Origin of the sequence: Streptomyces sp. NPDC048416, from assembly GCF_043200435.1 — a bacterium.
GTDB lineage: Bacteria > Actinomycetota > Actinomycetes > Streptomycetales > Streptomycetaceae > Streptomyces.
In genome coordinates, this window is the sequence record NZ_JBICXU010000011.1 from 64,774 (window position 1) to 120,762 (window position 55,989).

A 55,989-nucleotide genomic window follows, 5' to 3' on the forward strand; every position below is an offset into this window, starting at 1 on the left:
GGGCCCGGGGGGGGGGGGGGGGGGGGGGGGGGGGGGGGTTGGGTTTTTTGGGGGGGTGGGGGGGGGGGGGGGGGGGGGGGGGCCCCCCCCGCCCCCCGCTCACGCCGCCCCACGCACCCGCCCCTTAGGCTGTCGGCGGAAGCGCGTACCCCTCCCACCAGCCGCTTCACCGCCGCAGCGGCCCACCGCACGTCAGCCCGCCCGAGGAGCACCGCCACCATGGTCGAACACCCCGCGTACCCGGTAGGCCTCCGCCTCACCGGCCGCCGCGTCGTCGTCGTCGGCGGCGGCCAGGTGGCCCAGCGCCGCCTGCCGGCCCTCATCGCCGCCGGGGCCGACGTCACCCTGATCTCCCCCAGCGCCACCCCCTCCGTCGAGGCGATGGCGGACGCGGGCGAGATCCGCTGGGAGCGGCGCCGCTACCAGGACGGCGATCTGGCCGACGCCTGGTACGCCCTCGTCGCCACCGCCGACACCGGGTCCAACGACCTGATCTCCGCCGAGGCCGAGCGTTCCCGTGTCTGGTGCGTACGCTCCGACGACGCGACCGCCGCCACCGCCTGGACCCCGGCCACCGGCCGCTCCGAGGGCGTCACGGTCGCGGTCCTCACCACCGACACCCCCGACCCGCGCCGCTCGGCCGCGATCCGCGACGCGGTCGTCGAGGGCCTGCGCGACGGCACCCTCGTCGCCCCGCAGCAGCGCACCCGCACCCCCGGAGTCGCCCTGGTCGGCGGCGGTCCCGGCGACCCGGACCTGATCACGGTGCGCGGCCGCAGGCTGCTCGCCGAGGCCGACGTGGTGATCGCCGACCGGCTCGGCCCGCGCGACCTGCTCGACGAACTCCCGCCGCACGTCGAGGTGATCGACGCGGCGAAGATCCCCTACGGCCGTTTCATGGCCCAGGAGGCCATCAACAACGCGCTCATCGAGCACGCCAAGGCCGGCAAGGCGGTCGTACGCCTCAAGGGCGGCGACCCCTACGTCTTCGGACGCGGCATGGAGGAACTTCAGGCGCTCGCCGAAGCCGGCATCACCTGCACCGTGGTGCCCGGAATCTCCAGCTCCATCTCGGTGCCGAGCGCCGCCGGCATCCCGGTCACGCACCGGGGCGTGGCTCATGAGTTCACCGTGGTCAGCGGCCATGTGGCGCCGGACGACCCGCGCTCGCTCGTCGACTGGAAGTCGCTCGCCCAGCTGCGCGGCACTCTGGTGATCCTCATGGGCGTCGACAAGATCGGCGCGATCGCGCAGGCGCTCGTGACGCACGGCAAGAACCCGTCGACCCCGGTCGCGCTCGTCCAGGAGGGCACCACGGCCGCACAGCGCCGTGTGGACGCCACTCTCGGCACGGTCGGCGAAGTCGCGCGGGCCGAGGAGGTCAAGCCCCCCGCGGTCATTGTGGTCGGCGACGTGGTGGCGGTGAACTCCCGCCCGTGATCACCCCGAACGCCGGCCTTTGACCATCCGTAACGGAACGCTCGACCACCGGTCACGGATCCCCGTCCCAGCCGTTGGCACCTCACCCAGGACAAGGCAGTATCACCCTGTGGCCGATCTCATCACCGTCGAGGACCCCGACGACCCCCGTCTGCGTGACTACACGGGCCTGACCGACGTGGAGCTGCGGCGCCGCCGCGAGCCCGCCGAAGGGCTCTTCATCGCCGAGGGCGAGAAGGTCATCAGACGGGCCAAGGACGCCGGCTACGAGATGCGCTCGATGCTGCTCTCGGCCAAGTGGGTCGACGTCATGCGCGACGTCATCGACGAACTCCCGGCGCCCGTGTACGCGGTCAGCCCCGACCTGGCCGAACGCGTCACCGGCTACCACGTGCACCGGGGCGCGCTCGCCTCGATGCAGCGCAAGCCGCTCCCGGCCGCCGAAGAACTCCTCACCACCGCGCGCCGGGTGGTGGTCATGGAGGCGGTCAACGACCACACCAACATCGGCGCGATCTTCCGCAGCGCGGCCGCCCTCGGCATGGACGCGGTGCTGCTCTCGCCGGACTGCGCGGACCCCCTGTACCGGCGCTCCGTGAAGGTGTCGATGGGCGCGGTCTTCTCGGTCCCGTACGCCCGTCTGGAGTCATGGCCCAAGGGCCTGGAAACGGTACGCGAGGCCGGCTACAAACTCCTCGCCCTGACCCCCGCCGACAAGGCGTCCAGCATCGACGAGGCGGCCCCGCACAAGCTCGACAAGGTGGCCCTCATGCTGGGCGCCGAGGGCGACGGCCTGTCCCGCCAGGCGCTGGTCGCGGCCGACGAATGGGTCCGCATCCCGATGGCCCACGGCGTCGACTCGCTCAACGTGGGCGCGGCAGCGGCGGTCGCCTTCTACGCAGTGGCAACCGGCCGCCCAACCCCCTGACCCCAGGGGGACAGAAGAGGGGCGCGAGGAACTACGCGACCAGCCCCAACGGCCCGGCACCCGAAGAACGAGTGACTGTGACGCAGCGGCCTGAAAGGGTCCGACGGCCCCAGCCCGCACCCCGCAAAAAAGGGGCGCGGGGAACTGCGCGACCAGCCCCAACGAGCCTGCACCCGAAGACGGAGGCCCTCGGTACGGCAGGCCAAGGCATCCGAGGCCCAGAGCATGACCCCGCAAAGGGGCGCGAGGAACTGCGCGACCAGCCCCAACGGGCCGGTACCCGAAAAACGAAGGGCTGGGACGCAGCGGCCTGAAAGGGCCCGACGGCCCCAGTCAGCACCCCGCAAAAAGGGGCGCGAGGAACTGCGCGACCAGCCACAACCGGCCCGCACCCAAACGCACAAGCCGCCGCACCAGAGCCCTAGAACTGCTTGACCGCCGCGATCCCCAGCAGAACGATCAGCGTAACCAGCACGAAGACAGTGAGCCGCTGCCGCAGCAACCGGGGATTGGCGGGCCGCAGCCCGCCAGAGGTGCGCGCCCCGGGCCGCGTACCCGGACGGGAGCCACTGCGCGCCCCACCAGGACGCGACCCCCCCGTACGCGGTGCCGAACCCCCCGTACGCGGCGCAGCCCCACCCGTACGAGGCGCAGCCCCACCCGTACGGGGCCCGGGCCGGGAAGCCGGGGAAGCCGTACCGCGCCCGGCCTCGGTATAACGCTGGGTCCGCTCGTCGAGCCGCCCCGTGGGCCGCTCCACCTCGACGCGCTCGCGCTGCATCGGGGGCCGTGCGTCCGAGCCCTGCGCGTGCAGCCCGCCCTGCGCCTCCCGCGCGGCGATCTCCTTGAGCCGCATCGAGAGCTGAAGCGTGCTCGGCCGCTCCTCCGGGTCCTTCGCGAGGCACGCCTGGACCAGCGGGGCCAGCGCGTCCGGAACGCCGCGCAGCTGCGCCTCCTCGTGCACCACGCGGTAGAGCATCACCTCGGAACTGCCGTGCCCGAAGGGCGAGTCGCCCATCGCGGCGTACGCCAGCGTCGCGCCGAGCGAGAAGACGTCGGTGGCCGGGGTGACCGCGGCGCCGCGCACCTGCTCGGGCGCGAGGAAGCCGGGGGAGCCGACGGCGGTGCCCACATGCGTCAGCGTGGAGGCGCCGGTGGCCCACGCGATCCCGAAGTCGATGATGCGGGGGCCCTTGGGGGACAGCAGGATGTTGGAGGGCTTGAGGTCACGGTGGACGACCCCGGCCTCGTGCACCGCGACCAGCCCCTCGGACAGCGCGGCCCCGATCGCCGCGGTGTCGGCGGCCGAGAGCGGCCCTTCCTCGGCGACCTTGTCGTGCAGCGAGGGCCCGGGCACGTACTGCGTGGCGAACCAGGGCCGCTCGGCTTCGAGGTCGGCGGCGACCAGCCGGGCGGTGCACCCGCCGCGGATCCGTCGTGCCGCCGAGACCTCACGGGCGAACCGGGACCTGAACTCCTGGTCCTCGGCGAGATCGGGCCGGATCACCTTCAACGCCACCCGCTGCCCGCGCCGGTCGGAACCGAGGTACACGACCCCCATGCCGCCGGCGCCGAGACGCCGGTGGAGCCTGAACGAGCCGACGACACGCGGGTCCTCGCGCCGGAGCCGCATCATCGCCATTTTCATCCCCGCTGCCAGTCCTGTTGACGTGGACAGCTTACGTACCCGTCGCCCGGTGTGCTCATAGGCCGCGCCCTCGCGCCACGACCGATTGTCAGTGCCGGGTGGGAAACTTGAAGAGTGGTCAGCAAGCCGCGGATCCCTGGCGGCTGACCCGTGCGAGATCTCAACGGTCCGTCGCAGAAGGGGGTTTGGGTCCATGAAGGGTGACCGCGTGGAGATAGTGGTGGACGCGGGGGATACGACCCGCACCTATGAAGTGGTGGCAAGCCGGGCGGGCCGCAGGGTCGAGACGGCGGTACGGCGCGGGGTGGTCGAAGTGAGCGAAGTCACGCGCAGCGGCACCGTCGTGCGCACGGCCCGTTTCATGGCCACGCGGGTGCTCGCGCTGGTGGAGCAGCTCGTCCCGAGGGAGGACGCGGGGGAGGCGGAGGCCCGCGCGCAGGCCCGACCCCTCCGGGAAGACCCCAAGACGTAGGGGCCCGTCTCCACCCAGGGGAGTAGGCGCGAGGGTGGCGGCTCATCCCCTGGGAGGCCCGCAGAGCGGTACGAGGGCATGACGTCTGGCGCCGCGCGGGTCCCTAGTGTTGAAGACAAGCGGCGGGTGGTGCACTCGTCCCCCGAGGTCAAACACCCGCCGCTGTCAATGGAGCGATGCGCGGCGAGAGCTGTCGGCGAACCGAGCCATTGAACGCAACGGACCATTGAACGAATGGACCATTGAACGAACAGGAGAGGACCATGGCGGACACTGCTGGGCGGACGGTCATCCGCACGCAGGGACGCAGGGCGTACGGCGCCGCGTTCGGTGCCCGCCGTTCCGGCCCGCGCCATCCCCTGGTGGCGACGGCCATGGTTCTTCCCCTGGCGGCCCTGCTCGTAGTCGTCTTCGGCGGCTGGGACGCGGTGGTCACACAAGCGTCGTCCGTGGGCGTGATGCTGGGGCGCTGAGCGGCGCCCCGGACCCGGTAGAGCGGACCGGGTCGGGGACATCCGGCCATACAACCCCGTGGGGACGGGGGTGCGGCGGACGGCAGTAAAAGGCGTGGCCCGACCGGCTGGGGAGCCGGTCGGGCCACGCCTTTTCCACGTCCCGCACCAGAGCGCCGCCAACTCCCCGCGGTCACCACGCAGACGTCGGCGGTACACGAGCGACAACGACAGAACCCCCGGCCTTCGTAAAGGCCGGGGGTTCCGGGTGGTGCGCGATACTGGGATTGAACCAGTGACCTCTTCCGTGTCAGGGAAGCGCTCTCCCGCTGAGCTAATCGCGCGGGAACGGCCCCACACCTTACGGGACCGGTTACTTCGTGTTACTGCGTGCGCGATACTGGGATTGAACCAGTGACCTCTTCCGTGTCAGGGAAGCGCTCTCCCGCTGAGCTAATCGCGCTTGGAGGTGGAGACGGGATTTGAACCCGTGTAGACGGCTTTGCAGGCCGTTGCCTCGCCTCTCGGCCACTCCACCAGGAGTGCATATGAGGGTCCGGGAAGATCCCCCACATCGAGCGGACGACGAGATTCGAACTCGCGACCCTCACCTTGGCAAGGTGATGCTCTACCAACTGAGCCACGTCCGCTTGTCGGTTCCGTTCCGCTTGCGCGTCCCGGCGACGTGTTGAACTCTAGCGGATTCCCGGGCCAGTACAAAAACGCGTTTGTGCAGCGTGCTGCGCTGCGCCCGGCCGACGCCCCGCCCGGTGCGCGGGCCGATGTTCGCCTCCGGGTCACCTCGGGGCACCCCACCTGCACCGGCCCTAGACTCACAAGCGTGCACGACCTCGCTCCGCTGGCCCGCTTCGGCCACCTCGTCGCCTCGGACCTGCGTGATGTCACCAGTGACCCGGAGGCCCTCGACTCCGCCGGCTTCTGGGCCGTCTCCGCAGATTTCGAGGGCCGGCTCGTCTGCGCCCGCTTCGCGGACGTCCGGACGCGGCCGGTCCCCGCCCCCGTGCCCGGTGCCTGGCGCGGGCCCGCCGCCGACGACTGGACGACCTCCCTCGACCGTGCCGCGTACACGGCGGGGGTGCGCCGCATCCGCGAGCACATCGCGGCCGGCGAGGTCTACCAGGCCAACCTCTGCCGCGTCCTGAGCGCCCCGCTGCCCGATCCCGAGGCGGCCGACGTGGACGCGCTCACGGCGCTGCTCGCCCGCGGCAACCCGGCCCCGTACGCGGGCACGATCAGGCTGCCCGCGCACGGCGTCGAGATCGCGACCGCCTCGCCCGAACTGTTCCTGCGGCGCACCGGACAGGTCGTCGAGTCCGGGCCCATCAAGGGGACCGGGCGGACCGAGGCGGACCTCCTGGAGAAGGACCACGCCGAGAACGTGATGATCGTGGACCTCGTCCGCAACGACATGGGGCGCGTCTGCGCCACCGGCTCGGTGAGCGTGCCCGAGCTGTGCGCGGTCGAGGCGCACCCCGGGCTCGTCCATCTCGTGTCCACCGTGCGCGGCGAACTGCGTGCCGGCACGGGCTGGCGTGAACTGCTCGCCGCCACGTTCCCGCCGGGCTCGGTCACCGGGGCGCCCAAGTCCAGCGCGCTGCGCATCATCGAAGCGCTGGAGACCGCCCCGCGCGGGCCCTACTGCGGAGGCATCGGCTGGGTCGACGCCGACCGGGGCACGGCCGAGCTGGCCGTCGGCATACGGACGTTCTGGGTCGACCGGCCGCACGGCGTGCTGCGGTTCGGCACCGGGGCGGGCATCACCTGGGGCTCCGACCCCGAGGGAGAGTGGCGCGAGACCGAGCTGAAGGCCTCACGGCTGCTCGCGATAGCGTCGGGCGACCGGGCCCGCAGCGGGCACACTGGAAGGACCGCGTAAATGCAGATCTGGGTCAACGGCGCCCTGCGGGACGCCGGCGCAGCGCAGGTGTCCGTCCTCGATCACGGGCTCACCGTGGGCGACGGCGTCTTCGAGACGGTGAAGGCGAGCGGCGGGAGACTGTTCGCGCTCACCCGCCATCTGGACCGGCTGACCCGTTCGGCCCGCGGCCTCGGTCTGCCCGACCCCGACCTCGACGAGGTGCGGCGCGCCTGCACGGCCGTGCTCGGCGCCAACCCGATGCCGCTCGGCCGGATGCGGATCACCTACACCGGCGGCTTCTCGCCGCTCGGCTCCGAGCGGGGCGACAACGGGCCGACGCTGGTCGTCGCGCTCGGTGAGACCTCGCGCCGTCCCGACACCACCGCGGTGATCACCGTGCCGTGGACCCGCAACGAGCACAGTGCCGTGGCGGGCCTGAAGACCACCTCGTACGCCGAGAACGTCGTCGCCCTGGCGAAGGCGCACCGGGCGGGGGCCACGGAGGCCCTTTTCGCGAACACCGCGGGCCAGCTGTGCGAGGGCACCGGATCCAACGTCTTCGTGGTCGTCGAGGGGCGTCTGCACACCCCGCCGCTCGCCTCCGGCTGCCTGGGCGGCATCACCCGCGCCCTGACCGTCGAATGGACCGGCGCGTACGAGAGCGAACTCCCGCTCGACGTCCTGGAGAGCGCCGAGGAGATCTTCCTGACCTCCACCCTGCGTGACGTACAGGCGGTGCACCGGGTCGACGGGCGGCAGCTGAGCGCGGCGCCCGGCCCGGTCACGGCCAAGGCCATGCGGATCTTCGACGAGCGGGCCGGATCCGATCTGGACCCGTAAAGGCCGTGACGGGCGGCGCTGCGGCAGGTACAACGGCCTTGATGACCACCACCATTCGGCCGACCGAGCCGCTTCAGCAGGGCGCCGACGGCGCCAAGTCGCGAACGTACGACGTGTGCGTGAACAGCCGACGGGTCGGAGCGATCCGGCTCGCCACCGACCCCCGGTTCGGGGCCGGCATGGGCCGGATCGAAGAGCTCCGGATCGAGGAGGCCGACCGTGGCCGGGGGCGCGGCACCGTCGCCGCGCTCGCCGCCGAGGAGGTGCTGCGCGGCTGGGGCTGCGCCCAGGTCCGCCTCTCGGTCCCGGAGGGGGCCGGACCGGCGCTGCGGATGGCCACGGCCCTCGGCTACCAGGAACGCAGCCGCACCATGGTCAAGCAACTCCCGGGCGCCGCGCCCCAGTTGCCCGCCGGCTGCCAAGGCCGGCCCATGCGCGCGGACGAGTTCGATCAGTGGCAGCGCGCCGACCGGGAGAACTTCGCGCAGAGCTGGATCGCGCGGGGCGTGACCGAGGCGCAGGCCAGGGCCAAGGCGGACGCGGAGCACCGCGCCCTGCTGCCGGACGGCGCCGCCACCGCCGGGGCACACTTTTTGGTCCTGGAAGCCGCGGGGTGCGCGGTCGGAACCGTGTGGGTGAGCCCCGCGCCACCGCCCGCGCAGGGGGCGTACGTCTACGACGTCAGGGTCGCCGACGAGCACCGGGGCCGGGGCCACGGCCGCGCGCTGATGCTGCTCGCGGAACAGGTGGCGCTGGCCGAGGGGCAGGACACGCTGGGGCTGCACGTCTTCGCGGACAACACCCCGGCGCTCCGCCTGTACGAGTCACTGGGCTACCGGGCCACCCGCCGCCACCACTTCAAGCAGCTGCTCTGAACTACCGGGCCAGCAGCCGGTCGGCGATCTCCTCGATGCGCTCCCGCAGGCCCTCCTGGCTCTTGCCACCGTCCAGGCGCTCCTCGCCGATGACGTACGTCGGCGTGCCCGTCACGCCGATCGCCTTGCCCTCGGCCTGGTCGGCGTCGACGATCAGCATATGCCGTCCGTCGACGAGGGCGGTGTCGAACTCCTCGGCGTCCAGGCCGAGTTCGGCCGCCGTCTCCACCAGCATGCGCTCGCCCTGCGCGGCCAGGCGCTCGGTGCGGGCGAGCACCGCCTCCACATACGGCCAGCCCTTGCCCTGCTCGAACGCCTCCTCGGCGGCCTGGGCCGCGGCGAAGGCGTGCTGGTGCTTTTCCAGCGGGAAGTGCCGCAGCCGGATGTCGAGGCGGTCGCCGTAGCGGGCGCGCAGGGCGCGGATGTCGTCGAGGGCGGAGTGGCAGTCGGGGCACTGCAACTCGCACCACACGTCGAGAACAGCGGGGCCGGCGGGGCCCGCGGCGTCGGCGGTGTCTGCTGCGTCTGCGGTGTCAGAGGTGTCTGAGGGGGTGGTGTCGCTCATGGGGTCAGTCTCCCAGCAACCGGGACCTGGGGAGGATTCCGCCCCGGAGATCTCCCTGAGGTCGTGGCCGACCGTGGCCCGCGGGGTGGGTTCCGGTGCAGGATGGAAGAAGCCATACCCCCCATGCCTGGAGGAACCGGATGCTTGCCGAGACCGTCTGCTCCGCCGTTTCCGCGGCCGGACTGGGCATCGCTGCCATCACGGCGTACCGCAAGCGGTTCCTCGCGGCTACGCGCATCGCCGCCTACTCGCTGGTCCCGGTCGGCCTCGTCATGACGGGTGTCGTGCAGTGGGTGTCCGGCATCGTCTTCAAGCCGAGCGTGTGGCTCGGTTTCGGCCTGCTCGGGGTCGCCTGGCTGCTGTTCATGACGACCCGGGCGGTCGAGCGGCGCTCCGGCGGCACGCGCAAGGAGCGCAGGGCCGCCGCGGCCGCGGCCCGGGGCGAGGCGGTGGCCCCGCAGGCGTCCGCCCCCTCGCTCGGCGCGGGCAGCGCCGCGACGGGCCGGCCCGCGGCAAAGCCCCAGGGCAAGCCCGCCGCGAGCGAGGACTTCAGCGACATCGAGGCCATCTTGAAGAAGCACGGCATCTGACAAGGGAAAGCGCGGCGCCTGAGCCCATCCGCCCCGTGCGGTGCGCGCCGAGGCGCGGGCGCCCCCGCGCGGCTGTTCGCACGCGCTACAAGATCGGGTGAACTCCCGGTGCCTATGGGCACTTTGGTATATCCATGCGGCGCGGCTGCGTCATCATCACCCCGAGATGCTGGACACTTCCCGGGGCTCCACCCCTGCACCGACCGACGAGCCGAACGCGCCCGATCCTCAGGCGCGGGGCTGCCTCTTCGCGCTCTCCCAGCCGCCCCTGATGATCTTCCTGGGGGTGATCGGCTCGCTGTTGCTCATGGCGGCCGTACACGATCTGTTCCTGCTCTGACGCTCTGGTCCCGCTCAGGTGCTCTGTCCCTGCTCAGGCACTGTGTTCCTGTTCAGGTGCTGTGTTCTTGTCCGGGCGCTCGCGGACGCCGCCCGGCCGTGACGGCGGCGCGTGACGGCGGGCTGACTCGGCCGCGGCCTCGCGTCAGCGCGCCGCTTCCTTGCGGCGGGCCCGGTAGGCGGCCACATGCAGACGGTTCCCGCATGTGCGGCTGTCGCAGTAGCGGCGGGACCGGTTGCGTGAGAGGTCCACGAAGGCCCGCCCGCAGTCCGGCGCCTCGCAGCGGCGAAGGCGCTCCTGCTCGCCGGTGACGATGATGAACGCGAGCGCCATGCCGCCGTCGGCCGCCAGATGGTCGGCCACCGATGCGCCGGGCGCGAAGTAGTGCACGTGCCAGTCGTAGCCGTCGTGGTCGGTCAGCTGCGGGGTGGTGCCGGCCGCCGCGACCAGCTGGTTGACCAGTTCGGCGGCGCTGTGGGCGTCCGGCGCGGCGAAGATCTCGGCGAACCTGGCGCGTACCCCCTGGACGCCGAGGAGGTCGCCGGGGGACAGCCGCTCGACACCGCTCACGTTGTGGTCCTGGACGAAGCCGTACAGCGCGTCCACGTCCGCGAGGCGATCGGTCGCCTCGCTCTCCGGCGAGGTGTTCACCAGATCGACCACCATGTCGAGGGCGATCCGGGTGTCGTGAGGGATCAGCACGATTCGCTCCCTGGCCTGCGGCGGGCGGGCGCCCGTCGGATGCTGGCCGACTCTAGCGGCTCGTGCCGGACGCGCATCGGCGCCGTCCCCCACGACGGCTTCGTGGGGGACGGCGCCGATGGCTGCCGCTCTTGGGTTGTCCGCGCGGCGCCGTCGCCCCGAGTCGGACGGCGCCGTGCGGCTCTCTGCCTGACCTCAGTTGTTCTCGGCCAGGATGTGCGAGAGCTCGGTGTCGAGATCGAAGTGACGGTGCTCGGTGCCGGGCGGCACCGCGGCGTCGGTCCGTTTCAGGAACGATTCCAGGGCCCGCGCCGGGGCTTCGAGCAGGGCTTCTCCTTCCGGCGAGCTCAGGGCGATACAGACGACACCCTGGCCGTGACTGCGTGACGGCCAGACTCTGACGTCGCCGGTTCCGGTGGGCCGGTGCAGGCCCTCGGCGAGGAGGTCGCGAGCGAAGACCCACTCGACGGTTTCCTCGGCTCCGGTGTGGAAGGTGGCGTGCACGGCATAGGGATCGGCCGTGTCATACCGCAGGCCCGCGGGTACAGGCAGTGAGGACTCGCTCGACACAACGAGGCGCAGGTGCAGCTCGCAGCTGACCGTGGTGTTCATAAGCGCCAGGGCCTTTCGCTCAGTGTGCGCTCGGGGATTCGCACGTCGGCGAAATCGACATGCCACCTACGGTGCCGTTGTAAACCCCTCTGACCGTTTTGAAGGGGTTCACGTAGCTCGTACGGCGGACTATTACTTTGGGTTATAGGTCCATTTCGGTGAAGCCGTTTCGGGACACCCGTCCGGTAGGTTGGGACGCATGGATACGGGGAGTGACGAGCGGGGTGCGGCGACGCTCGGGTCGCGTGCGCCGGCGTTCATCAAGGCGTCGAGGCCGCTGCATCTGAGCTGGCAGGTCGGCGTCTTCGTGGTGGGGCTCGCGGTCGTGGCGGCGGGCGTGGTCATGCTGCCGCTGCCGGGCCCGGGCTGGCTGGTGATCTTCGGCGGCATGGCGATCTGGGCGACCGAGTTCGTGTGGGCCCAGCTGGTGCTCCGCTGGACGAAGCGGAAGGTCACCGAGGCCGCTCAGAAGGCCCTCGACCCCAAGGTGCGGCGCCGCAACATCATCCTGACAGCGGTCGGTGTGGTGATCGCCGCCGTGCTGGTGGGCGGCTATGTGTGGCGGTTCGGCTTCGTGCTGCCGTGGAACATCACCAGCTGACCATGGAAGATCAACAGCGGCCGGCGCATGGTCAAAGGCCCCGCTGACATGCGGTAATGTTTGCGGTGCGCCCGGGCGATTAGCTCAGTGGGAGAGCGCTTCGTTCACACCGAAGAGGTCACTGGTTCGAACCCAGTATCGCCCACCCGGACCGAAGGCCCCGGAGATCGATTCGATCTCCGGGGCCTTCGGCGTTCCCGTACGGGGGCCCTCCGCGCCGCCTGTGGGGGCCCGCGCAGACTGGGGGCATGAACTGGTGCCATTACCGTTTCCGCAGCCTCTGGGACCTGCCCGCGGCCCCTCCTGCCGTCTACGCGGTCCTTGAGCGCACCGAGGAGTACCCGCTCTGGTGGCGCGAGGTCCGCGAGGTGACGGCGGTCGACGAGCGCACCGCCACCGCTCGCTTCCGCTCGCTCGTCCCGTACGACCTGGTCGTCACCGCACGCGAGAGCCGGCGCGACCCGGTGGGACTGGTCCTGCGGGCCACCCTGAGCGGCGACCTGGAGGGCTGGGCATGCTGGACGCTGCTCGCGCACGACGGCGGCACCCGGGCCGTCTACGAGCAGGAGGTCGAGGTCCGCAAGCCGCTGCTGCGCCGCCTCGCGGTGCCCGGCCGCCCGCTGTTCCGGGCCAACCACGCCCTGATGATGCGTTCCGGGCGGCGCGGGCTCCGTCACCGTCTGGACGTGGTTTGAAAGCGGGGCCCGGGGCCCTGTATGGTTCAGTCCGTTCCCGGGCGATTAGCTCAGTGGGAGAGCGCTTCGTTCACACCGAAGAGGTCACTGGTTCGAACCCAGTATCGCCCACCGGGAAAGGCCGGTCCGTCATCGACGGACCGGCCTTTTTGCTGTCCGCCGTCCGTCTGCCGCCACCAACGCTCAAGCCGCAGCCGGGAGTTCGGGCCGCAGTGGCCAAGCGGTGTCCACCAGCTCCGGCGTGCCCTGCTTGCTGAACCAGGCCTGAAGGCCCCGCGCCTGCGCCGCGTGCCAGGTCGCCTGCAACGCGTGCAACTCCGTGGGCGTCAGCCGTTCCAGTCGCGCCGCGAACCTGCGGCCCACCATCCGTACGACCTCCAGGGCGGCCAGCGCGTCGGCCGCCGCGTCGTGCGCGCCCTCCAGGGCCACGCCGTAGTGCTCGCACAGATCGGTCAGGGTGCGACGGCCCTTGCGATAGCGGTCCAGATGCTTGTCCAGGACCCGGGGATCGAGGACGCGCAGCGGATTGCGGCCCAGATAGTGACCCAGCGAGGCGGCGCGATGACGCCTCAACTCCCGGTCGAGCAGCGTCAGATCGAACGGCGCGTTCATGATGACCAGCGGCCGGCCCGCCGCGCACTGCTCGGCCAGCGCCTTCGCGACCTCCTCCATCACGGGGGCCGGCCAGCGCCCGTTGCGCTGGAGGTGTTCATCGGTCAGGCCGTGCACGGCGGTGGCGCCCGCCGGGACGGGTATGCCCGGGTTGATCAGCCAGCGCGTCACCCGCGGCCGCGCCTCCGCGGAGTCCTGGATCACCAGCGCGGCCGACACCATCCGGTCCCCTTCGACGTCCACCCCGGTCGTCTCCGTGTCGAACGCCGCCAGGGGACCCTCGTACCAGCACGTCATGTCTACTCAACTCCTCGCGCACTTGCGGCAGATGGCGTGCATCCCCTGCCCGATTCCGTGATACCCGTGCTGTTTGCGACATACGCCGTTTGCGGGCAGCGGACTGCGGAGACAACTCAGGTGACGGAACGCTCTGTTGACGGACCGTCACGGAGAACGGTTCGGCACCGCCCGGAAGGCACACGACAGCCATGGCGCTCGCGCAGCCCGATCCGGCCGCGCCCGGCCACGGTCTGCTGCCCGAGCGGATCGCACCGCTGCGCGGCTCGCTCGCCACCACCGCCTGCATGGAGACCCTTCAGGTGGGCTACCTGCACGCGGTGGCGGCGGCAGCGGGCTGCTCGCTCTCGCAGCCCTTCCCGGACAACGGGATCGACTGGCACCTGAGCCACAGCGCGGCCGGCCACACCGTCGACGACGAAGTGACGATCAAGGTGCAGCTCAAGTGCACCTACCAGATCCCGCCGCATCCGCCGGGCGGGACCTTCTCCTTCACGCTGGACAACGACCACCTGGTGAAGCTCGCCCGCACCCCCGTGTCGGTGCACAAGATCCTGGTGGTGATGCTGGCGCCGAGGAGCCGGGAGGAGTGGCTGTGCGCGAGCCACGACCGCCTGGCGCTCCGGCACTGCTGTTACTGGATCAATCTGGCCGGACACCCGGTGACCGGCCGGCGCAGGACCACGGTGCGGATACCGACCTCGCGGATCTTCGACGACCGCGCGCTCTGCGAGATCATGACGCGGGTCGGGGTGGGAGGGAGGCCTTGATGCGGTGGTTCGACGACGAGCCGGGCACTGTTCAGCCGGTTCCCGGCCAGGTCGACCCGGCCGTGCTCGGGGCGCTGCTCCAGCGGCACGGCTGGCGCAGGCGCGGGGGAGCGGCGGGACGCTACGCGCGCTGGACGCCGCCCGGCGTGATCGGCTCGGGCACGAGCCTGCTGGTGCCCGAGAGCCGGTCCTACCCCGACAGCGAGGACCTGCTCGGCGAGGCGCTGACCGCGCTCGCGCGCAGCGCCGCGCCCTCCGCCCGCGAGGTGCTGGTCTCGCTGGCCGTGCCGAGCGACGAGGTGCGCTGGTGGCGCGAGGTCCCCGAAGGCCCCGCGGGCGCCGCCTCCTGGAGCGAGCAGGAGCACCTGCGCGGCGCGGCCCACCGGATGCTGCTCGCGGGCGCGCTGGCCGTGCGCGGGCCCGCCGGCTACCACGGGGCACGTCACCGCGGGCAGGCCCTCGCATCGCTCAAGGACGTCCTCGTCGAGCCCGCGCCGGCCGGAGGGCTCACCGCGTTCGTGCCCGCCGCAACGGCGCGGCCCGCCGTGGTGCGGCTGTACGCGGCGCTCAACGCGGTGCGCGACGCGGTCGACTACCAGCGCGCCACCGGCGGCATGGAGGCCTTTGACGCCGCCGTACGGGCCGGTGTCAGCCGCGAGTTGACCGAATCGCTCGTCGCCCTGGTGCGGGGCAGCGAAGGCGTGCGCGTGGCCCTCGCGTGGGCGCCGGCGGCCGGGGTGCCCCAGGGGTGTGCGGCGCGGCCCGAACCCGTCGACTTCTCACCCGGCGATCTGCCCGCCCTGCGCGCGGCGGGCGCCCGCTACCTCGGCGCGGAACCGTCCGTGCCGGTACGGATCACCGGCGCCGTGGTGCGGCTGCGCCGCTCGGGACCGCGCGGGCCGGGCGTCGTACGGCTGCGGGTGCTGGCCGGGGCGGAGGTCCCGCACGTCCGCGTGGAGCTGGACGAGGAGGCGTACCGCATCGCCGGGCACGCCCATCTGGTCGGGCTGCCGATCCGGGTCGTGGGGCGCCTGGAGAGCCGGGGCGGATTCCGGCGGCTGTCCGGCGCGGGGGGCGTGACGCCGGTGCAGGTGGACGACGCCGAGCGGGACCGCCTGATGAAGTCGCTCCAGGAGAACCTCGACTTCTTCGAGGAGGCCTGCGGCGCGGAACCGGGCCCCACGCCCCAGTGACGGCTCGCGCCCCAGGGACAACCCTGCGCCCCAGTGACGGCTCGCGCCCCAGGGACAACCCCGCGCCCAAGTGACGGCCCCGCGCCCAAGTGACGGCCCGGCGTCCGCGCGGCCCGATATCCGTTTCGCGACGCACCCCACCGGCTCGGTAGGATCGTCTCGCGTACGCGACACGCGCTGCGCACCCCCTACGGCAGGAGAAGTCCGGTGTCAGACGTCCGTGTGATCATCCAACGCGATTCCGAGCGGGAAGAGCGCGTGGTGACGACGGGCACTACGGCGGCCGAGCTCTTCGCCGGTGAGCGCACCATCGTCGCGGCCCGCGTCGCCGGTGAGCTGAAGGACCTCGCGTACGAGGTGAAGGACGGCGAGGAGGTCGAGCCCGTCGAGATCTCCTCCGAGGACGGCCTCAACATCCTGCGCCACTCCACCGCCCACGTCATGGCCCAGGCCGTGCAGGAGCTCTTCCCCGAGGCGAAGCTCGGCATCGGCCCGCCGGTCCGCGACGGCTTCTACTACGACTTCGACGTCGAGCGGCCGTTCACGCCCGAGGACCTCAAGGCCGTCGAGAAGAAGATGCAGGAGATCCAGAAGCGCGGCCAGCGCTTCTCGCGCCGCGTCGTCACCGACGAGGCCGCCCGCGAGGAGCTGGCGGACGAGCCGTACAAGCTGGAGCTCATCGGCATCAAGGGCTCGGCGTCCACCGACGACGGCGCCAACGTCGAGGTGGGCGGCGGCGAGCTGACCATCTACGACAACCTCGACGCCAAGACCGGCGAGCTGTGCTGGAAGGACCTCTGCCGCGGTCCGCACCTGCCCACCACCCGCGCCATCCCGGCGTTCAAGCTGATGCGCAACGCCGCGGCCTACTGGCGCGGCAGCGAGAAGAACCCGATGCTCCAGCGCATCTACGGCACCGCGTGGCCCTCCAAGGACGAGCTGAAGGCGCACCTGGAGTTCCTGGCCGAGGCCGAGAAGCGCGACCACCGCAAGCTCGGCAACGAGCTCGACCTGTTCTCCATCCCGGAGCAGATCGGCTCCGGCCTCGCCGTCTTCCACCCCAAGGGCGGCATCATCCGCCGGGTCATGGAGGACTACTCGCGCCGCCGGCACGAGGAGGAGGGGTACGAGTTCGTCTACACCCCGCACGCCACCAAGGGGAAGCTCTTCGAGACCTCGGGCCACCTGGACTGGTACGCCGACGGCATGTACCCGCCCATGCAGCTCGACGAGGGCGTGGACTACTACCTCAAGCCCATGAACTGCCCGATGCACAACCTGATCTTCGATGCGCGCGGGCGTTCCTACCGTGAACTGCCGCTGCGGCTCTTCGAGTTCGGCACGGTGTACCGGTACGAGAAGTCGGGCGTGGTGCACGGACTGACCCGTGCCCGGGGCTTCACCCAGGACGACGCGCACATCTACTGCACCAAGGAGCAGATGGCCGACGAGCTGGACCGGACGCTCACCTTCGTCCTGAACCTGCTCCGCGACTACGGCCTGAACGACTTCTACCTGGAGCTGTCGACCAAGGACCCGGAGAAGTTCGTCGGCTCGGACGAGATCTGGGAAGAGGCCACGGACACGCTCCGCGCGGTCGCCGAGAAGCAGGGTCTCGACCTGGTCGCCGACCCGGGCGGCGCGGCCTTCTACGGCCCGAAGATCTCGGTACAGGCGCGCGACGCCATCGGCCGCACCTGGCAGATGTCGACCGTCCAGCTCGACTTCAACCTGCCGGAGCGCTTCGACCTGGAGTACACCGGCCCCGACGGCACCAAGCAGCGCCCGGTCATGATCCACCGCGCCCTGTTCGGGTCCATCGAGCGGTTCTTCGCGGTGCTTCTTGAGCACTACGCGGGCGCCTTCCCGGCGTGGCTCGCCCCCGTCCAGGCGGTCGGCATCCCGATCGGCGACGCGCACATCCCCTACCTCCAGGAGTTCGCCGCCGAGGCGAAGAAGAAGGGGCTGCGCGTCGAGGTGGACGCGTCCTCGGACCGGATGCAGAAGAAGATCCGCAACCAGCAGAAGCAGAAGGTCCCGTTCATGATCATCGTCGGTGACGAGGACATGGCCGCGGGCACGGTCTCCTTCCGCTACCGCGACGGTTCGCAGGAGAACGGCGTTCCGCGTGACGAGGCGCTGGCCAAGCTCGTGGACGTGGTGGAGCGCCGCGTGCAGGTGTGACGCGCTCCCCGCGGCCGCGGGATGATCCGGACCCGGAGAAGTCCGTCGGTTCCGACGAATTGTGAGGCCCGCACACGCGCGCCTCGGCCCCCGGGAAGCCCGCCTTCCCGGGGGCCTTCGCGTGTGCTGCCACCGGCCACCCCGCCGACGCCCCGGCCGCCCGAAGTCATATGCTGCACACCATGACGACTGAGCCGGAGCAGCAGATCGGAGTGGGGACGCAGGACGCGTTCCAGCGCCTGTGGACGCCCCACCGGATGGCGTACATCCAGGGCGAGAACAAGCCGACGGGACCGGAGTCCGGCGACGGGTGTCCGTTCTGCTCGATTCCCGCGAAGTCGGACGAGGACGGGCTGATCGTCAAGCGCGGCGAGCACGTGTACGCGGTGCTCAACCTCTACCCGTACAACGGCGGGCACCTCATGGTCGTGCCCTATCGCCACGTCGCCGACTACACGGAACTCGACGCGTCCGAGACCCTGGAACTGGCCGAGCTCACCAAGCGGGCGATGGCCGCGCTGCGCGCCGCGTCGGGGGCGCACGGGTTCAACATCGGGATGAACCAGGGCGCGGTGGCCGGCGCGGGTATCGCCGCCCACCTGCACCAGCACATCGTGCCCCGCTGGGGCGGTGACACCAACTTCATGCCGGTCGTCGGCCACACCAAGGTGCTGCCCCAACTCCTCGGAGACACCCGCACGATGCTCGCCGCGGCCTGGCCCGCCTAGGGGGTGTCTGGTGGATCATGGCCGGGGGTGCGGCGCCTGGCACGGCACCTCGCGGCGTTGCCGAAACGCCCCGATAGCTCCGCTATCACGACGTTCCGGCGCCTTGCGATGCACCGCACCAGGCGCCGCACCCTGACCGACCCTGATCCACCAGACACCCCCTAGGGTCTTTCGTGGCGCCGAGAAGCCGGCGGGGCCGCACGTCTTGATCGCTGCCGAGCCCGCTGATTGGCTGGCGCCATGACCGATCCCGGACCCGTCCCCCGGCCGTCCGCACCGATCACGACCGAGAGGCTCGTCCTTCGTGAGCCCGAGGCGCGGGACCGTGCGGCGTTCATCGGGTTGCCGGCATCGCCGGAGGTGCACACCTACCTCGGTGGGCCCCGTCGGCGGGACGAGCTGGAACGCGCGATGCCCGAGGTGCCCGAGCGGTGGCCCGGCAGCTTCGTCGTCGATCTCGACGGGGCGATGATCGGCCACGTCCTGCTCAGGAGGGCGCCGCAGGACCATCGGCCGGCCGCCGTGGGGAAGGTCGAGCTCGGCTACCTGTTCCTGCCGCGGGCGTGGGGGGCCGGGTATGCGGCCGAAGCGTGCGCGGCGGCGCTCGACTGGTTCGACAGCGTCCTTCCCGGTGAGCAGGTGGTGCTCGCCACCCAGACCGCCAACGCCCGCTCGATGCGTCTCGCGGCGAAGTTGGGGTTTGGCGAGGTGGAGCGGTATCGGGCCTGGGGCGCGGCTCAGTGGCTCGGTGTGCGGGGGCCGGTCACGTCTCGCCGTTGAGCTCGCGCTCGGCGGCGTGAACAGGGAGCCGGTCCACCAGCAGCCGCACCCTCGCCTCGGTGTCCTGCGGCGGGAGCCGTCCCGACCGGGTCAACGTGGCCACTCCGTGCAGGGACGCCCAGAACACCTCCGTGAACAGCCCCGGTGCGACCCCGTCCCCGGCGACCTCGCCCAGGCACTCCAGCAGCGCGGCGAAAGCGTCCTTGAGGGGTTCCGGGGTTTCCTCCTGCGCGTACGCGAGGCCGCCGTCGAGCTGGAAGATGGCGTCGTAGACCGCCGGATTGCGTGCGGCGAAGTCGAGGTAGGCGCGGGCGAGGGCGTACACCCGGGCGCGCGGCCCGTTCGCACCGGCGGTCGCGGCCCGCACCATCGCGGCCATCTCGGTGGAGCCCTGGAGGGCGACGGCGCCGATGATCTCGCGCTTGCCGCGGAAGTGGCTGTAGAGGACCGGCTGGCTGTACTCGATGCGCTCGGCGAGGCGGCGGGTGGTGACCGCGTCCCAGCCCTGCTGCTCGGCGAGTTCGCGGGCCGTCGCCACGATGAGGCGCTCGCGCTCCGCCCGGTCGCGTTCCTTGCGTTCCTGTACCGACATGATCCGATCCTAGCATCGCTAGACAATCGAGCGGCAGCAGCGCTAGCGTTGCATCGTCACCTAGCAGCGCTAGATTCCGGAGGGATCGTCATGTTCCACACACTTGAGGTCTTCACCACTGTGGTGGTCGGCGTGCTGGTGGGGGTGGAGTTCTCCGTCCTCGTCATCATGAGCCGGATCCTCAACGCCCTCCCGGAGGACAGCGCCCAGCAGGGCCACGCCCACGGGGGCCGGATGCTCGGCGCCGTGATGCCGTACTGGTACATCGGCTCGTCCGTCCTCGTCGCGGCCTGGGCCGTCACCGGGTGGCACCACCACGGCGCCGGCCTTGTCGTCGCCGCGGGCGCGCTGCTGATCCTCAGCGTGATCATGTCGATCCTGCTGCTCGTCCCGATCAACAACCGGAACAAGACGTGGACCCCCGAGGACCGGCCCGCCGACTGGAGAGACCAACTGGACCGCTGGCAGCGCTTCCACTACGCCCGCGTCGCCGTCATCATCGCCGCCTTCGCCACCCTGGTCACCGCCCTCACCTGAGCCGCGGGCGGGGCGCCGTGACGCCCCGGTCACGACCTACGCGTCGTACACGTCCGCCTTCTTCGGTGCCGCGTCCTGGACCATGCCGCTGAGGACCATCGAACGGTTGGTGAAGCGTTCGGTGTTGATTCCGTGCTCGTCCAGCACCTTCATGGCCGCGGAGTGCACCACGCGCAGCACCGGGGTCGCCGCGCGCATCGCGTCGTCCGCCATGAAGCGGTGACGCCAGGGCTTGTCGGCCCAGGCGTGCCGCAGGCCGAACGGCTCGGGCAGCGCTATCCGGCCGCCCAGGTGGTCGAGCAGCGGCGGGTACCAGGTCAGCGGGGCGCGGGCGGCCAGCCGTACCACCTCGGACGCGTCGACCAGGGGCAGCTGGATCGTCTTCTTCTCCCAGAACCTGAAGGTCTTGTCGACCTCCTTGGTCTTGGGCGCGGGCTTCGTGGTGAACAGCGGGTGCACCGGGCCGAGCGCGTGCCCGGTCACCTCGATCCGCAGCGTCTCGTGCAGCACGGTGACGGTGACCATCATGGTGATGACCAACTGGCCGTCCCACAGCGTGAATTGAATGCCGAGGTAGTGCCGGTTGCCGCTGGAGAACTGCTGCTCGTTGCAGATCCGCTGTATCTCGTGCTGGCGCACCTGGAAGTTGTCGATGTCCTGGCCGCTGGGCCGCGAGACCTCCTTGGCGCCCTCGCCGATCGGTGAGACCACCCAGTTCTTGATGGACGGGGTGGGGAAGCCGCCGGTGTGCAGCGGACCGCGCTCCAGGAGCTGGAGGCGGTCCTGGATGGCGCGTATGACGTCCCAGCTGCGGAAGCCGTGGATCTCCTTGCCGGCTTCCTTGGGCTCAAGTTCCTCGGCGAGCTGCCAGCTGCCCCAGCGGGTACCCATGCCCAGTATTCCCTTGGGCCCCGCGTAGAAGACGACGTTGCTCTGGTCCTCGGCCGCCAGCTTGACCAGGGACTGGCGCAGCTGTTCCGCGGAGCCCGCGGCCGCGCTCTTGGGCACGGCCTCGGGAATCTTGGCGCCTATCCCACCGCCGCCCAGCAGGCTGTCCCAGCGCGAGCGCAGGTCGCGCGCGGTCTTCTCGCAGATGCGCTTGGCCCAGTACCAGCCGATGATCGGGGCCACGATCATCGCGCGCAGGTAGAGACCGAGGAAGCCGTGGAAGGGCAGCTTGATCAGGAAGAGCACGCCGAGGATGCCGGCCGCCCCGAACAGGATGGCGCCGAGCGCTCCGGCCCCTCGGTTCTTGGCCCCGGCCAGGGTCCTGCGCAGCTGGAAGAGGCCGAGCCAGATCAGCATCCCGGGCAGGAAGAGCAGCCCGAACACGGCCATGACCAGGGTGAGCCTGGTGTCGCGTTCCTTACGGATGCGGATCGAGGCCAGGCAGTGCTCGACGATGGTCCCCGGCTCGGTGCCGAACGACTGGATGATGCCCTTGCGGGTGGCGCCGAGCATCCGCGACTGCACGGCGCGCGCGAAGGCCTCACCCAGGTTGGGTTCGAGGAGCGAAAGCCTGCCCTTGGTCACCGCGGACTCGTGCCACTCGCTGTTGGCCTTGAGTATGTCCTGCACCGGGCTGTCCCGGTACGCGGCCGAGGCGAGCGCCTGGGTCGCCGCCGTCTGGCCCGCGGAGCCCTGGAGCGGCACCTGTGGCCTGGGCAAGAAGTCGAAGAATGGCTCTTCCGTCGTCACTGCCGCCCCCATCGCCGCACGCTGTCACTCCGCGACCTGTTCCCGACCACCGCACCCCGCACACCTTCTGAGCTGGGACACAGCGTATCGGGGTCGGGGCCCGCCCGTCAGGTGACATCGCAATGCCGCCCGCCGCACAGGAGTTGCGGCGGGCGGCGTCCTGAGAAACCGTCAACTAACGTCCCTCTTCTGACTGTTCGCGCATTTTGTCGGCGAGCTGCGGCGGCATCGGCTCGTGCCGGGCGTACCTGCGGCTGAACTGGCCCGTGCCGTGCGAGAGCGACCTGAGGTCCAGGGCGTACCGGCCGATCTCGATCTCCGGGATCTCGGCCCGCACCAGCGTGCGCCCCGGGCCCGCCTGTTCGGTGCCGACGACCCGGCCGCGGCGCCCCGACAGGTCGCTCATCACCGGGCCCACGTAGTCGTCGGAGACCATGACCCGCACCTCGGCGACCGGTTCGAGCAGATGGATGCGGGCGTCGGCGGCCGCCTCGCGCAGCGCCAGGGCGCCCGCGGTCTGGAACGCCGCGTCGGAGGAGTCCACCGAGTGCGCCTTGCCGTCCAGGAGCGTGACGCGCACGTCGACGAGCGGATAGCCCGCGGCGACACCCTTGGCCGCCTGGGTCCGTACGCCCTTCTCGACGGAGGGAATGAACTGCCGCGGGACCGAACCGCCGACCACCTTGTCCACGAACTCGATGCCGCTGCCCGGCGGCAGGGGTTCCACGTCGAGCTCGCAGATGGCGAACTGCCCGTGCCCGCCCGACTGCTTGACGTGCCGGCCGCGCCCGGCCGACCTGGCGCCGAACGTCTCGCGCAGCGACACCTTGTGCGGTACGACGTCGACCTGCACCCCGTACCTGCCGCGCAGCCGTTCCAACGCCACGTCGCGATGGGCCTCGCCCAGGCACCACAGCACCAACTGGTGGGTGCCCGGGTTCTGTTCGAGCCGCATCGTCGGGTCCTCCGCGACCAGCCGCGCGAGCCCCTGCGACAGCTTGTCCTCGTCCGCCTTGCTGTGTGCCTCGATGGCCAGCGGAAGCAGCGGGTCGGGCATGTCCCAGGGCGCCATCAACAGCGGGTCGTCCTTGGCGGACAGGGTGTCGCCGGTCTCGGCCCTGGCCAGTTTCGCCACGCACGCCAGGTCGCCCGCGACGCACTGGGCGAGCGGACGCTGCTGCTTGCCGAACGGTGAGGACAGGGCGCCGACGCGCTCGTCGACATCGTGGTCCTCGTGGCCCCGGTCCTGCATGCCGTGGCCGGACACATGCACCGTCTCGTCGGGACGCAGCGTGCCGGAGAAGACCCGTACCAGGCTGATCCGCCCCACATACGGATCGGACGACGTCTTGATCACCTCCGCGACCAGCGGCCCATCGGCGGTGCACACCGGTGCCGGGCGCGGCCTCCCCTGCGGGGTGGTGAGATCGGGGGCGGCGCGCTCCAGCGGGGAGGGGAAGCCGCCGGTGACGAGTTCGAGCAGTTCGATCGTGCCGAGCCCGTGCCTGGCACCGTCGGCGGCCGGCGCCGCGGCGATGACCGGGTGGAACGTGCCGCGTGCCACCGCCCGCTCCAGGTCGTCGACCAGCGACGCGAAGTCGATGTCCGCGCCGCTCAGATAGCGGTCCATGAGGGTTTCGTCCTCGCTCTCCGCGATGATCCCCTCGATGAGCCGGTTGCGGGCCTGCTCGATCAGCGGGAGCTGCCCCGCGTCGGGCCCGGTCTCCTTGCGCTCGCCCGACGCGTAGTCGAAGACGCGCTGCGAGAGCAGCCCGACGAGGCCGGTCACCGGGGCGTGCCCGTCGGGCCCCGGCGCCCCATGCACCGGCAGGTACAGGGGGAGCACCGCGTCGGGATCGTCGCCGCCGAACGTGCCGGCGCAGATCTGCGTCATCGCGTCGAAGTCGGCGCGGGCCGCCTCCAGGTGCGTGACCACGATCGCCCTCGGCATCCGGACGGCGGCGCACTCCTCCCAGAGCATCCGGGTCGAGCCGTCCATGCCGTCCGCGGCGGAGACGACGAAGAGGGCCGCGTCCGCGGCTCGCAGACCGGCCCTGAGTTCCCCGACGAAGTCGGCGTATCCGGGGGTGTCCAAGAGGTTGATCTTGAAACCGCCCCATTCGAGCGGTACCAGCGACAGCTGTACGGAGCGCTGCTGCCGGTGCTCGATGTCGTCGTAGTCGGAGACGGTCCCGCCGTCCTCGACCCGGCCCGCGCGGTTGACGGCTCCCGTCGCCAGCGCGAGCGCTTCCACCAGCGTGGTCTTTCCGGATCCCGTGTGGCCGACCAGCACCACGTTCCGTACCGATGCGGGGTGGTCGGCCGTTGTGGCCCTGCCGGCGGCCCCGGGGTGTGTGTTCGCCTTGTCGCCCATGTCCGTTCCTCCCGGTTTCGTGCGCGGTGAGGTGGTGAGGGGCGCGGACACGCGGACTCCGCGTGCCGAGGCGGCATCTGCGACGCCCGCGGTAATCCGAGCTTTCCACTCCGGTCACGGTGCGTCCATACGTCGTGCGCGACCTCGCCCGGACGGGGGCCCGGCGGGTGCCCGGCGGTGCCGGGTGTCAGTCGTGGCTACGATGGGTCGGCCGGTGGCCAGCAGGGGCCGCGCGGCCACACCGACCCCTCGGGAAGGCCATGCTGAACAAGTACGCGCGTGCATTCTTCACGCGTGTCCTCACGCCGTTCGCCGCATTTCTGCTCCGCCGAGGAGTCAGCCCCGACGCGGTGACCCTCATCGGCACGGCCGGAGTGATGGCGGGTGCGCTGGTCTTCTTCCCTCGCGGAGAGTTCTTCTGGGGCACGATCGTCATCACCCTGTTCGTCTTCTCCGACCTGGTCGACGGCAACATGGCCCGCCAGGCCGGGATCTCCAGCCGCTGGGGGGCCTTCCTCGACTCCACGCTCGACCGGGTCGCCGACGGCGCGATCTTCGGCGGCTTCGCCCTCTGGTACGCCGGGCGGGGCGACAACAACGCGCTGTGCGCGGTGGCCATCTTCTGCCTGGCCAGCGGCCAGGTGGTGTCCTACACCAAGGCGCGCGGCGAGGCGATCGGCCTTCCGGTGGCGGTCAACGGGCTCGTCGAACGCGCCGAACGCCTCGTCATCTCGCTGGTCGCGGCCGGCCTCGCGGGGCTGCACACCTTCGGTGTCCCGGGCATTCAGGTACTGCTGCCCATCGCCCTGTGGGTCGTCGCCGTCGGCAGCCTGATCACGCTGATCCAGCGCGTGGTCACGGTACGCCGGGAATCCGCCGAGGCCGACGCGGCCGCCGCGCGGACGGCCGGCGAGGCGGGCGCATGAAGGACCGGCTGACCGACGCGCTGTACGGCCTGGGCTGGGCCGCCGTCAAGAAGCTGCCGGAACCCGCGGCGACCCGGCTCGGCAGCCGCATCGCCGACCAGGTGTGGAAACGGCGCGGCAAGAGCGTGCTGCGCCTTGAGTCCAATCTGGCGCGGGTCGTGCCCGACGCGGGCCCGGCGCGGCTGGCCGAGCTCTCCCGGGCCGGGATGCGCTCGTACATGCGGTACTGGATGGAGTCCTTCCGGCTGCCGTCGTGGAGCAGGGACCGGATGGCCAACGGCTTCGAGCCCGAGGACGTCCACCATCTTGTCGACGGCCTCGCCTCCGGACGCGGCGTCGTCATCGCGCTGCCCCACATGGGCAACTACGACCTCGCGGGTGCCTGGGTCACCAGCAGGCTCGACATCCCCTTCACCACGGTCGCCGAACGCCTCAAGCCCGAGACTTTGTACGACCGGTTCGTCGCCTACCGCGAGAGCCTGGGCATGGAGGTGCTGCCGCACACCGGCGGCGCCGCGTTCGGGACGCTGGCCAGGCGGCTGCGCGCGGGCGGGCTCGTCTGCCTGGTCGCCGACCGCGACCTGTCGGCGTCCGGCGTCGAGGTGACGTTCTTCGGCGAGAGCGCCCGGATGCCCGCGGGGCCGGCCCTGCTGGCCCAGCAGACCGGAGCCGTGCTCCTGCCGGTGACCCTCTGGTACGACGACTCGCCGATCATGAAGGGGCGGGTGCACCCGCCCGTCGAGGTGCCCGGGACAGGTGACCGGGCCGAAAAGACGTCCTCCATGACACAGGCGGTGGCCGACGCCTTCGCCACCGGAATCGCCGACCACCCGGAGGACTGGCACATGCTGCAACGACTGTGGCTCGCTGACCTGGAGGAACGACGGGCGTGAAGATCGGCATCGTCTGCCCGTACTCCTGGGACGTGCCCGGCGGCGTCCAGTTCCACATCAGGGACCTGGCGGAGCACCTGATCCGGCTCGGCCACGACGTGTCGGTCCTGGCCCCCGCCGACGACGAGACCCCGCTGCCCGACTACGTCGTCTCGGCCGGCCGCGCCGTGCCGGTCCCGTACAACGGCTCGGTGGCGCGCCTCAACTTCGGATTCCTGTCGGCGGCGCGGGTGCGGCGCTGGCTGCACGACGGCACCTTCGACGTCATCCACATCCACGAGCCGGCCTCGCCCTCGCTCGGCCTGCTCTCCTGCTGGGCCGCGCAGGGGCCCATCGTGGCGACCTTCCACACCTCCAACCCGCGCTCGCGCGCGATGATCGCGGCGTACCCGATCCTCCAGCCCGCGCTGGAGAAGATCAGCGCGCGGATCGCCGTCAGCGAGTACGCGCGCCGCACCCTGGTGGAACATCTGGGCGGCGACGCCGTGGTGATCCCCAACGGCGTCGACGTCGACTTCTTCGCGAAGGCGGAGCCGAACAAGGAGTGGCAGGGCCAGACGCTCGGCTTCGTCGGCCGCATCGACGAACCCCGCAAGGGCCTGCCGGTCCTGATGAAGGCGCTGCCCAGGATCTTCGCGGAGCGTCCGGAAGCCCGGCTGCTCGTCGCCGGCCGCGGTGACGAGGAGGAGGCGGTCGCCTCCCTGCCGCGCGAGCTGCGCTCCCGGGTCGAATTCCTCGGCATGGTGAGCGACGAGGACAAGGCTCGGCTGCTGCACAGCGTGGACGTGTACGTCGCCCCCAACACCGGGGGTGAGAGCTTCGGCATCATCCTGGTCGAGGCGCTGTCGGCGGGCGCCGCCGTCCTCGCCAGCGACCTGGACGCCTTCGCGCAGGTCCTGGACCAGGGCGAGGCGGGCGACCTGTTCGCCAACGAGGACGCCGACGCGCTGGCCTCGGCGGCGGTACGCCTGCTGGCCGACCCCGCCCGCCGGGCCGGTCTGAGCGAACGCGGCTCCGCGCATGTGCGGCGCTTCGACTGGGCGACGGTCGGGGCGGACATCCTTGCGGTGTACGAGACGGTGACGCATGGCGCGGCGGTGGTTGCGGCCGACGAACGCCCCGGCTTCCGGGCGAGGTTCGGACTGGCGCGCGACTGAACCCCGCGAGGTCCGTCCCGCCAGAGCCACGGTGAGGCCGCGCCGCCCACCCCGCCAGGTCCGTCCCGCCAGGGGGCGGTGAGGCCGCGCTGCCCACTCTGCCTGGGGCGACCCTGCCAGGGGGCGAGGTGAGGCCGCGCTGCCCACTCTGCCGGGGGCGACCCTGCCAGGGGCGAGATGAGGCCGCGCTGCCCACCCTGCCTGGGACGACCCTGCCAGGGGCGCGGGGAACTGCGCGGGACGCGGGCACGGTCCGCAGACGACAGGCGGGTTGCCTGGGGCTCCGCCCCAGACCCCGTTTCGGGCCTGGACGGCCCTCGTCCTCAATCGCCGGACGGGCTGAGGTGGCCCATGCGGGCCGGTGCTGATTAGCCGGGCGGGCTGAGGTGGGCCGCACTGGTCGGCGTTGGGTAGCCGGCGGGCTGAGGTGGCCCATAGAGGCCGGTGCTGGGTAGCCGGACCGGCTGAGGTGGGTCGCACTGGCCGGTGCTGATTGGCCGGGCGGGCTGAAGTGGGCCGCACTGCCCACCCTGCAGAGGCCCGCCCCCGGTAGCCTTGCGGCCCGTGACCGTAACCCTCATCTGGATCGTCGTCGCCCTCGTCGCGATCGGCCTCTACCTCAGCTGGACCGCCGGCCGGCTCGACCGGCTGCACGCCCGCATCGACGCGGCCCGCGCCGCCCTGGACGCCCAACTGCTGCGCCGCGCCTCGGTCACCCAGGAGCTCGCCACCAGTGGCGTGCTCGACCCGGCCGCCTCCATCGTGCTGTACGAGGCCGCGCACGCCGCGCGCCAGGCGGAGGAGGAGCACCGGGAGGTCGCCGAGAGCGAGCTCAGCCAGGCGCTGCGGGCCGTCTTCGGGGAGCCCGCCCAGGTCGACGCCGTACGGGAGGCGCCCGGGGGAGTGGAGGCAGCCGAAGAGCTGGCCCAGGCGGTGCGCAGGGTGCCGATGGCACGGCGCTTCCACAACGACGCGGTGCGCGCGGCGCGAGCGCTGCGCAGGCACCGCACCGTGCGCTGGTTCCGGCTCGCGGGCCATGCGCCGTTCCCGCTCGCGTTCGAGATGGACGACGAGCCGCCGACGGCGCTCGCCGACCGCCCGGGCAGCTGACCGGGTCGGTCACGGGCGCCCGGCCGAGGAGCTGACCGGGGAAAACGATCCACCGGCTGCGCATTGGCCCTTGATGTGGACCGCGGCGGCGGGGTTCTCTCTGAGAAGCAGAATCCCCCCTCTTCACCCAGCGAGGTCGCTCCGTGTCCAGCACCCCTTCCAGCACCCCTCAGTCCGACAGCCCCGCCCTCGGCACCGCACGCGTCAAGCGCGGCATGGCGGAGCAGCTCAAGGGCGGCGTGATCATGGACGTGGTCAACGCCGAGCAGGCGAAGATCGCCGAGGACGCGGGCGCCGTCGCCGTCATGGCCCTGGAGCGGGTTCCGGCCGACATCCGCAAGGACGGCGGCGTGGCCCGGATGTCCGACCCGAACATGATCGAGGAGATCATCGCCGCGGTCTCCATCCCGGTGATGGCCAAGTCCCGCATCGGTCACTTCGTCGAGGCCCAGGTGCTCCAGTCGCTCGGCGTCGACTACATCGACGAGTCCGAGGTCCTGACCCCGGCCGACGAGGTCAACCACAGCGACAAGTTCGCCTTCACCACGCCGTTCGTGTGCGGCGCCACCAACCTGGGCGAGGCCCTGCGCCGCATCGCCGAGGGCGCGGCCATGATCCGCTCCAAGGGCGAGGCCGGCACCGGCAACGTCGTCGAGGCCGTCCGCCACCTGCGCCAGATCAAGAACGAGATCGCCAAGCTGCGCGGCTTCGACAACAACGAGCTGTACGCCGCGGCCAAGGAGCTGCGCGCCCCGTACGAGCTGGTCAAGGAAGTCTCCGAGCTCGGCAAGCTCCCCGTCGTGCTGTTCTCCGCCGGTGGCGTGGCCACCCCGGCCGACGCCGCGCTGATGCGCCAGCTCGGCGCCGAGGGCGTCTTCGTCGGCTCCGGCATCTTCAAGTCGGGCGACCCGGCCAAGCGCGCCGCCGCCATCGTGAAGGCCACCACCTTCTACGACGACCCGAAGATCATCGCGGACGCCTCCCGCAACCTGGGCGAGGCCATGGTCGGCATCAACTGCGACACGCTGCCCGAGACCGAGCGCTACGCCAACCGCGGCTGGTAGTCACCCATGAACAACCCCCCCGTCATCGGTGTCCTGGCCCTCCAGGGCGACGTACGGGAGCACCTGATCGCCCTGGCCGCGGCGGACGCCGTGGCCAGGCCGGTGAGGCGCCCCGAAGAGCTCGCCGAGGTGGACGGCCTCGTCATCCCCGGCGGCGAGTCCACCACCATCTCCAAGCTGGCCGCCCTGTTCGGCATGCTGGACCCGCTGCGCGAGCGGATCCGTGCGGGCCTGCCCGTCTACGGCACCTGCGCGGGACTGATCATGCTCGCCGACAAGATCCTCGACCCCCGCTCGGGCCAGGAGACCTTCGGCGGCATCGAGATGATCGTCCGCCGCAACGCCTTCGGCCGCCAGAACGAGTCGTTCGAGGCGACCGTCGAGGTGGCGGGCGTGGGCCCGGTGGAAGGCGTGTTCATCCGCGCGCCCTGGGTCGAGTCGGTCGGCGCCCGGGCCGAGGTGCTTGCCGAGCACGGTGGCCACATCGTCGCCGTACGCCAGGCAAACGCGCTGGCGACCTCGTTCCACCCCGAGCTCACCGGCGACCACCGCATGCACGCGCTGTTCGTCGACATGGTGCGCGCCGCCCGCTGAACACCCCGCCCGCCCAAGCCGCGTGCGCGGCGGGGGCCGGGCGACGGGCGGGCCGGGTCCCGGTAGGATCGCTGCCGAACGACGCAGAATGGGTTACGCGAAGGAGACAGGCAGATGTCCGGCCACTCTAAATGGGCTACGACGAAGCACAAGAAGGCCGTGATCGATGCCAAGCGCGGCAAGCTCTTCGCGAAGCTGATCAAGAACATCGAGGTCGCGGCCCGCACCGGGGGCGCCGACATCGACGGCAACCCGACGCTCTTCGACGCCGTGCAGAAGGCGAAGAAGCAGTCGGTGCCCAACAAGAACATCGACTCCGCGCTCAAGCGCGGCGCCGGTCTTGAGGCGGGCGGCGCCGACTACGAGACGATCATGTACGAGGGTTACGGCCCGAACGGTGTCGCGGTGCTCATCGAGTGCCTGACCGACAACCGCAACCGTGCCGCATCCGACGTACGGGTCGCGATGACCCGCAACGGCGGCAACATGGCCGACCCGGGCTCGGTCTCGTACCTCTTCAACCGCAAGGGCGTCATCGTCCTGCCCAAGGCCGAGCTCTCCGAGGACGACGTCCTGGACGCGGTCCTGGAAGCGGGTGCGGAGGAAGTCAACGACCTCGGTGAGTCCTTCGAGATCATCTCCGAGGCGACCGACCTGGTCGCGGTGCGCACCGCGCTCCAGGAGGCCGGCATCGACTACGACTCGGCCGACTCCAACTTCGTCCCGACCATGCAGGTCGAGCTGGACGAAGAGGGCGCGCGGAAGATCTTCAAGCTCATCGACGCGCTGGAGGACAGCGACGACGTGCAGAACGTCTTCGCCAACTTCGACGTCTCCGACGAGGTCATGGAGAAGGTCGACGCGTAACGCTGCCGTGCGTGAAGCGGTTCCGGGGGGGGGGGGGGGGGGCCCCCCCCCCCCCCCCCCCCCCGGGCGGGGGGGCCGGGGGGGGGCGCCCCCCGGACAGATAAATAGCGGGGGGGGGGGGGGGGGGGCGGGGGGGGGCCCCGCCGCGGGGGGGGGGGCCCGCCGCCCCCCCCCCCCCCCCCCCCCGCCGCCGTTGTCAGTGCCGACGGATAGCCTGGCAACAAGTCGAAGATCGTCGAGGGGAGGGGCCGTGCGCGTACTCGGGGTGGACCCCGGTCTCACACGGTGTGGCGTGGGTGTCGTCGAAGGGGTCGCGGGCCGGCCGCTCACCATGCTCGGCGTCGGCGTCGTACGGACCGCGGCGGACGCGGAGTTGGGCCACCGCCTCGTCGCCATCGAGCGCGGCATCGAGGAGTGGCTGGATGCCCACCGCCCCGAATTCGTCGCCGTGGAGCGGGTGTTCAGCCAGCACAACGTGCGTACGGTGATGGGCACCGCCCAGGCGAGCGCGGTCGCCATGCTGTGCGCGTCCCGGCGCGGCATCCCGGTCGCCCTGCACACCCCCAGCGAGGTCAAGGCCGCCGTCACCGGCAGCGGCCGCGCCGACAAGGCCCAGGTCGGCGCCATGGTGACCAGGCTGCTGCGGCTCGACACCCCGCCCAAACCGGCGGACGCGGCCGACGCCCTTGCCCTCGCCATCTGCCACATCTGGCGCGCCCCCGCGCTCAACCGGCTCCAGCAGGCCCACGCCCAGCACTCCGTACGGAAGGTCACCCGATGATCGCCTTCGTCAGCGGCCCGGTCGCCGCCCTCGCTCCCGACACCGCGGTGGTCGAGGTCGGCGGCGTCGGCATGGCCCTGCAGTGCACGCCCAACACGCTGGCCGAACTGCGCGTGGGCCAGCACGCGAAGCTCGCCACCTCCCTGGTCGTACGGGAGGACTCGCTGACCCTGTACGGCTTCGCCGACGACGACGAGAAGCAGGTCTTCGAACTGCTCCAGACCGCCAACGGCGTCGGCCCCCGGCTCGCCCAGGCCGTCCTGTCCGTACACACCCCCGACGCGCTGCGCCGCGCCTTCGCCACCGGCGACGAGAAGGCGCTCACCGCAGTGCCGGGCATCGGCAAGAAGGGTGCGCAGAAGCTCCTCATCGAGCTGAAGGACCGGCTCGGCGCCCCCGTCGGCAGCGCCCCCGCGGCCACCGCCCCCCTCGCATCGGGGTGGCGCGACCAGCTGCACGCGGCCCTCATCGGACTTGGCTACGCGCCACGCGAGGCCGATGAGGCGGTCGCCGCGGTGGCGCCGCAGGCCGAGGCCTCGGACAAGCCGAACGTCGGCGCGCTGCTCAAGGCGGCCCTGCAGACCCTCAACCGCACCCGCTGAGCCGGGCGGCGCCCGGCCCCGGCCCGCCGGAGCCCGCGGCCCGCCCGCGACCCGCCACCCACCACCCATCGCGACCACGATCCGAGGCACACGGCATGAACTGGGAAGACAGCTCCGACACGGCGGATCTGTCGGCGACCGCCGATGGCTCCGGCGACCGCCTGGTCGCGGCGGACGCCGACGGCGAGGACACCGCGGTCGAGGCCGCCCTTCGTCCCAAGGACCTGGAGGAGTTCGTCGGTCAGGAGAAGGTCCGCGAACAGCTCGACCTGGTCCTGCGGGCGGCGAGGGCCCGCGGCGCCACCGCCGACCACGTGCTGCTCTCGGGCGCCCCGGGCCTCGGCAAGACCACCCTCTCGATGATCATCGCGGCCGAGATGGGCGCCCCGATCCGGATCACCAGCGGCCCCGCCATCCAGCACGCGGGCGACCTCGCCGCGATCCTGTCCTCCCTCCAGGAGGGCGAGGTCCTCTTCCTCGACGAGATCCACCGGATGTCGCGGCCCGCCGAGGAAATGCTCTACATGGCGATGGAGGACTTCCGGGTCGACGTCATCGTGGGCAAGGGCCCCGGCGCCACCGCCATCCCGCTCGAACTGCCCCCCTTCACGCTGGTCGGCGCCACGACCAGGGCCGGCCTGCTGCCGCCCCCGCTGCGCGACCGCTTCGGCTTCACCGGGCACATGGAGTTCTACGAGCCCGCCGAGCTGGAGCGGGTCATCCACCGCTCGGCCCGGCTGCTCGACGTGGAGATCGACACGGGCGGCGCCGCCGAGATCGCCGGCCGCTCCCGCGGCACCCCGCGCATCGCCAACCGGCTGCTGCGCCGCGTCCGCGACTACGCCCAGGTCAAGGCCGACGGTGTCATCACCCCTGAGATCGCCTCGGTCGCACTCGGTGTGTACGAGGTCGACGCCCGCGGCCTCGACCGGCTGGACCGGGCCGTCCTGCAAGCCCTCCTGAAGCTGTTCGGGGGCGGCCCCGTGGGCCTGTCGACGCTGGCGGTCGCGGTGGGGGAGGAGCGCGAAACGGTGGAAGAGGTGGCCGAGCCCTTCCTGGTCCGCGAGGGCCTGCTCGCCCGCACCCCGCGCGGCCGGGTGGCCACACCGGCGGCCTGGGCCCACCTAGGTCTCGTACCGCCCCACCAGGGCGCCGGCCCGGCGGGAAGCGGACAACAGGGGCTCTTCAGGGCGTGACGGCGCGGAGGGTCGTACCCGGAGGAACCCCGGTGGGATGCTGGGCGTTGTTCCATCTGTGCGGACTCGCTTAGACTCCGCCGATGCCGCCCTTCCAGGCCGGCGTACCCGCCCCCCAGATCAGGCCGCGCTCCCCGTGTGGTCATGCGAAGGAAGTTCCGTCCCGTGAGCCCTATTACCCTCCTCCCCTTGGTTTTGCTTATCGGGGCCATGTTCCTGATGACCCGGTCGCAGAAGAAGAAGCAGCAGGCCGCCGCGGCCATGCGCGAAGAGATGCAGCCCGGCACCGGCATCCGCACCATCGGGGGCATGTACGCCACCGTCAAGGAGATCGGCGACGAGACGGTCCTCCTTGAGGTGGCACCCGGCGTCCACGCCGTCTACGCGAAGAACGCCATCGGCGCGGTCCTGACCGACGCGGAGTACAACCGCATCGTGCACGGTGACACCGACGAGGAGCTGCCGGTGGTGCCGGACGACGCCTCGTCGCTGACCGCGCACACCGAAGCAGCCGAGGCCGACGCCGAGGTCGCCGAGGACGCGAAGATCGACCTGGGCAAGAAGGACGGGGCCGCCGAGGCGAAGGACGCCGACGCCGCCACGCCCGAGGACGGCAAGGACGGCAAGGCCGACGGCGGGGCGCAAGCGAAGTAGTCACGCGCTGGGACCGCACGGCGCCCGACCGGCGCCGGCGGCCCCCGGAGCGGGCCGACTTCCACGGGGGACGTCCCCACAACACTTCGTGGCCGCCCACGCGCACACCCGGCGCCGGGCGGTTGGACAGGGAGAAACGACAAGGTGGCAGCACCGAACAAGGGCCGAAGGCCGGCGGCGGGGGGTCAGAGCAAGCCGGGCCGTGCCCTGGCCTTCATCCTCATCGCCATGGTCGCGCTCACCGGTGGGATGTTCTGGTCCCATCACACCACTCCGAGGCTGGGCATCGACCTCGCGGGCGGCACGAGCATCACGCTCAAGGCCAAGCCCGAGCCCGGCCAGGAGTCGGCGATCAACAAGGCCAACATGGAAACCGCGGTTGGGATCATGAACCGCCGTGTCAATGGTCTTGGTGTCACCGAGGCGGAGGTCCAGACCCAGGGCAACGACAACATCATTGTCAACATCCCCAAGGGTACGGACTCCGAGCAGGCCCGCCAGCAGGTCGGCCAGACCGCCAAGCTGTACTTCCGCCCGGTCCTGACCGCTCAGCCGACCGCGGCGCCGGCTCCCAGCGCCTCGCCGAGCGGGTCGACCGGCGGCAAGCCCACCCCCGGCGCATCCGGCAAGGGCACGCCCTCCAGCCCGCCGAACGCCTCGGGCAAGCCCAAGGCCTCCTCGTCGCCGAGCGCCGGCAGCACCACCAAGGGCCGTGCCGTCTCCGACGCCCTGAAGGCCTCCGGTTCGCCCACGCCAAGCGCCGGCAAGCCGAGCAGCCCCGCGCCGGACCCGTCGGCCTCCTCCGCCGACTCGGCGGCCGCGGCCAAGCTCCAGGCCCAGTTCGCCGCGCTCGACTGCTCCACTCCGGCGGCCCGCGCCAAGGCCGGCGCCGGCGCCAAGCCCACCGACCCGACCGTGGCGTGCGCCCAGACCGGCGAGGAGAAGTACGTTCTCGGCCCGGCCGAGGTCGCCGGCACCGACGTCGCCAAGTCGCAGGCCGTGATCAACCAGAACGGCCAGTGGATCGTCCAGATGGACTTCACCGGCGGCGGTTCGAAGAAGTTCGCGTCGATCACCGGCAAGCTCTCCCAGCAGCAGTACCCGAACAACCGCTTCGCGATCGCCCTGGACAACCAGGTCGTCTCGGCCCCCACCGTGAGCTCCACGCTCAGCGGCTCCGCCGAGATCTCCGGCAACTTCAACCAGAAGTCGGCCCAGGACCTCGCCAACGTGCTCTCCTACGGTGCGCTGCCGCTCACCTTCCAGGAGCAGAGCGTCACGACCGTCACCGCGGCCCTCGGCGCCGACCAGCTGCACGCCGGTCTGATCGCCGGAGCCATCGGTCTCGCGCTGGTCATCATCTACCTGGTCGCCTACTACCGCGGCCTGGCACTGATCGCCATCCTCAGCCTCGTCGTGTCGGCGATCCTCACCTACACGATCATGGCGCTGCTCGGCCCCGGCATCGGCTTCGCGCTGAACCTGCCCGCGGTCTGCGGCGCGATCGTCGCCATCGGCATCACCGCGGACTCGTTCATCGTGTACTTCGAACGCATCCGTGACGAGATCCGTGAGGGCCGCACCCTGCGTCCCGCCGTCGAGCGGGCCTGGCCGCGCGCCCGGCGCACCATCCTGGTCTCCGACTTCGTGTCGTTCCTCGCCGCCGCGGTCCTGTTCATCGTGACCGTCGGCAAGGTCCAGGGCTTCGCCTTCACACTCGGGCTGACCACCCTGCTCGACGTGGTCGTCGTGTTCCTCTTCACCAAGCCGGTGATGACGCTCCTGGCCCGCCGGAAGTTCTTCGCGAGCGGCCACCCCTGGTCCGGTCTCGACCCCAAGCGGCTCGGCGCCAAGCCCCCGCTGCGTCGTGCCCGGCGCACCACCTCCGCCCCCGTCGACAACCCGAAGGAGGCGTGAGATGTCGAAGCTCGGCACTCTCGGCGCCAGGCTGTACCGCGGTGAGGTCGGTTACGACTTCGTCGGCAAGCGGAAGATCTGGTACGGCATCTCGATCCTGATCACCATCACGGCCATCGTCGGCCTTGCGGTGCGGGGTCTGACGATGGGCATCGAGTTCGAGGGAGGCGCGGTCTTCACCACCCCGAAGACCACCGCGTCCGCCTCGCAGGCCGAAAGCGCGGCCAAGGCCGCCTCCGGTCACGAGGCGATCGTCCAGAAGCTCGGCAACGACACGCTGCGCATCACCATCGGCGGCATCGACACCGCCAAGTCCGACCAGATCAAGACGGAGCTCGCCAAGGACCTCAAGCTCCGGGCGAACGACATCAACGCCGACCTGGTCGGCCCCAGTTGGGGCGAGACGATCGCCAACAAGGCCTGGACGGGCCTGATCGTCTTCATGATCCTGGTGGTGATCTATCTGGCCATCGCCTTCGAGTGGCGGATGGCGCTCGCGGCCCTGGTCGCCCTGATCCACGACCTCACGATCACGGTCGGCATCTACGCCCTGGTCGGCTTCGAGGTCACCCCGGGCACCGTGATCGGTCTGCTCACGATCCTCGGTTACTCCCTCTACGACACCGTCGTCGTCTTCGACGGTCTCAAGGAGGGCCAGAAGGGGATCACCAAGCAGACCCGGCTCACCTACAGCGAGATGGCGAACAAGAGCCTCAACGGCACCCTGGTCCGCTCCATCAACACCACGGTCGTGGCGCTGCTCCCGGTGGCGGGCCTGCTGTTCATCGGTGGCGGTGTCCTCGGCGCCGGCATGCTGAACGACATCTCGCTCTCGCTGTTCGTCGGCCTCGCGGCCGGCGCGTACTCCTCGATCTTCATCGCCACTCCGCTGGTCGCCGACCTGAAGGAGACCATGCCGGAGATGAAGGCCCTCAAGAAGCGGGTGCTCGCCAAGCGCGCGGCGGCCGCCGCCAAGGGCGAGACCGAGGAGGAGCCGCAGGACACGGCGCCCTTCGACGAGGCGGACGACGAAGGCGAGACGGCCGGCGCGGTCGTCGGCCAGCGCCGTCAGCCGAGCCGCAACAACCGGGGGAAGCGCCGATGACCAGCGTCTCCACCGAGACCGTGGGGCTGCTGCTCAGCCGCATCCGCGACGTGCCGGACTATCCGAAGCCGGGCGTGATGTTCAAGGACATCACCCCGCTGCTCGCCGACCCGGTGGCGTTCACGGCCCTCACCGACGCGCTCGCCGCGCTGTGCGTCCGGCACGGCGCGACGAAGATCGTCGGTCTTGAGGCGCGCGGCTTCATCCTGGCGGCGCCCGTCGCGGTCCGTGCCGGGATCGGGTTCATCCCCGTACGCAAGGCGGGCAAGCTCCCCGGAGCCACGCTCAAGCAGGCGTACGAGCTGGAGTACGGCACCGCGGAGATCGAGGTGCACGCCGAAGACCTCAGCGCGGGCGACCGTGTCCTGGTCATCGACGACGTCCTCGCCACCGGCGGCACCGCCGAGGCCTCGGTCGAACTGATCCGCCGGGCCGGAGCCGAGGTCGCCGGAGTCGCGGTCCTGATGGAGCTCGGCTTCCTCAGCGGCCGGGAGCGCCTGGAGGGTGTCCTGCGGGGCGCCCCGCTGGACGCCCTGATCACCGTCTGAGAGCCGTAGCGCACCGCCGGAGGCGGGCCCGGAGGAATCCGGTGCCCGCCTCCGGTGTTTCGCCAGGCAGAGCCGTCGCACCCGGCCCGGGGCGAGCCGGGGCCCGTGGCTCGATACCATGTACGTCCGGGCCTGACCGGGGGACCCGGACCCTCCCCCAGACTCCGTCCGGGGGGACCCCAGAGGAGCGCTCTTGCCAGACGAGGCCCAGCCACTCTCCGCCGCGCAGCCCGACCACCAGGGCGAAGAGCCCGCGGTGGCACCGGCCACGCCCTCCGAGCCCGCGGCGGCCCCGGCCACGCCCTCCGAGCCCGCGGCGGCCCCGGCCACGCCCTCCGAGCCCCCGGCCGAGCCGAAGCCCGCCTCCTCCGAGCGCGCCCGGCCCCCGGCCGAGGCCCTGGCTCCCGTGCCGGTCGCGAAGCCGGTCGTGCCGGCCGGCGCGGTGTCCCGCTCCGCCGGTTCCTCCAACCGGGTCCGTGCCCGCCTCGCCCGGCTGGGCGTGCAGCGCTCCTCCGCGTACAACCCGGTGCTCGAACCGCTGCTGCGGATAGTGCGGGGCAACGACCCCAAGATCGAGACCGCCACGCTGCGCCAGGTCGAGAAGGCCTACCAGGTCGCCGAGCGCTGGCACCGCGGGCAGAAGCGCAAGAGCGGCGACCCGTACATCACGCACCCCCTCGCGGTGACGACGATCCTCGCCGAGCTGGGCATGGACCCGGCCACGCTCATGGCGGGCCTGCTGCACGACACCGTCGAGGACACCGAGTACGGCCTGGACACCCTGCGCCGTGACTTCGGCGACCAGGTCGCTCTGCTCGTCGACGGCGTCACCAAGCTCGACCGGGTGCAGTTCGGCGACGCGGCGCAGGCCGAGACCGTACGCAAGATGGTCGTGGCGATGGCCAAGGACCCGCGCGTCCTGGTGATCAAGCTCGCCGACCGCCTGCACAACATGCGCACCATGCGGTACCTCAAGCGCGAGAAGCAGGAGAAGAAGGCGCGCGAGACCCTGGAGATCTACGCGCCGCTCGCCCACCGCCTGGGCATGAACACCATCAAGTGGGAGCTGGAGGACCTTTCCTTCGCGATCCTCTACCCCAAGATGTACGACGAGATCGTGCGCCTGGTCGCCGAGCGCGCGCCCAAGCGCGACGAATACCTCGCCATAGTGACCGACGAGGTCCAGTCCGACCTGCGCGCGGCCCGCATCAAGGCGACCGTCACCGGCCGCCCCAAGCACTACTACAGCGTCTACCAGAAGATGATCGTCCGCGGCCGTGACTTCGCGGAGATCTACGACCTGGTGGGCATCCGCGTCCTGGTCGACACGGTGCGGGACTGCTACGCGGCGCTAGGCACCGTGCACGCGCGATGGAATCCGGTCCCCGGCCGGTTCAAGGACTACATCGCGATGCCCAAGTTCAACATGTACCAGTCGCTGCACACCACGGTGATCGGCCCCAACGGCAAGCCCGTCGAGCTCCAGATCCGCACCTTCGACATGCACCGCCGGGCCGAGTACGGCATCGCCGCGCACTGGAAGTACAAGCAGGAGCCGTCCGCGGGCGCCGCCTCCAAGGTGCGTACCGACGTGCCGCGCAAGGCCGGCAAGGACGACCATCTCAACGACATGGCGTGGCTGCGCCAGCTGCTCGACTGGCAGAAGGAGACCGAGGACCCGAGCGAGTTCCTGGAGTCGCTGCGCTTCGATCTGTCGCGCAACGAGGTCTTCGTCTTCACGCCCAAGGGCGACGTCATCGCGCTCCCCGCGGGTTCGACCCCCGTCGACTTCTCGTACGCGGTGCACACCGAGGTCGGTCACCGCACGATCGGCGCACGGGTCAACGGCCGGCTCGTGCCGCTCGAATCGACCCTGGACAACGGCGACTTGGTGGAGGTTTTCACCTCCAAGGCGGCCGGCGCCGGGCCTTCGCGGGACTGGCTGGGCTTCGTCAAGTCGCCGCGCGCCCGCAACAAGATCCGCGCCTGGTTCTCCAAGGAGCGCCGCGAGGAAGCGATCGAGCAGGGCAAGGACGCCATCGCGCGCGCCATGCGCAAGCAGAACCTGCCGATCCAGCGGATCCTGACCGGCGACTCGCTGGTCACCCTCGCCCACGAGATGCGCTATCCCGACATCTCCTCGCTGTACGCGGCGATCGGCGAGGGGCATGTCGCGGCCCAGGGCGTCGTGCAGAAGCTGGTGCAGGCGCTCGGCGGCGAGGAGGCCGCCAACGAGGACATCGCCGAGTCGGCGCCGCCCTCGCGCGGCCGCAGCAAGCGCCGCAAGAACGCCGACCCGGGCGTGGTCGTCAAGGGCGTCGACGACGTGTGGGTCAAGCTGGCGCGCTGCTGTACGCCCGTGCCCGGCGACCCCATCATCGGCTTCGTCACCCGCGGCAGCGGCGTCTCGGTGCACCGCGCGGACTGCGTCAACGTGGACTCGCTGTCCCAGCAGCCCGAGCGGATCCTCGAAGTGGAGTGGGCGCCCACCCAGTCCTCGGTCTTCCTGGTCGCCATCCAGGTCGAGGCCCTGGACCGCTCGCGCCTGCTGTCCGACGTCACCCGCGTCCTGTCCGACCAGCACGTCAACATCCTGTCGGCGGCCGTGCAGACCTCCCGCGACCGTGTGGCCACCTCGCGCTTCACCTTCGAGATGGGCGACCCCAAGCACCTCGGGCACGTGCTCAAGGCGGTGCGGGGGGTCGAGGGCGTGTACGACGTGTACCGGGTGACGTCGGCGCGCCGGCCCTAGGGGGTGTCTGGTGGATCATGGCCGGGGGTGCGGCGCCTGGCACGGCACCTCGCGGCGTTGCCGAAACGCCCCGATAGCTCCGCTATCACGACGTTCCGGCGCCTTGCGATGCACCGCACCAGGCGTCGCACCCTGACCGACCCTGATCCACCAGACACCCCCTAGCGGCTTGCGGGCCGGCCCGCGCCCCCTGGCGGGGTGTGCGACCTCAGGCGTCGCCTGCGGGCCGCACGGGGCCGCTCGCGCAGTTCCCCGCGCCCCTTGGCTACTCGGTGCGGGCCCGTGTGGGCATCTTCAGCCCGTCCGGCGTTTGAGGACGAGGGCCGTTCAGGCCCGAACGGGGTCTGGGGCGGAGCCCCAGCAACCCCGCTTGCGTCTGCGGACCGTGGACGCGTCTCGCGCAGTTCCCCGCGCCCCTGGCAGGGCGCCCAGTCGTGGCATCCTCAGCCCGTCCGGCGTTTGAGGACGAGGGCCGTTCAGGCCCGAACGGGGTCTGGGGCGGAGCCCCAGCAACCCCGACTACCTCTGCGGACCGTGGACGCTGCTCGCGCAGTTCCCCGCGCCCCTGGCGGGGTGGACGTACCCAGTGCGGGCAGCCTCAGGTGTCGTCGGCGGGGGCATGGGGAGGCCCCGGGACCAAAAGGTGCCGGGGCCTCCTCCTGGGGCGGGCCAGGGTCAGCCGCCGAACTCCTCCAGGCCCTTGAGGGCCTGGTCGAGGAGGGCCTGGCGGCCCTCCAGCTCGCGCGCCAGCTTGTCCGCCTTGGTGTCGTTGCCGGCCGACCGTGCCGCATCGATCTGCTTGTGCAGCTTGTCGACGGCATCCTGGAGCTGACCCGTGAGGCCCGCCGCACGCGCCCGCGCCTCCGGGTTCGTACGACGCCACTCGGCCTCCTCGGCCTCCTGGATCGCCCGCTCCACCGCGTGCATCCGGCCCTCGACCTTGGGACGCGCGTCCCGCGGTACGTGGCCGACGGCCTCCCAGCGCTCGTTGACCGAGCGGAACGCGGCGCGGGCCGCCTTCAGGTCGGTCACCGGGAGGATCTTCTCCGCCTCGACGGCCAGCTCCTCCTTGAGCTTCAGGTTCTCGCTCTGCTCGGCGTCACGCTCCGCGAACACGTCGCTGCGCGCCGCGAAGAAGACGTCCTGAGCGCCGCGGAACCGGTTCCACAGCTCGTCCTCGGCCTCACGCTGCGCGCGGCCCGCGGCCTTCCACTCCGCCATCAGATCGCGGTAGCGGGCGGCCGTGGGGGCCCAGTCCGTGGAGCCCGACAGCGCCTCGGCCTCGACGACCAGCTTCTCCTTGACCTTGCGGGCGTCCTCGCGCTGCGCGTCCAGGGACGCGAAGTGCGCCTTGCGGCGCTTGGAGAACGCCGAGCGGGCGTGCGAGAAGCGGTGCCACAGCTCGTCGTCGGACTTGCGGTCCAGGCGCGGCAGCCCCTTCCACGTGTCCACCAGCGCACGAAGCCGCTCGCCCGCCGAGCGCCACTGCTCGCTCTGCGCCAGCTCCTCCGCCTCGGCGACCAGCGCCTCCTTGGCGTGCTTGGCCTCGTCGGTCTGCTTGGCCTTCTGGACCTTGCGCTCCTCGCGGCGCGACTCGACGGTCGCTACGAGCTTGTCGAGGCGCCCCCGCAACGCGTCGAGGTCACCGACCGCGTGATGCTCGTCCACCTGCGAGCGCAGGTGGTCGATGGCGGTCTGCGCGTCCTTCGCCGACAGGTCGGTGGTCCGCACCCGTCGTTCGAGGAGGCCGATCTCGACAACCAGGCCCTCGTACTTGCGCTCGAAGTAGGCCAGGGCCTCCTCTGGAGAGCCCGCCTGCCACGATCCGACGACCACTTCGCCCTCGGCTGTACGCACATACACGGTGCCCGTCTCGTCGACGCGGCCCCACGGGTCGCTGCTCACAGCGCCTCCTCCACATGATGCCTGCGCGGGGGGTTGCTCCCCCCGGGGCATCGTCCACAGTTTCCCGGCGGGCCTCGCCCGCCCTCCACGGCGCGGTACGAGCCCGCGCTGCACAACGCCAATCTAGGCGACGGGCCGCCCGGCTGTCCGCACTCAGCGCGGCCGAATTCAGCGGTTCACGCTCGGTGCCGGGCGCCCCGGGGCCCGTCACTCCTTGGTGACGGTGGCCTTCTGCACGGTGACGGCCTTCTTGGGTGCCCCGTCGCCCGCGCCACCCTCGACGCCCTCCTTGGCGACGTCCTGCACGGCCTTGAGGCCTGCGGCGTCGATCGTGCCGAACGGCGTGTAGGTGGGCGGCAGTTTGCTGTCCTTGTAGACCAGGAAGAACTGGCTGCCGCCGGTGTGCGCCTGGCCGGTATTGGCCATCGCGACGGTGCCCGCCGGGTAGGTCACCGTGCCGTCCGCGCCCGCCTTGCCGAGACCGGTCAGGTTCTCGTCGGGGATGGTGTAGCCGGGACCGCCCGAGCCGGTGCCCTGCGGGTCGCCGCACTGGAGCACGAAGATGCCCTCCGTGGTCAGCCGGTGGCACTTGGTGTTGTCGAAGAAGCCCTTGTCGGCGAGGTACTTGAACGAGTTCACCGTGTGCGGGGTCTTCGCCGCGTCCATCGCGAACGTGATGTCGCCGGCGTTCGTCTTGAGCGCCATGTCGTACTTGGCCTTGGCGTCGACGGTCATCTTCGGCTCCGCGGCGGCACTGGCCGAGGGGGAGGGTTTGTTCGAGGGCGCGGCGGCGTCCGTCTTCTTCTTGCCGTCGCCGGAGAACACGCCCGTCGCGTAGGCCGCGCCGCCGGCCGCGACGACCACCGCGAGGGCGGCCGCGATGACGCTGTTGCGCAGCCGGGCCTTGCGCCGGGCTGCCACCCGGCGCTGCTGCTGCCGCTCGAACTTCTCGCGCGCGAGCTGGCGCCGACGCTGTTCGCTGCTGACCACCGGTCGTCTCCTTGTGCGGTCTCGTGAGGTGCGGGTACGTACGTACGAGCTGACTGTGCCCGTACCGTATATGGGTTCGCTGTGACGGGAGCAGCGCCGGTAGGCTCTGAGCAGCCGAATCACCCGTCGCATCACCCGCCGCGCAAGAAATCGAGGACGATCGTGCTGATTGCCGGGTTCCCCGCCGGGGCCTGGGGGACCAACTGCTACCTGGTCGCCCCCGCCGCAGGCGAGGAATGCGTGATCATCGACCCCGGCCACCAGGCCGCCCGGGGCGTCGAGGAAACGCTGAAGAAGCATCGCCTCAAGCCCGTCGCCGTCGTCCTCACCCACGGCCACATCGACCACTGCGCGTCGGTCGTCCCGGTCTGCGGAGCCCACGACGTGCCCGCCTGGATCCATCCGGACGACCGCTACATGATGAGCGACCCGGAGAAGGCGCTCGGCCGTGCCTTCGGCGCCCAGCTCATGGGCGACCTCACGGTGGGGGAGCCGGACGACGTCAAGGAGCTCACCGACGGCGCCAGGCTGGCGCTCGCGGGCATGGAGCTCACCGTGTCGCACGCGCCCGGCCATACCAAGGGGTCGGTGACGTTCGGGATGCCCGAGGCGGAGGACATTCCTCCGATCCTGTTCTCGGGCGACCTGCTCTTCGCCGGCTCCGTCGGACGCACCGACCTGCCCGGCGGCAGCCACGCCGAGCTCCTTGAGTCGCTGGGCCGCGTGTGCCTGCCGCTCGACGACTCGACCGTGGTGCTGTCGGGCCACGGCTCCCAGACGACCATCGGCCAGGAGCGCGCCACCAACCCGTATCTGCGGCAGGTGGCCGCCGGCCAGGGAGAGGGCATCGCCTCTCCCCGACGAGGAATGTGACGAGAAGTCTTCCCATGAGTACCTTCCAGGCCCCCAAGGGCACCTACGACCTGCTCCCGCCCGACTCGGCGACCTTCCTCGCGGTGCGCGAGGCGATCGCGGCGCCGCTGAAGAACTCCGGCTACGGCTACATCGAGACCCCCGGCTTCGAGAACGTCGAGCTGTTCGCGCGCGGTGTCGGCGAGTCCACCGACATCGTCACGAAGGAGATGTACGCCTTCGAGACCAAGGGCGGCGACCGTCTCGCACTGCGCCCCGAGGGCACGGCCTCCGTGCTGCGCGCGGCCCTCGAGGCCAACCTGCACAAGGCGGGCAACCTCCCCGTCAAGCTCTGGTACTCGGGCTCGTACTACCGCTACGAGCGCCCGCAGAAGGGCCGCTACCGGCACTTCTCGCAGGTCGGCGCCGAGGCGATCGGCGCGGAGGACCCGGCGCTCGACGCCGAGATGATCATCCTGGCGGACCAGGCGTACCGCTCGCTGGGCCTGCGCGACTTCCGCATCCTGCTCAACTCGCTAGGCGACAAGGAGTGCCGCCCCGTCTACCGGGAGGCCCTTCAGTCCTTCCTCGGCGGCCTCGACCTCGACGCGGACACGATCCGCCGGGCCGAGATCAACCCGCTGCGGGTCCTCGACGACAAGCGCCCCGACGTGCAGAAGCAGCTCGTCGGCGCGCCGGTGCTGCGCGACTACCTGTGCGACGCGTGCAAGGCGTACCACGAGGAGGTGCGCGCGCTGATCACGGCGGCGGGCGTCGCCTTCGAGGACGACGAGAAGCTGGTGCGCGGCCTTGACTACTACACGCGCACGACCTTCGAGTTCGTCCACGACGGTCTGGGCTCGCAGTCCGCGGTCGGCGGCGGCGGCCGCTACGACGGTCTCTCCGAGATGATCGGTGGCCCCGCGCTGCCGTCGGTGGGCTGGGCGCTCGGCGTGGACCGTACGGTCCTGGCCCTTGAGGCCGAGGGCGTGACCCTCGAACTCCCCGCCACCACCAGCGTGTTCGCGGTCCCGCTGGGCGAGGAGGCGCGGCGCGTGCTCTTCGCCACGGTGACGCAGCTGCGCCGGGCGGGCATCTCGGCCGACTTCAGCTTCGGCGGCAAGGGCCTGAAGGGCGCGATGAAGAACGCCAACCGCAGCGGCGCCCGCTTCACCCTGGTCGCCGGCGAGCGCGACCTCGCGGAGGGCGTGGTCCAGCTGAAGGACATGGAGTCCGGCGACCAGACCCCGGTCCCGCTGGACGAGATCGTGGCCGCGGTCCGCGAGCGCCTGGCCTGACGGCCGGGGGGCGGGGGCGGGGTCGAAGCGCCCGCTCCCTCGGGTGGGCGTGCCCGCCCCGATGGGGCCGCGGATGCCGAAGACCTCTCCGTGCCGGATGCCGAGGTCCAGTCCGTCGACCGCGGTGACCTCGCCGTGCTGCCTGCGAAGCCCGCGTACATCAACTGCCAGTGCTGTCATGCGCAGAGCGTCCCGCCGAGTCCGCGGCCCCCGGGACCCTCGCGCGGACCTCCTTATGTCCATCGAACGGTGGACACCGCACCCCGTGCGGCAGAATGAGGCGGCGGCAGCACAGGACAACGATGACGGGATGACGGACCGGCGCTATGACGACAACACTTGACGACGTCTCCTCCGACTCCGGCCACCGGGAGGTGAGCAGCGAGGGGGCGATCGGCGGCAGCCGGGCCTTCGCCTGGCTGCTCGTGATCACCGGCGCCGCCGGTGTGCTGGCGGCCTGGGTCATCACGCTCGACAAGTTCAAGCTCCTGGAGAACCCGAACTTCGTACCGGGGTGCAGCCTCAACCCGGTCGTCTCCTGCGGCAACATCATGAAGAGCCACCAGGCGGCGGTCTTCGGCTTCCCCAACCCCATGCTGGGCCTGGTCGCCTACGGCATCGTCATCTGCGTCGGCATGAGCATCCTGGCGGGCGGTCGGTTCCGCCGCTGGTACTGGCTCACCTTCAACGCGGGCACGCTCTTCGGTGTCTGCTTCGTCAGCTGGCTCCAGTTCGAGTCGCTGTACCGGATCAACTCGCTGTGCCTGTGGTGCTGCCTGGCGTGGGTCGCCACGATCCTGATGTTCTGGTACGTCACGTCGTTCAACCTCCGCAAGGGCCTGCTGCCCGCGCCGCGCTGGATGAAGAACTTCCTGTCCGAGTTCACCTGGGTGCTTCCGGTGCTGCACGTCGGCATCATCGGCATGCTGATCCTGACCCGCTGGTGGGACTTCTGGACCAGCTGACCGGCGTTCTCGCAGGTCAGGCGGCGTTGTCAGTGGCGTGACATAGAGTCGTTGGCGTGGAACCCGACCTCTTTACCGCAGCCGCAGAGGACCGCCAGGAGAAAGACCCGGCGGGCAGCCCCCTGGCCGTACGGATGCGTCCGCGCGTCCTGGACGAGGTGGTCGGCCAGCAGCACCTCCTGAAGCAGGGCTCGCCGCTGCGGCGGCTGGTGGGGGAGGGGGCCGGCGGTCCGGCCGGGCCGTCCTCGGTGATCCTGTGGGGCCCGCCGGGCACCGGCAAGACGACGCTCGCCTACGTGGTGTCCAAGGCCACCAACAAGCGGTTCGTCGAGCTGTCGGCGATCACCGCCGGGGTCAAGGAGGTCCGCGCGGTCATCGATGGCGCGCGCCGCGCCATCGGCGGCTTCGGCAAGGAGACCGTCCTCTTCCTCGACGAGATCCACCGCTTCTCCAAGGCCCAGCAGGACTCCCTGCTCCCGGCGGTCGAGAACCGCTGGGTCACGCTCATCGCGGCGACGACGGAGAATCCGTACTTCTCGGTGATCTCGCCCCTGCTCTCCCGCTCCCTGCTGCTCACGCTGGAACCGCTCACCGAGGACGACCTGCGGGCCCTGATCCGGCGGGCGCTTGTCGAGGAGCGGGGGCTGGGCTCCGCGGTCACCCTGCCGTCGGACGCCGAGGCGCATCTGCTGCGCATCGCGGGCGGCGACGCACGCCGCGCGCTGACCGCCCTGGAGGCGGCGGCCGGTTCGGCCCTTGCCAAGTCGGAGCAGGAGATCACGCTCCAGACGGTCGAGGAGACCGTCGACCGGGCGGCCGTCGCGTACGACAAGGGCGGCGACCAGCACTACGACGTGGCGAGCGCGCTGATCAAGTCCATCCGCGGCTCCGACGTCGACGCGGCGCTGCACTATCTGGCCCGGATGATCGAGGCGGGCGAGGACCCCCGCTTCATCGCGCGCCGCCTGATCATCTCCGCGAGCGAGGACATCGGCCTGGCCGATCCGACGGCGCTGCCGACGGCGGTCGCGGCGGCGCAGGCGGTGGCGCTCATCGGCTTCCCCGAAGCCGCCCTGACCCTGAGCCACGCCACGATCGCGCTGGCGCTCGCCCCGAAGTCCAACTCCGCGACGATGGCGATCGCCGCCGCGATGGAGGACGTCCGCAAGGGCATGGCGGGCCCTGTCCCGCCCCATCTGCGGGACGGCCACTACAAGGGCGCGGCCAAGCTGGGGCACGCCAAGGGATACGTCTACCCGCACGACGTGCCGGGCGCGATCGCCCCCCAGCAGTACGCCCCGGACGCGGTGGCCGACCGGCGGTACTACGAGCCGACGCGCTACGGAGCGGAGGCGCGGTACGCGGACGTGGTGGAGAAGGTGCGGGAGCGGCTTCGGCGGGGTGAGGACTGACTCCCTCGACGTGGTGCGGGGTGCGCGCCCTGCCTGGCGGGGGCGGGGTGTGCGCTGCCCGGCGGGGTGCGGCGGGCGCCGGGAGGCTCGGTGCTCCGGGTGCGGGTTGTGGACGGCTGGCCGCGCAGTTCCCCGCGCCCCTGTGACTGTGACCGCGCCGCGCCCCCCTCAGGCCGCCGCGGCCGCGAAGAGCCGGTGCAGCGCACGGCGCAGGGCCGTGACGTCGGTCACGGGCTCGGGGAAGTCGAAGCGCGCGTCGAAGGTGTGGCCGTCCCTCCGGCCGAAACGCACCCGCAGTCCGAGCCGGTCCAACGCCAGGGGTGTGGCCCGCGTCGCGCCCTCGCGCTCCATGAGCCCGCACAGCAGACCCACCTGCTCGCCGTGGGCCAGGGCGAGGTGCTGAAGCAGCTCGGTCTCGTGCCGCACCAGCGGGTCGGGCTCGGCCGCGGCGAACTCCTCGGCGTCCACCACGTCCGCGCCCCACAGGTCGTCCACCTGGGCGCCGCCCACTTCGAGGCGCAGCATCATGCGGCCGGGGCCCGCCTGCCCGGGCACCGGGGTCAGCCATCCCGAGACCCAGGCGCGGCCCCGGATGCGGTGGGGGACGGACACCGGAGCCACGTCCGTGAGCTCAAGGACCGCCGGGACCTCGTCGTCCTGCGCGTGCGTCGCGGCCCGTACCGCGGGTGCATCGGCGGGGAAGACCAGGAAGATGTCGCCGTCGGGACCGACGCTGCGGACGTCGGCCGTGAGGGGGCCCGGACGGGCTGCCGAGAGCGGGCCCGGACGGGCTGTCGAGAGGCCCGGTACGAGGAGCACCGCCGAGCAGGTACTCTGTACGAGAGTTCGTGTGCGTTCGGCTGCTGACGGCATCCGTGCGATTTCAAGTCCGCTGGGACGCGGCTGACCACGATCTGATCGGACCTCCGTCACGTGCCCGGCCCCGTGCTTCGACTGGGGGCCGGTGGAGTCGGCCTCCCGCGAAAGCGGCGTCTGGCCGGCCTTCTTCGTGCTGTCCGTGATGTGACTGGTGTTCCCCGGACGTGACATGCGATCTCCTTGAGTAAGGTGAGCCTAACCTAACCCAACCATGGAGGTTTGGAGAACGTGCCTAACCAGTCGCGTCCCAAGGTCAAGAAGTCTCGTGCGCTCGGCATCGCGCTGACGCCGAAGGCTGTCAAGTACTTCGAGGCCCGCCCCTACCCGCCGGGCGAGCACGGCCGTGGCCGCAAGCAGAACTCGGACTACAAGGTCCGTCTGCTGGAGAAGCAGCGTCTGCGCGCCCAGTACGACATCAGCGAGCGCCAGATGGCGCGTGCCTACGACCGCGCCAAGAAGGCCGAAGGCAAGACGGGCGAGGCGCTGGTCGTCGAGCTCGAGCGTCGCCTCGACGCCCTGGTCCTGCGTTCGGGCATCGCCCGCACCATCTACCAGGCCCGCCAGATGGTCGTCCACGGCCACATCGAGGTCAACGGTGGCAAGGTCGACAAGCCGTCGTTCCGTGTCCGTCCCGACGACGTCGTGATGGTGCGCGAGCGCAGCCGCGAGAAGGTCCCCTTCCAGGTCGCCCGCGAGGGTGGCTACGCCGGCGAGGGCGAGACCCCGCGCTACCTCCAGGTGAACCTGAAGGCCCTGGCCTTCCGCCTGGACCGCGACCCCAACCGCAAGGAAATCCCGGTCATCTGCGACGAGCAGCTCGTCGTCGAGTACTACGCCCGCTGATCCAGGCGTACCACCGGAGCCTCAGCGCTTCAGCCCGCCGTCCCCCCGCTCCGCACGGAGCGGGAGGCGGCGGGTTTGTGCGTGTGCGGGGTCCTCGGGCGGCTGTGTCCCGCGCGCGGGCGGCAACTCCCGTGCACCGTCGGCCTCCTGGCCGTCCCCCAGTGCCCGCGCCACCGCCACGTCCGTGTCGGTCCCGGCGCCCCTGCGCCGGTGCTCCTCGTACGCGCTGTCGCCCAGCCGCTCCCGCGCCCGCTCCTCGCACAGCACGTGCGCGGCGTAGAAGTACGCCGAGCCGAACAGCGGCAGCCCGACCGAGGGCCAGATCCGCTCGGCCGCTCCCTGGAGCTCGGCCGCCCCCACCGGGTCCCCGGCGTCCACCTCGACCAGTGCCAGCATCTCCAGGGTGAGCACCGTGCCGACCAGATCGTGGAAGGCGTGATGGACGGCGAGGGTTTCCCGCAGCAGCCGGCGCGCGCGATCACCATCGCCGCCGTACCAGGCCGCGTATGCGAGGACGTACAGCGCATAAGCACGCGTCCAGCGCTCGCCGTGGTCCTCGCACACCTCCACGACCCGCTCGCACATCGAGACGGCCTCGTCGAGGCGGCCGCGAAAGCCCACCGCCATCGCCATCTCGACCTGGCCCATCAGGACATTGCTGTTGAGCTCGCCCACCTCCTCGTACCCGACGAGCGCCGCACCCAGCAGTTCCTCGGCGCGCGGCATGTCGTCGGTGACCAGGGCCAGACACCCGGTGCGGTGCACGGCGTACGCCGCCGCCACCGCGTCACCGCGCAGCTCCGCCTCCTCGCGGCACTCCTGGAGCGCGGCGATCGCCGCCACCGCGTCGCCCTGGAGCACCGCCACATAGCCAAGGACCCACAGCGCCTTCAGGCGTGAACTGTCGTGCTCGCTCGCGACGTCCAGGACCTGGGTGAGCCAGTGCCGCCCCTCCGCGAGGCGCCCGCAGCCGACCCAGCAGAACCAGAGCGTGCCCGCCAGATAGTGAGCCAGGTGCGCGTCCTCGGGAGAGGCCAGCGAGAACTCCATCGCGGCCCGCAGATTGGGCAGTTCGCACTCCACACGCGTCGCCACCTCGGCCTGGCGGGGGCTGAACCAGTCCAGCTCGCACCAGGTGGCGAGCCCCAGGTACCAGTCGCGGTGACGTCGACGAAGCCGCTCCGCGTCCCCCGTCTGCGCCAGCCACTCGGCCCCGTACTCACGGACCGTGTCGAGCAGCCGGTAACGGACGCCGCCCACGCCGTCCTCGCGCACCACCAGTGACTGGTCGAGCAGTTGGCCGAGGATGTCGAGCACGTCCTCCTGCGGCAGATCGGGCCCCACACAGATGTATTCGACGGCCTCCAGATCGAAGGCCCCGGCGAACACCGAAAGCCGCGCCCACAGAAGCCGCTGCGCCCCCGTGCACAGCTCGTGGCTCCAGCCGATCGTCGTCCGCAGCGTCTGATGACGGGGAAGCGCGCCCCGCCCGCCGCCGGTGAGCAGCCGGAACCGGTCGTCGAGCCGGCGCAGCAACTGCTCCACCGAGAGCGTGCCGAGCCGGCCCGCCGCCAGCTCGATGGCCAGCGGGATCCCGTCGAGGCGGCCGCACAGCTCGGCGGCCGCCTCCTCGTGCCCCTCGATCGGCCGCTCGCCGGCCCGGGTGACCCCCGCGCGCTCGGCGAACAGCAGCACGGCGTCCTGCTCGCACATCGGCGTCAGCAGGAACACCCGCTCGCCGTCGATCCTCAGCGGCAGCCGCCCCACGGCGAGCACCCGAAGGCCGGGGCAGCCCCGCAGAAGCTCCCGCACCAGATCGGCACAGGCGTCCACCAACTGCTCGAACCCGTCGAGCACCAGCAGGAGTTCGCGCTCCGCGAGATGGTCGAGGAGCAGTCGGCGCGGCGCCCTGGCCGTGTGGTCGGTCAGGCCAAGCGCCTCGACGAGAGCGTGGTCGAGCAGACCGGGATCGTTCAGGCAGGACAGCTCGACCAGCCGGACCCCGTCGCAGTACCGTTCCTGCTCGGCCAGGACGGCGGCGGCCCGCAGCGCGACGCGGGTCTTGCCGACTCCGCCGACGCCGGTCACGGTGACCAGGCGCGCATCGCTGAGCAGACGGCCGAGCCGGGCCAGTTCTCGGTCTCGCCCGACGAAACGGTTCAATTCTGCGGGCAGATGGGGGCGCATGGAACACGCAGCGTACTCAAGGGTATGCACTGCGTACAATCGGTCTGCTCAACTCCGCTTGTGGCGGGCCGGAACGCGGTACGGGAAGCGATCCTCGGCGCGATAGGCTCACAGGGCTGTATTTTTCGAAGTTTCCGAGGGTTCGAGTTCCGACGGGTGCGGGGAGCGGTGCAAGTGTCCGGTGGTGAGGTGGCCGGGATCCTGGTGGCCGTCTTCTGGGCGATCCTGGTGTCCTTCCTCGCGGTCGTTCTCGTGAGGCTGGCCCAGACGCTGAAGGCGACGACCAAGCTGGTCGCGGACGTGACCGACCAGGCGGTCCCCCTGCTCGCGGACGCCTCCGTCGCGGTGCGCTCGGCGCAGACGCAGCTGGCCCGGGTCGACGCCATCGCCTCCGACGTCCAGGAGGTCACCTCCAACGCGTCCGCGCTCTCCACCACCGTCGCCTCCACCTTCGGCGGCCCCCTGGTGAAGGTGGCCGCGTTCGGATACGGAGTGCGCCGCGCGATCGGACGCAAGGGCGCCGCACCCGCCGAGGCACCCGCTCGGGAGAGCCGCCGAACCGTGATCGTCGGGCGGACCGTGCCGTCCGCGCGCCGGTCGAAGCGAAAGGGCTGACGCCGCGATGTTCCGCCGTACGTTCTGGTTCAGCGCGGGCGCTGCCGCCGGAGTCTGGGCCACCACCAAGGTCAACCGGAAGCTGAAACAGCTGACCCCGGAGAGCCTGGCCGCGCGCACCGCCGACAAGGCGGTCGAGGCCGGCCACCGGCTCAAGGACTTCGCCCTCGACATCAAGTCCGGCATGGCGCAGCGCGAGGCCGAACTCAACGACGTCCTGGGCATCGGCGAGAGCGAGGTGCGCGAGCTTCCCGCGCAGCGCCGCCTGGCCGCGATCGAGACCGCACACGAGCGGTACACCAAGCAGCAGTACCCCAAGCATTCGTACAACCGGAATGAGGACCACTGATGGAGTCGGCCGAGATTCGCCGCCGCTGGCTGAGCTTCTTCGAGGAGCGCGGGCACACCGTCGTCCCTTCGGCGTCGCTCATCGCGGACGACCCGACTCTGCTGCTCGTCAACGCGGGCATGGTCCCCTTCAAGCCCTACTTCCTGGGCGAGACCAAGCCGCCCGCCCCGCGCGCCACCAGCGTGCAGAAGTGCGTGCGCACGCCCGACATCGAAGAGGTCGGCAAGACCACCCGGCACGGCACGTTCTTCCAGATGTGCGGCAACTTCTCCTTCGGGGACTACTTCAAGGAAGGCGCCATCACATACGCCTGGGAGCTGCTGACCAGCTCCGTGGCGGACGGTGGCTACGGCCTTGAGCCCGAGAAGCTGTGGATCACGGTCTACCTCGACGACGACGAGGCCGAGCGCATCTGGCACGAGGTCGTCGGCGTGCCGAAGGAGCGCATCCAGCGCCTGGGCAAGAAGGACAACTTCTGGTCCATGGGCGTGCCCGGACCGTGCGGACCCTGCTCCGAGATCAACTACGACCGCGGCCCCGAGTTCGGCGTCGAGGGCGGCCCCGCCGTCAACGACGAGCGGTACGTGGAGATCTGGAACCTGGTCTTCATGCAGTACGAGCGCGGCGCCGGCGAGAACAAGGAGGACTTCCCGATCCTCGGGGACCTGCCCTCCAAGAACATCGACACCGGCCTGGGTCTCGAACGCCTCGCGATGATCCTGCAGGGCGTGCAGAACATGTACGAGACCGACACCCTGCGCGTCGTCATGGACAAGGCCACCGAGCTGACCGGTGTGCGCTACGGCGAGCAGCACACGTCCGACGTCTCGATGCGTGTGGTCGCCGACCACATCCGTACGTCCGTGATGCTCATCGGTGACGGGGTGACCCCGGGCAACGAGGGCCGCGGCTATGTGCTGCGCCGCATCATGCGCCGCGCCATCCGCAACATGCGCCTCATGGGCGCCACCGGTCCGGTCGTCCAGGACCTGATCGACGTCGTGATCGAGACGATGGGCCGGCAGTACCCGGAGCTCGTCACCGACCGCAAGCGCATCGAGACTGTCGCCCTCGCCGAGGAGGCCGCCTTCCTCAAGGCGCTGCGCGGCGGCACCAACATCCTGGACACCGCCATCACCGAGACCAAGTCCACCGGTGGCACGGTCCTCGCCGGGGACAAGGCGTTCCTGCTCCACGACACCTGGGGCTTCCCGATCGACCTCACCCTGGAGATGGCCGCCGAGCAGGGCCTGTCCGTGGACGAGGACGGCTTCCGCCGCCTGATGAAGCAGCAGCGCGACCAGGCCAAGGCCGACGCCCGCGCCAAGAAGACCGGCCACGCCGACCTGTCCGCCTACCGCGAGGTGGCCGACGCCTCCGGCGCCACCGACTTCACCGGCTACACCTCCACCGAGAACGAGTCGACCATCGTCGGCCTGCTCGTCGACGGTGTGCCCTCGCCCGCCGCGACCGAGGGCGACGAGGTCGAGGTCGTCCTCGACCGCAGCCCGTTCTACGCCGAGGGCGGCGGCCAGCTCGCCGACCAGGGCCGCATCAAGCTCGACAGCGGCGCGGTCATCGAGATCCGGGACGTACAGAAGCCGGTCCCCGGCGTGCATGTGCACAAGGGGGTCGTGCAGGTCGGCGAGGTGACGGTCGGCGCGTCCGCGTACGCCGCCATCGACACCAAGCGCCGCCGCGCCATCGCCCGCGCCCACTCCGCCACCCACCTCACCCACCAGGCGCTGCGCGACGCGCTCGGCCCGACGGCCGCCCAGGCCGGCTCCGAGAACTCGCCCGGCCGCTTCCGCTTCGACTTCGGTTCGCCCGCCGCCGTTCCCGGCACGGTGCTCACCGACGTCGAGCAGAAGATCAACGAGGTGCTGGCCCGCGAGCTCGACGTACAGGCCGAGGTCATGTCGATCGACGAGGCCAAGAAGCAGGGCGCCATCGCCGAGTTCGGCGAGAAGTACGGCGAGCGGGTCCGCGTCGTCACCATCGGCGACTTCTCCAAGGAGCTGTGCGGCGGCACGCACGTGCACAACACCGCCCAGCTGGGTCTGGTGAAGCTGCTCGGCGAGTCGTCCATCGGCTCGGGCGTGCGTCGCATCGAGGCCTTGGTCGGCGTCGACGCATACAACTTCCTGGCGCGTGAGCACACGGTCGTCGCCCAGCTCCAGGAGCTGGTCAAGGGCCGTTCCGAGGAGCTGCCGGAGAAGATCTCCACCATGCTCGGCAAGCTGAAGGACGCCGAGAAGGAGATCGAGAAGTTCCGCGCGGAGAAGGTGCTCCAGGCCGCCGCCGGTCTCGTCGAATCCGCCAAGGACATCCACGGCACCGCGCTCGTCACCGGCCAGGTGCCGGACGGCACCTCCGCCGACGACCTGCGCAAGCTGGTCCTCGACGTGCGCGGCCGCATCCCCGGCGACCGCCCGGCCGTCGTCGCGCTGTTCACCACGGCCAACGGCCGCCCGGTCACCGTCATCGCCACCAACGAGGCCGCCCGTGAGCGCGGCCTCAAGGCCGGCGAGCTGGTCCGCACCGCGGCCAAGACCCTCGGCGGCGGCGGTGGCGGCAAGCCGGACGTCGCGCAGGGCGGCGGCCAGAACCCGGACGCGATCGGCGACGCCATCGACGCCGTCGAGCGCCAGGTGGCCCAGACCTCGTGAGCGACCACCGCGCGGCCGCCGGGCCGCGGATGACGACGCTGCCCGCACCTGCGCGCCGCGCGGTCCACGAGGCGAACGACCGGGCGGGTGCCTGATGCGCCGAGGACGCCGACTGGCGATCGATGTCGGAGACGCCCGGATCGGGGTCGCCTCGTGCGACCCCGACGGGGTGCTCGCCACGCCGGTGGAGACCGTGCCGGGACGTGATGTCCCGGCCGCCCACCGGCGGTTGCGGCAGCTGGTCGAGGAGTACGAACCGATCGAGGTGGTCGTCGGGCTGCCCCGCTCCCTCAACGGGGGCGAAGGCCCGGCGGCGGCCAAAGTCCGGCGCTTCGCCCAGGAGTTGGCGCGCGGCATCGCCCCGATCGGGGTCCGGCTCGTCGATGAACGGATGACGACGGTGACGGCGACCCAGGGTCTGCGGGCCTCGGGCGTGAAGTCGAAGAAGGGCAGAT

53 protein-coding genes and 6 tRNA genes (1 of these 59 only partly in view) are annotated in these 55,989 nt (G+C 71.2%); 43 read left to right on the top strand and 16 right to left on the bottom strand.

The features are described from left to right. The first annotated feature begins 219 nt into the window (after positions 1–219). Entirely contained in the window at positions 220–1,440 is a 1,221-nt protein-coding gene (cobA, locus tag ACGFW5_RS16545) for a uroporphyrinogen-III C-methyltransferase (protein WP_393834930.1), read from the top strand. A gap of 109 nt (positions 1,441–1,549) precedes the next feature. Continuing rightward, positions 1,550–2,368: a TrmH family RNA methyltransferase gene (locus ACGFW5_RS16550; RefSeq protein WP_393834931.1), complete on the top strand. Its 819-nt coding sequence runs from the start codon at positions 1,550–1,552 to the stop codon at positions 2,366–2,368. A 421-nt stretch (positions 2,369–2,789) separates the two neighbouring features. Here ACGFW5_RS16550 and ACGFW5_RS16555 read toward each other — a convergent pair whose 3' ends face one another. After that, positions 2,790–4,010 carry a protein kinase gene (locus tag ACGFW5_RS16555; RefSeq protein ID WP_393835079.1) on the bottom strand — a complete coding sequence of 407 codons (1,221 nt, stop codon included), beginning with the start codon at positions 4,008–4,010 and terminating at the stop codon, positions 2,790–2,792. A gap of 199 nt (positions 4,011–4,209) precedes the next feature. Between ACGFW5_RS16555 and ACGFW5_RS16560 the strand changes: the two genes are divergently transcribed. Further along, on the top strand, positions 4,210–4,488 hold the full coding sequence (locus ACGFW5_RS16560) for a hypothetical protein (RefSeq protein ID WP_393834932.1): 279 nt from the start codon (positions 4,210–4,212) through the stop codon (positions 4,486–4,488). A gap of 263 nt (positions 4,489–4,751) precedes the next feature. After that, positions 4,752–4,961: a hypothetical protein gene (locus tag ACGFW5_RS16565; protein ID WP_393834933.1), complete on the top strand. Its 210-nt coding sequence runs from the start codon at positions 4,752–4,754 to the stop codon at positions 4,959–4,961. Positions 4,962–5,209: 248 nt separating this feature from the next. Here the strand turns inward: ACGFW5_RS16565 and ACGFW5_RS16570 are convergent. From ACGFW5_RS16570 to ACGFW5_RS16585, 4 genes are all read right to left on the bottom strand, one after another. Next, positions 5,210–5,284, bottom strand: a tRNA-Val gene (locus tag ACGFW5_RS16570). Positions 5,285–5,331: 47 nt separating this feature from the next. Then, a tRNA-Val gene (locus tag ACGFW5_RS16575) sits at positions 5,332–5,403 on the bottom strand. A 1-nt stretch (position 5,404) separates the two neighbouring features. Beyond that, positions 5,405–5,478 (bottom strand) — tRNA-Cys (locus ACGFW5_RS16580). A gap of 39 nt (positions 5,479–5,517) precedes the next feature. After that, positions 5,518–5,590 (bottom strand) — tRNA-Gly (locus ACGFW5_RS16585). A gap of 191 nt (positions 5,591–5,781) precedes the next feature. Between ACGFW5_RS16585 and ACGFW5_RS16590 the strand changes: the two genes are divergently transcribed. The 3 genes from ACGFW5_RS16590 to ACGFW5_RS16600 are packed head-to-tail and all read left to right on the top strand — an operon-like array spanning position 5,782 to position 8,534. After that, a complete protein-coding gene (locus ACGFW5_RS16590; protein ID WP_393834934.1) occupies positions 5,782–6,837 on the top strand; it encodes a chorismate-binding protein in 1,056 nt (351 codons plus the stop codon). Then, positions 6,838–7,659, top strand: coding sequence for an aminotransferase class IV (locus ACGFW5_RS16595; protein ID WP_393834935.1), 822 nt, complete (start codon positions 6,838–6,840; stop codon positions 7,657–7,659). A 41-nt stretch (positions 7,660–7,700) separates the two neighbouring features. Beyond that, positions 7,701–8,534, top strand: a complete 834-nt coding sequence (locus tag ACGFW5_RS16600; protein ID WP_393834936.1) for a GNAT family N-acetyltransferase — start codon at positions 7,701–7,703, stop codon at positions 8,532–8,534. Between the two features lies 1 nt (position 8,535). Here the strand turns inward: ACGFW5_RS16600 and ACGFW5_RS16605 are convergent, their stop codons facing one another. Then, positions 8,536–9,099 carry a DsbA family protein gene (locus ACGFW5_RS16605; RefSeq protein ID WP_393834937.1) on the bottom strand — a complete coding sequence of 188 codons (564 nt, stop codon included), beginning with the start codon at positions 9,097–9,099 and terminating at the stop codon, positions 8,536–8,538. Positions 9,100–9,239: 140 nt separating this feature from the next. Between ACGFW5_RS16605 and ACGFW5_RS16610 the strand changes: the two genes are divergently transcribed. Further along, on the top strand, positions 9,240–9,689 hold the full coding sequence (locus ACGFW5_RS16610; RefSeq protein WP_393834938.1) for a hypothetical protein: 450 nt from the start codon (positions 9,240–9,242) through the stop codon (positions 9,687–9,689). Positions 9,690–9,855: 166 nt separating this feature from the next. Further along, a complete protein-coding gene (locus ACGFW5_RS16615; protein WP_393834939.1) occupies positions 9,856–10,029 on the top strand; it encodes a hypothetical protein in 174 nt (57 codons plus the stop codon). A gap of 144 nt (positions 10,030–10,173) precedes the next feature. Here the strand turns inward: ACGFW5_RS16615 and ACGFW5_RS16620 are convergent, their stop codons facing one another. Together ACGFW5_RS16620 and ACGFW5_RS16625 are read right to left on the bottom strand one after the other, a co-directional pair. Continuing rightward, positions 10,174–10,731 (bottom strand): CGNR zinc finger domain-containing protein, encoded by a 558-nt coding sequence (locus ACGFW5_RS16620; protein WP_393834940.1) that lies wholly within the window; start codon positions 10,729–10,731, stop codon positions 10,174–10,176. Between the two features lie 195 nt (positions 10,732–10,926). Further along, a complete protein-coding gene (locus tag ACGFW5_RS16625) occupies positions 10,927–11,343 on the bottom strand; it encodes an SsgA family sporulation/cell division regulator (protein WP_053723613.1) in 417 nt (138 codons plus the stop codon). 199 nt (positions 11,344–11,542) lie between these two features. Here ACGFW5_RS16625 and ACGFW5_RS16630 point away from each other — a divergent pair, with 199 nt between their 5' ends. The 4 genes from ACGFW5_RS16630 to ACGFW5_RS16645 all read left to right on the top strand — a co-directional run bounded on the left by ACGFW5_RS16630 (position 11,543) and on the right by ACGFW5_RS16645 (position 12,750). Continuing rightward, on the top strand, positions 11,543–11,944 hold the full coding sequence (locus tag ACGFW5_RS16630) for a TIGR02611 family protein (RefSeq protein WP_393834941.1): 402 nt from the start codon (positions 11,543–11,545) through the stop codon (positions 11,942–11,944). Positions 11,945–12,017: 73 nt separating this feature from the next. Beyond that, a tRNA-Val gene (locus ACGFW5_RS16635) sits at positions 12,018–12,089 on the top strand. Positions 12,090–12,192: 103 nt separating this feature from the next. Next, positions 12,193–12,639: an SRPBCC family protein gene (locus ACGFW5_RS16640; RefSeq protein WP_393834942.1), complete on the top strand. Its 447-nt coding sequence runs from the start codon at positions 12,193–12,195 to the stop codon at positions 12,637–12,639. A gap of 39 nt (positions 12,640–12,678) precedes the next feature. Then, positions 12,679–12,750: transfer RNA gene (locus ACGFW5_RS16645), tRNA-Val, on the top strand. Between the two features lie 72 nt (positions 12,751–12,822). Here ACGFW5_RS16645 and ACGFW5_RS16650 read toward each other — a convergent pair. Next, positions 12,823–13,548 (bottom strand): 3'-5' exonuclease, encoded by a 726-nt coding sequence (locus tag ACGFW5_RS16650; RefSeq protein ID WP_393834943.1) that lies wholly within the window; start codon positions 13,546–13,548, stop codon positions 12,823–12,825. 191 nt (positions 13,549–13,739) lie between these two features. Here ACGFW5_RS16650 and ACGFW5_RS16655 point away from each other — a divergent pair, with 191 nt between their 5' ends. From ACGFW5_RS16655 to ACGFW5_RS16675, 5 genes are all read left to right on the top strand, one after another. Then, complete coding sequence (locus tag ACGFW5_RS16655) at positions 13,740–14,318, top strand: DUF4365 domain-containing protein (RefSeq protein ID WP_393834944.1); 579 nt, start codon at positions 13,740–13,742, stop codon at positions 14,316–14,318. After that, entirely contained in the window at positions 14,318–15,511 is a 1,194-nt protein-coding gene (locus ACGFW5_RS16660) for a hypothetical protein (RefSeq protein WP_393834945.1), read from the top strand. The genes ACGFW5_RS16655 and ACGFW5_RS16660 overlap by 1 nt, the downstream gene beginning before the upstream one ends. Positions 15,512–15,718: 207 nt before the next feature. Then, positions 15,719–17,695 carry a threonine--tRNA ligase gene (gene thrS, locus ACGFW5_RS16665; protein WP_393834946.1) on the top strand — a complete coding sequence of 659 codons (1,977 nt, stop codon included), beginning with the start codon at positions 15,719–15,721 and terminating at the stop codon, positions 17,693–17,695. Between the two features lie 170 nt (positions 17,696–17,865). Beyond that, positions 17,866–18,423 carry an HIT family protein gene (locus ACGFW5_RS16670; protein WP_393834947.1) on the top strand — a complete coding sequence of 186 codons (558 nt, stop codon included), beginning with the start codon at positions 17,866–17,868 and terminating at the stop codon, positions 18,421–18,423. A 240-nt stretch (positions 18,424–18,663) separates the two neighbouring features. Further along, positions 18,664–19,203, top strand: coding sequence for a GNAT family N-acetyltransferase (locus ACGFW5_RS16675; RefSeq protein WP_393834948.1), 540 nt, complete (start codon positions 18,664–18,666; stop codon positions 19,201–19,203). Here ACGFW5_RS16675 and ACGFW5_RS16680 read toward each other — a convergent pair. Continuing rightward, positions 19,187–19,795, bottom strand: a complete 609-nt coding sequence (locus ACGFW5_RS16680; protein WP_393834949.1) for a TetR/AcrR family transcriptional regulator — start codon at positions 19,793–19,795, stop codon at positions 19,187–19,189. The genes ACGFW5_RS16675 and ACGFW5_RS16680 overlap by 17 nt on opposite strands. Positions 19,796–19,885: 90 nt before the next feature. Here ACGFW5_RS16680 and ACGFW5_RS16685 point away from each other — a divergent pair, with 90 nt between their 5' ends. Next, positions 19,886–20,332: an anthrone oxygenase family protein gene (locus ACGFW5_RS16685; RefSeq protein ID WP_393834950.1), complete on the top strand. Its 447-nt coding sequence runs from the start codon at positions 19,886–19,888 to the stop codon at positions 20,330–20,332. 36 nt (positions 20,333–20,368) lie between these two features. On the opposite strand, the gene ACGFW5_RS16690 is transcribed toward ACGFW5_RS16685, so the two are convergent. Together ACGFW5_RS16690 and ACGFW5_RS16695 are read right to left on the bottom strand one after the other, a co-directional pair. Further along, a complete protein-coding gene (locus tag ACGFW5_RS16690; RefSeq protein WP_393834951.1) occupies positions 20,369–22,042 on the bottom strand; it encodes a hypothetical protein in 1,674 nt (557 codons plus the stop codon). Between the two features lie 163 nt (positions 22,043–22,205). Beyond that, entirely contained in the window at positions 22,206–24,404 is a 2,199-nt protein-coding gene (locus ACGFW5_RS16695; protein ID WP_393834952.1) for an elongation factor G-like protein EF-G2, read from the bottom strand. 260 nt (positions 24,405–24,664) lie between these two features. On the opposite strand from ACGFW5_RS16695, the gene pgsA reads away from it, so the two are divergent. The 15 genes from pgsA to ACGFW5_RS16770 all read left to right on the top strand — a co-directional run bounded on the left by pgsA (position 24,665) and on the right by ACGFW5_RS16770 (position 40,570). Then, positions 24,665–25,330 carry a phosphatidylinositol phosphate synthase gene (gene pgsA, locus ACGFW5_RS16700; RefSeq protein ID WP_393834953.1) on the top strand — a complete coding sequence of 222 codons (666 nt, stop codon included), beginning with the start codon at positions 24,665–24,667 and terminating at the stop codon, positions 25,328–25,330. Next, positions 25,327–26,223 carry a phosphatidylinositol mannoside acyltransferase gene (locus tag ACGFW5_RS16705; protein WP_393834954.1) on the top strand — a complete coding sequence of 299 codons (897 nt, stop codon included), beginning with the start codon at positions 25,327–25,329 and terminating at the stop codon, positions 26,221–26,223. The genes pgsA and ACGFW5_RS16705 overlap by 4 nt, the downstream gene beginning before the upstream one ends. Further along, positions 26,220–27,380 (top strand): glycosyltransferase family 4 protein, encoded by a 1,161-nt coding sequence (locus ACGFW5_RS16710; RefSeq protein ID WP_393834955.1) that lies wholly within the window; start codon positions 26,220–26,222, stop codon positions 27,378–27,380. The genes ACGFW5_RS16705 and ACGFW5_RS16710 overlap by 4 nt, the downstream gene beginning before the upstream one ends. A gap of 564 nt (positions 27,381–27,944) precedes the next feature. Continuing rightward, positions 27,945–28,490 carry a hypothetical protein gene (locus ACGFW5_RS16715; RefSeq protein WP_393834956.1) on the top strand — a complete coding sequence of 182 codons (546 nt, stop codon included), beginning with the start codon at positions 27,945–27,947 and terminating at the stop codon, positions 28,488–28,490. Between the two features lie 143 nt (positions 28,491–28,633). Continuing rightward, positions 28,634–29,554, top strand: a complete 921-nt coding sequence (gene pdxS / locus ACGFW5_RS16720) for a pyridoxal 5'-phosphate synthase lyase subunit PdxS (protein WP_393834957.1) — start codon at positions 28,634–28,636, stop codon at positions 29,552–29,554. Positions 29,555–29,560: 6 nt separating this feature from the next. Then, entirely contained in the window at positions 29,561–30,148 is a 588-nt protein-coding gene (gene pdxT / locus ACGFW5_RS16725; RefSeq protein ID WP_393834958.1) for a pyridoxal 5'-phosphate synthase glutaminase subunit PdxT, read from the top strand. A gap of 114 nt (positions 30,149–30,262) precedes the next feature. Further along, positions 30,263–31,015 (top strand): YebC/PmpR family DNA-binding transcriptional regulator, encoded by a 753-nt coding sequence (locus tag ACGFW5_RS16730; protein ID WP_267054210.1) that lies wholly within the window; start codon positions 30,263–30,265, stop codon positions 31,013–31,015. A gap of 250 nt (positions 31,016–31,265) precedes the next feature. Next, the gene (gene ruvC, locus ACGFW5_RS16735; RefSeq protein ID WP_393834959.1) at positions 31,266–31,796 is read left to right on the top strand and encodes a crossover junction endodeoxyribonuclease RuvC; all 531 of its coding nucleotides are present in this window, start codon (positions 31,266–31,268) and stop codon (positions 31,794–31,796) included. Then, entirely contained in the window at positions 31,793–32,398 is a 606-nt protein-coding gene (gene ruvA, locus ACGFW5_RS16740; protein WP_393834960.1) for a Holliday junction branch migration protein RuvA, read from the top strand. Before ruvC ends, ruvA begins: the two co-directional genes overlap by 4 nt. Before the next feature lie 95 nt (positions 32,399–32,493). Next, entirely contained in the window at positions 32,494–33,594 is a 1,101-nt protein-coding gene (gene ruvB, locus ACGFW5_RS16745) for a Holliday junction branch migration DNA helicase RuvB (protein ID WP_393834961.1), read from the top strand. A gap of 165 nt (positions 33,595–33,759) precedes the next feature. Further along, the gene (gene yajC / locus ACGFW5_RS16750; RefSeq protein WP_393834962.1) at positions 33,760–34,248 is read left to right on the top strand and encodes a preprotein translocase subunit YajC; all 489 of its coding nucleotides are present in this window, start codon (positions 33,760–33,762) and stop codon (positions 34,246–34,248) included. A 144-nt stretch (positions 34,249–34,392) separates the two neighbouring features. Further along, the gene (gene secD / locus ACGFW5_RS16755) at positions 34,393–36,165 is read left to right on the top strand and encodes a protein translocase subunit SecD (protein WP_393834963.1); all 1,773 of its coding nucleotides are present in this window, start codon (positions 34,393–34,395) and stop codon (positions 36,163–36,165) included. Between the two features lies 1 nt (position 36,166). Further along, on the top strand, positions 36,167–37,270 hold the full coding sequence (gene secF, locus ACGFW5_RS16760; RefSeq protein ID WP_393834964.1) for a protein translocase subunit SecF: 1,104 nt from the start codon (positions 36,167–36,169) through the stop codon (positions 37,268–37,270). Next, a complete protein-coding gene (locus ACGFW5_RS16765; RefSeq protein ID WP_393834965.1) occupies positions 37,267–37,818 on the top strand; it encodes an adenine phosphoribosyltransferase in 552 nt (183 codons plus the stop codon). Before secF ends, ACGFW5_RS16765 begins: the two co-directional genes overlap by 4 nt. 193 nt (positions 37,819–38,011) lie before the next feature. Then, on the top strand, positions 38,012–40,570 hold the full coding sequence (locus ACGFW5_RS16770; RefSeq protein ID WP_393834966.1) for a RelA/SpoT family protein: 2,559 nt from the start codon (positions 38,012–38,014) through the stop codon (positions 40,568–40,570). Positions 40,571–41,245: 675 nt separating this feature from the next. On the opposite strand, the gene ACGFW5_RS16775 is transcribed toward ACGFW5_RS16770, so the two are convergent. Together ACGFW5_RS16775 and ACGFW5_RS16780 are read right to left on the bottom strand one after the other, a co-directional pair. Continuing rightward, positions 41,246–42,475 (bottom strand): DUF349 domain-containing protein, encoded by a 1,230-nt coding sequence (locus ACGFW5_RS16775; RefSeq protein ID WP_393834967.1) that lies wholly within the window; start codon positions 42,473–42,475, stop codon positions 41,246–41,248. A gap of 207 nt (positions 42,476–42,682) precedes the next feature. Beyond that, positions 42,683–43,465: a peptidylprolyl isomerase gene (locus tag ACGFW5_RS16780; RefSeq protein WP_393834968.1), complete on the bottom strand. Its 783-nt coding sequence runs from the start codon at positions 43,463–43,465 to the stop codon at positions 42,683–42,685. Between the two features lie 162 nt (positions 43,466–43,627). Here ACGFW5_RS16780 and ACGFW5_RS16785 point away from each other — a divergent pair, with 162 nt between their 5' ends. The 4 genes from ACGFW5_RS16785 (at position 43,628) to ACGFW5_RS16800 (ending at position 47,992) form a co-directional block, all read left to right on the top strand. Then, the gene (locus tag ACGFW5_RS16785) at positions 43,628–44,338 is read left to right on the top strand and encodes an MBL fold metallo-hydrolase (RefSeq protein ID WP_393834969.1); all 711 of its coding nucleotides are present in this window, start codon (positions 43,628–43,630) and stop codon (positions 44,336–44,338) included. Positions 44,339–44,352: 14 nt separating this feature from the next. Next, positions 44,353–45,615 carry a histidine--tRNA ligase gene (gene hisS / locus ACGFW5_RS16790; RefSeq protein ID WP_393834970.1) on the top strand — a complete coding sequence of 421 codons (1,263 nt, stop codon included), beginning with the start codon at positions 44,353–44,355 and terminating at the stop codon, positions 45,613–45,615. A 326-nt stretch (positions 45,616–45,941) separates the two neighbouring features. Continuing rightward, positions 45,942–46,580 (top strand): vitamin K epoxide reductase family protein, encoded by a 639-nt coding sequence (locus ACGFW5_RS16795; protein WP_393834971.1) that lies wholly within the window; start codon positions 45,942–45,944, stop codon positions 46,578–46,580. A gap of 56 nt (positions 46,581–46,636) precedes the next feature. After that, positions 46,637–47,992, top strand: a complete 1,356-nt coding sequence (locus ACGFW5_RS16800) for a replication-associated recombination protein A (RefSeq protein ID WP_393834972.1) — start codon at positions 46,637–46,639, stop codon at positions 47,990–47,992. A gap of 168 nt (positions 47,993–48,160) precedes the next feature. Here the strand turns inward: ACGFW5_RS16800 and ACGFW5_RS16805 are convergent, their stop codons facing one another. Beyond that, positions 48,161–48,865: a DUF2470 domain-containing protein gene (locus ACGFW5_RS16805; RefSeq protein WP_393834973.1), complete on the bottom strand. Its 705-nt coding sequence runs from the start codon at positions 48,863–48,865 to the stop codon at positions 48,161–48,163. Positions 48,866–49,099: 234 nt separating this feature from the next. On the opposite strand from ACGFW5_RS16805, the gene rpsD reads away from it, so the two are divergent. Next, positions 49,100–49,714: a 30S ribosomal protein S4 gene (gene rpsD, locus ACGFW5_RS16810; RefSeq protein ID WP_393835080.1), complete on the top strand. Its 615-nt coding sequence runs from the start codon at positions 49,100–49,102 to the stop codon at positions 49,712–49,714. Positions 49,715–49,735: 21 nt separating this feature from the next. Here rpsD and ACGFW5_RS16815 read toward each other — a convergent pair whose 3' ends face one another. Then, positions 49,736–51,901, bottom strand: coding sequence for an ATP-binding protein (locus tag ACGFW5_RS16815; RefSeq protein WP_393834974.1), 2,166 nt, complete (start codon positions 51,899–51,901; stop codon positions 49,736–49,738). A gap of 174 nt (positions 51,902–52,075) precedes the next feature. On the opposite strand from ACGFW5_RS16815, the gene ACGFW5_RS16820 reads away from it, so the two are divergent. From ACGFW5_RS16820 to ruvX, 4 genes are all read left to right on the top strand, one after another. After that, positions 52,076–52,516, top strand: a complete 441-nt coding sequence (locus ACGFW5_RS16820) for a DUF948 domain-containing protein (RefSeq protein WP_393834975.1) — start codon at positions 52,076–52,078, stop codon at positions 52,514–52,516. Between the two features lie 7 nt (positions 52,517–52,523). After that, entirely contained in the window at positions 52,524–52,865 is a 342-nt protein-coding gene (locus tag ACGFW5_RS16825) for a DUF6167 family protein (protein WP_393834976.1), read from the top strand. Further along, on the top strand, positions 52,865–55,534 hold the full coding sequence (alaS, locus tag ACGFW5_RS16830; RefSeq protein WP_393834977.1) for an alanine--tRNA ligase: 2,670 nt from the start codon (positions 52,865–52,867) through the stop codon (positions 55,532–55,534). Before ACGFW5_RS16825 ends, alaS begins: the two co-directional genes overlap by 1 nt. 94 nt (positions 55,535–55,628) lie before the next feature. Beyond that, positions 55,629–55,989, top strand: the 5' portion of a protein-coding gene (gene ruvX / locus ACGFW5_RS16835) for a Holliday junction resolvase RuvX (RefSeq protein WP_393834978.1). The gene runs 104 nt beyond the window's last position; only the first 361 of its 465 coding nucleotides appear in the window; the start codon lies at positions 55,629–55,631; its stop codon lies off the right edge, out of view.

Coding starts and splice junctions, on each gene's coding strand:
- cobA (WP_393834930.1), top strand. CDS start 220: ATGGTCGAACACCCCGCGTACCCGGTAGGCCTCCGCCTCACCGGCCGC.
- ACGFW5_RS16555 (WP_393835079.1), bottom strand. CDS start 4,010: ATGGCGATGATGCGGCTCCGGCGCGAGGACCCGCGTGTCGTCGGCTCG.
- ACGFW5_RS16560 (WP_393834932.1), top strand. CDS start 4,210: ATGAAGGGTGACCGCGTGGAGATAGTGGTGGACGCGGGGGATACGACC.
- ACGFW5_RS16565 (WP_393834933.1), top strand. CDS start 4,752: ATGGCGGACACTGCTGGGCGGACGGTCATCCGCACGCAGGGACGCAGG.
- ACGFW5_RS16595 (WP_393834935.1), top strand. CDS start 6,838: ATGCAGATCTGGGTCAACGGCGCCCTGCGGGACGCCGGCGCAGCGCAG.
- ACGFW5_RS16600 (WP_393834936.1), top strand. CDS start 7,701: ATGACCACCACCATTCGGCCGACCGAGCCGCTTCAGCAGGGCGCCGAC.
- ACGFW5_RS16605 (WP_393834937.1), bottom strand. CDS start 9,099: ATGAGCGACACCACCCCCTCAGACACCTCTGACACCGCAGACGCAGCA.
- ACGFW5_RS16610 (WP_393834938.1), top strand. CDS start 9,240: ATGCTTGCCGAGACCGTCTGCTCCGCCGTTTCCGCGGCCGGACTGGGC.
- ACGFW5_RS16615 (WP_393834939.1), top strand. CDS start 9,856: ATGCTGGACACTTCCCGGGGCTCCACCCCTGCACCGACCGACGAGCCG.
- ACGFW5_RS16625 (WP_053723613.1), bottom strand. CDS start 11,343: ATGAACACCACGGTCAGCTGCGAGCTGCACCTGCGCCTCGTTGTGTCG.
- ACGFW5_RS16630 (WP_393834941.1), top strand. CDS start 11,543: ATGGATACGGGGAGTGACGAGCGGGGTGCGGCGACGCTCGGGTCGCGT.
- ACGFW5_RS16640 (WP_393834942.1), top strand. CDS start 12,193: ATGAACTGGTGCCATTACCGTTTCCGCAGCCTCTGGGACCTGCCCGCG.
- ACGFW5_RS16650 (WP_393834943.1), bottom strand. CDS start 13,548: ATGACGTGCTGGTACGAGGGTCCCCTGGCGGCGTTCGACACGGAGACG.
- ACGFW5_RS16655 (WP_393834944.1), top strand. CDS start 13,740: ATGGCGCTCGCGCAGCCCGATCCGGCCGCGCCCGGCCACGGTCTGCTG.
- ACGFW5_RS16660 (WP_393834945.1), top strand. CDS start 14,318: ATGCGGTGGTTCGACGACGAGCCGGGCACTGTTCAGCCGGTTCCCGGC.
- ACGFW5_RS16670 (WP_393834947.1), top strand. CDS start 17,866: ATGCTGCACACCATGACGACTGAGCCGGAGCAGCAGATCGGAGTGGGG.
- ACGFW5_RS16675 (WP_393834948.1), top strand. CDS start 18,664: ATGACCGATCCCGGACCCGTCCCCCGGCCGTCCGCACCGATCACGACC.
- ACGFW5_RS16680 (WP_393834949.1), bottom strand. CDS start 19,795: ATGTCGGTACAGGAACGCAAGGAACGCGACCGGGCGGAGCGCGAGCGC.
- ACGFW5_RS16685 (WP_393834950.1), top strand. CDS start 19,886: ATGTTCCACACACTTGAGGTCTTCACCACTGTGGTGGTCGGCGTGCTG.
- ACGFW5_RS16690 (WP_393834951.1), bottom strand. CDS start 22,042: ATGGGGGCGGCAGTGACGACGGAAGAGCCATTCTTCGACTTCTTGCCC.
- ACGFW5_RS16695 (WP_393834952.1), bottom strand. CDS start 24,404: ATGGGCGACAAGGCGAACACACACCCCGGGGCCGCCGGCAGGGCCACA.
- pgsA (WP_393834953.1), top strand. CDS start 24,665: ATGCTGAACAAGTACGCGCGTGCATTCTTCACGCGTGTCCTCACGCCG.
- ACGFW5_RS16705 (WP_393834954.1), top strand. CDS start 25,327: ATGAAGGACCGGCTGACCGACGCGCTGTACGGCCTGGGCTGGGCCGCC.
- pdxT (WP_393834958.1), top strand. CDS start 29,561: ATGAACAACCCCCCCGTCATCGGTGTCCTGGCCCTCCAGGGCGACGTA.
- ACGFW5_RS16730 (WP_267054210.1), top strand. CDS start 30,263: ATGTCCGGCCACTCTAAATGGGCTACGACGAAGCACAAGAAGGCCGTG.
- ruvA (WP_393834960.1), top strand. CDS start 31,793: ATGATCGCCTTCGTCAGCGGCCCGGTCGCCGCCCTCGCTCCCGACACC.
- ruvB (WP_393834961.1), top strand. CDS start 32,494: ATGAACTGGGAAGACAGCTCCGACACGGCGGATCTGTCGGCGACCGCC.
- secF (WP_393834964.1), top strand. CDS start 36,167: ATGTCGAAGCTCGGCACTCTCGGCGCCAGGCTGTACCGCGGTGAGGTC.
- ACGFW5_RS16765 (WP_393834965.1), top strand. CDS start 37,267: ATGACCAGCGTCTCCACCGAGACCGTGGGGCTGCTGCTCAGCCGCATC.
- hisS (WP_393834970.1), top strand. CDS start 44,353: ATGAGTACCTTCCAGGCCCCCAAGGGCACCTACGACCTGCTCCCGCCC.
- ACGFW5_RS16795 (WP_393834971.1), top strand. CDS start 45,942: ATGACGACAACACTTGACGACGTCTCCTCCGACTCCGGCCACCGGGAG.
- ACGFW5_RS16805 (WP_393834973.1), bottom strand. CDS start 48,865: ATGCCGTCAGCAGCCGAACGCACACGAACTCTCGTACAGAGTACCTGC.
- ACGFW5_RS16815 (WP_393834974.1), bottom strand. CDS start 51,901: ATGCGCCCCCATCTGCCCGCAGAATTGAACCGTTTCGTCGGGCGAGAC.
- ACGFW5_RS16825 (WP_393834976.1), top strand. CDS start 52,524: ATGTTCCGCCGTACGTTCTGGTTCAGCGCGGGCGCTGCCGCCGGAGTC.
- alaS (WP_393834977.1), top strand. CDS start 52,865: ATGGAGTCGGCCGAGATTCGCCGCCGCTGGCTGAGCTTCTTCGAGGAG.